This window comes from Zwartia hollandica, assembly GCF_019923725.1.
Lineage (GTDB): Bacteria > Pseudomonadota > Gammaproteobacteria > Burkholderiales > Burkholderiaceae_B > Zwartia > Zwartia hollandica.
The window spans coordinates 498,634-552,240 of record NZ_JAHXRI010000007.1 but is presented as its reverse complement, the minus strand read 5'-3'; the positions used below and the strand labels follow the sequence as shown (position 1 = coordinate 552,240).

Annotated in this window: 45 protein-coding genes; 23 read left to right on the top strand and 22 right to left on the bottom strand. The window is 51.8% G+C overall.

From position 1 onward, the window contains the following. Nucleotides 1–206 (top strand): hypothetical protein (locus KZZ10_RS10625; protein ID WP_259661493.1); only part of this gene is annotated, 206 nt, incomplete at its 5' end. A gap of 28 nt (nucleotides 207–234) precedes the next feature. Here the strand turns inward: KZZ10_RS10625 and KZZ10_RS10620 are convergent. After that, nucleotides 235–1,725: a M81 family metallopeptidase gene (locus KZZ10_RS10620; protein WP_311133555.1), complete on the bottom strand. Its 1,491-nt coding sequence runs from the start codon at nucleotides 1,723–1,725 to the stop codon at nucleotides 235–237. 42 nt (nucleotides 1,726–1,767) lie between these two features. Further along, nucleotides 1,768–2,997: an MFS transporter gene (locus tag KZZ10_RS10615; RefSeq protein WP_259661491.1), complete on the bottom strand. Its 1,230-nt coding sequence runs from the start codon at nucleotides 2,995–2,997 to the stop codon at nucleotides 1,768–1,770. Between the two features lie 159 nt (nucleotides 2,998–3,156). On the opposite strand from KZZ10_RS10615, the gene KZZ10_RS10610 reads away from it, so the two are divergent. Next, nucleotides 3,157–4,668 carry a TRIC cation channel family protein gene (locus tag KZZ10_RS10610; RefSeq protein ID WP_259661490.1) on the top strand — a complete coding sequence of 504 codons (1,512 nt, stop codon included), beginning with the start codon at nucleotides 3,157–3,159 and terminating at the stop codon, nucleotides 4,666–4,668. A 23-nt stretch (nucleotides 4,669–4,691) separates the two neighbouring features. On the opposite strand, the gene KZZ10_RS10605 is transcribed toward KZZ10_RS10610, so the two are convergent. Further along, nucleotides 4,692–5,270, bottom strand: a complete 579-nt coding sequence (locus KZZ10_RS10605) for a hypothetical protein (protein WP_259661489.1) — start codon at nucleotides 5,268–5,270, stop codon at nucleotides 4,692–4,694. 26 nt (nucleotides 5,271–5,296) lie between these two features. Next, nucleotides 5,297–6,268 carry a tripartite tricarboxylate transporter substrate binding protein gene (locus KZZ10_RS10600; protein ID WP_259661488.1) on the bottom strand — a complete coding sequence of 324 codons (972 nt, stop codon included), beginning with the start codon at nucleotides 6,266–6,268 and terminating at the stop codon, nucleotides 5,297–5,299. Between the two features lie 120 nt (nucleotides 6,269–6,388). Here KZZ10_RS10600 and KZZ10_RS10595 point away from each other — a divergent pair, with 120 nt between their 5' ends. Next, on the top strand, nucleotides 6,389–7,819 hold the full coding sequence (locus KZZ10_RS10595; RefSeq protein ID WP_259661487.1) for an MmgE/PrpD family protein: 1,431 nt from the start codon (nucleotides 6,389–6,391) through the stop codon (nucleotides 7,817–7,819). A 67-nt stretch (nucleotides 7,820–7,886) separates the two neighbouring features. Here KZZ10_RS10595 and KZZ10_RS10590 read toward each other — a convergent pair whose 3' ends face one another. The 5 genes from KZZ10_RS10590 to KZZ10_RS10575 are packed head-to-tail and all read right to left on the bottom strand — an operon-like array spanning nucleotide 7,887 to nucleotide 13,728. Continuing rightward, complete coding sequence (locus KZZ10_RS10590; protein WP_259661486.1) at nucleotides 7,887–11,111, bottom strand: type 2 lanthipeptide synthetase LanM family protein; 3,225 nt, start codon at nucleotides 11,109–11,111, stop codon at nucleotides 7,887–7,889. Between the two features lie 60 nt (nucleotides 11,112–11,171). Then, nucleotides 11,172–11,897, bottom strand: a complete 726-nt coding sequence (locus tag KZZ10_RS10585) for an NAD(P)/FAD-dependent oxidoreductase (protein WP_259661485.1) — start codon at nucleotides 11,895–11,897, stop codon at nucleotides 11,172–11,174. Next, the gene (locus KZZ10_RS15470; RefSeq protein WP_375372556.1) at nucleotides 11,840–12,169 is read right to left on the bottom strand and encodes an FAD-dependent oxidoreductase; all 330 of its coding nucleotides are present in this window, start codon (nucleotides 12,167–12,169) and stop codon (nucleotides 11,840–11,842) included. Before KZZ10_RS15470 ends, KZZ10_RS10585 begins: the two co-directional genes overlap by 58 nt. Then, nucleotides 12,156–12,740, bottom strand: coding sequence for an alpha-ketoglutarate-dependent dioxygenase AlkB family protein (locus tag KZZ10_RS10580; protein WP_259661484.1), 585 nt, complete (start codon nucleotides 12,738–12,740; stop codon nucleotides 12,156–12,158). Before KZZ10_RS10580 ends, KZZ10_RS15470 begins: the two co-directional genes overlap by 14 nt. A 1-nt stretch (nucleotide 12,741) precedes the next feature. Continuing rightward, the gene (locus KZZ10_RS10575; RefSeq protein WP_259661483.1) at nucleotides 12,742–13,728 is read right to left on the bottom strand and encodes a Bug family tripartite tricarboxylate transporter substrate binding protein; all 987 of its coding nucleotides are present in this window, start codon (nucleotides 13,726–13,728) and stop codon (nucleotides 12,742–12,744) included. A gap of 251 nt (nucleotides 13,729–13,979) precedes the next feature. Here KZZ10_RS10575 and KZZ10_RS10570 point away from each other — a divergent pair, with 251 nt between their 5' ends. Then, a complete protein-coding gene (locus KZZ10_RS10570) occupies nucleotides 13,980–14,930 on the top strand; it encodes a Bug family tripartite tricarboxylate transporter substrate binding protein (RefSeq protein ID WP_259661482.1) in 951 nt (316 codons plus the stop codon). Nucleotides 14,931–15,234: 304 nt separating this feature from the next. On the opposite strand, the gene KZZ10_RS10565 is transcribed toward KZZ10_RS10570, so the two are convergent. The 6 genes from KZZ10_RS10565 to KZZ10_RS10540 all read right to left on the bottom strand — a co-directional run bounded on the left by KZZ10_RS10565 (nucleotide 15,235) and on the right by KZZ10_RS10540 (nucleotide 20,709). Next, a complete protein-coding gene (locus KZZ10_RS10565) occupies nucleotides 15,235–16,539 on the bottom strand; it encodes a TRAP transporter large permease (protein WP_259661481.1) in 1,305 nt (434 codons plus the stop codon). Between the two features lie 20 nt (nucleotides 16,540–16,559). Then, a complete protein-coding gene (locus tag KZZ10_RS10560; protein WP_259661480.1) occupies nucleotides 16,560–17,081 on the bottom strand; it encodes a TRAP transporter small permease subunit in 522 nt (173 codons plus the stop codon). Beyond that, the gene (locus KZZ10_RS10555; protein ID WP_259661479.1) at nucleotides 17,078–17,845 is read right to left on the bottom strand and encodes an SDR family oxidoreductase; all 768 of its coding nucleotides are present in this window, start codon (nucleotides 17,843–17,845) and stop codon (nucleotides 17,078–17,080) included. Before KZZ10_RS10555 ends, KZZ10_RS10560 begins: the two co-directional genes overlap by 4 nt. Next, nucleotides 17,845–18,900: a TRAP transporter substrate-binding protein gene (locus tag KZZ10_RS10550; protein WP_259661478.1), complete on the bottom strand. Its 1,056-nt coding sequence runs from the start codon at nucleotides 18,898–18,900 to the stop codon at nucleotides 17,845–17,847. The genes KZZ10_RS10555 and KZZ10_RS10550 overlap by 1 nt, the downstream gene beginning before the upstream one ends. A 67-nt stretch (nucleotides 18,901–18,967) precedes the next feature. Beyond that, nucleotides 18,968–19,531 (bottom strand): VOC family protein, encoded by a 564-nt coding sequence (locus KZZ10_RS10545; RefSeq protein WP_259661477.1) that lies wholly within the window; start codon nucleotides 19,529–19,531, stop codon nucleotides 18,968–18,970. A gap of 80 nt (nucleotides 19,532–19,611) precedes the next feature. Further along, nucleotides 19,612–20,709 carry a branched-chain amino acid aminotransferase gene (locus KZZ10_RS10540; RefSeq protein ID WP_259661476.1) on the bottom strand — a complete coding sequence of 366 codons (1,098 nt, stop codon included), beginning with the start codon at nucleotides 20,707–20,709 and terminating at the stop codon, nucleotides 19,612–19,614. A gap of 117 nt (nucleotides 20,710–20,826) precedes the next feature. On the opposite strand from KZZ10_RS10540, the gene KZZ10_RS10535 reads away from it, so the two are divergent. After that, nucleotides 20,827–21,795 carry a Bug family tripartite tricarboxylate transporter substrate binding protein gene (locus KZZ10_RS10535; protein WP_259661475.1) on the top strand — a complete coding sequence of 323 codons (969 nt, stop codon included), beginning with the start codon at nucleotides 20,827–20,829 and terminating at the stop codon, nucleotides 21,793–21,795. 89 nt (nucleotides 21,796–21,884) lie between these two features. Here the strand turns inward: KZZ10_RS10535 and KZZ10_RS10530 are convergent, their stop codons facing one another. Further along, nucleotides 21,885–22,868: a Bug family tripartite tricarboxylate transporter substrate binding protein gene (locus tag KZZ10_RS10530; RefSeq protein WP_259661474.1), complete on the bottom strand. Its 984-nt coding sequence runs from the start codon at nucleotides 22,866–22,868 to the stop codon at nucleotides 21,885–21,887. A 140-nt stretch (nucleotides 22,869–23,008) separates the two neighbouring features. On the opposite strand from KZZ10_RS10530, the gene KZZ10_RS10525 reads away from it, so the two are divergent. Further along, complete coding sequence (locus KZZ10_RS10525) at nucleotides 23,009–23,707, top strand: glutathione binding-like protein (RefSeq protein ID WP_259661473.1); 699 nt, start codon at nucleotides 23,009–23,011, stop codon at nucleotides 23,705–23,707. A gap of 17 nt (nucleotides 23,708–23,724) precedes the next feature. Here the strand turns inward: KZZ10_RS10525 and KZZ10_RS10520 are convergent, their stop codons facing one another. Beyond that, on the bottom strand, nucleotides 23,725–25,149 hold the full coding sequence (locus KZZ10_RS10520; RefSeq protein ID WP_259661472.1) for a TAXI family TRAP transporter solute-binding subunit: 1,425 nt from the start codon (nucleotides 25,147–25,149) through the stop codon (nucleotides 23,725–23,727). A gap of 166 nt (nucleotides 25,150–25,315) precedes the next feature. Between KZZ10_RS10520 and KZZ10_RS10515 the strand changes: the two genes are divergently transcribed. The 5 genes from KZZ10_RS10515 (at nucleotide 25,316) to KZZ10_RS10495 (ending at nucleotide 30,843) form a co-directional block, all read left to right on the top strand. Further along, on the top strand, nucleotides 25,316–26,779 hold the full coding sequence (locus KZZ10_RS10515; RefSeq protein ID WP_259661471.1) for a class II fumarate hydratase: 1,464 nt from the start codon (nucleotides 25,316–25,318) through the stop codon (nucleotides 26,777–26,779). A 13-nt stretch (nucleotides 26,780–26,792) separates the two neighbouring features. Next, complete coding sequence (locus tag KZZ10_RS10510) at nucleotides 26,793–27,596, top strand: MIP/aquaporin family protein (RefSeq protein WP_259661470.1); 804 nt, start codon at nucleotides 26,793–26,795, stop codon at nucleotides 27,594–27,596. Between the two features lie 89 nt (nucleotides 27,597–27,685). Further along, nucleotides 27,686–28,585 carry a hypothetical protein gene (locus KZZ10_RS10505; RefSeq protein WP_259661469.1) on the top strand — a complete coding sequence of 300 codons (900 nt, stop codon included), beginning with the start codon at nucleotides 27,686–27,688 and terminating at the stop codon, nucleotides 28,583–28,585. 75 nt (nucleotides 28,586–28,660) lie between these two features. After that, nucleotides 28,661–30,055, top strand: coding sequence for a TAXI family TRAP transporter solute-binding subunit (locus KZZ10_RS10500; RefSeq protein ID WP_259661468.1), 1,395 nt, complete (start codon nucleotides 28,661–28,663; stop codon nucleotides 30,053–30,055). 173 nt (nucleotides 30,056–30,228) lie between these two features. Further along, nucleotides 30,229–30,843, top strand: coding sequence for a hypothetical protein (locus tag KZZ10_RS10495; RefSeq protein WP_259661467.1), 615 nt, complete (start codon nucleotides 30,229–30,231; stop codon nucleotides 30,841–30,843). 9 nt (nucleotides 30,844–30,852) lie between these two features. Here KZZ10_RS10495 and KZZ10_RS10490 read toward each other — a convergent pair whose 3' ends face one another. After that, entirely contained in the window at nucleotides 30,853–31,719 is an 867-nt protein-coding gene (locus tag KZZ10_RS10490; RefSeq protein WP_259661466.1) for an amidohydrolase family protein, read from the bottom strand. A gap of 151 nt (nucleotides 31,720–31,870) precedes the next feature. Here KZZ10_RS10490 and KZZ10_RS10485 point away from each other — a divergent pair, with 151 nt between their 5' ends. The 3 genes from KZZ10_RS10485 (at nucleotide 31,871) to KZZ10_RS10475 (ending at nucleotide 33,423) form a co-directional block, all read left to right on the top strand. Continuing rightward, the gene (locus KZZ10_RS10485) at nucleotides 31,871–32,401 is read left to right on the top strand and encodes a hypothetical protein (RefSeq protein ID WP_259661465.1); all 531 of its coding nucleotides are present in this window, start codon (nucleotides 31,871–31,873) and stop codon (nucleotides 32,399–32,401) included. 349 nt (nucleotides 32,402–32,750) lie between these two features. Continuing rightward, nucleotides 32,751–33,023 (top strand): type II toxin-antitoxin system RelE/ParE family toxin, encoded by a 273-nt coding sequence (locus KZZ10_RS10480; protein WP_259661464.1) that lies wholly within the window; start codon nucleotides 32,751–32,753, stop codon nucleotides 33,021–33,023. Then, nucleotides 33,010–33,423 (top strand): helix-turn-helix domain-containing protein, encoded by a 414-nt coding sequence (locus tag KZZ10_RS10475; RefSeq protein WP_259661463.1) that lies wholly within the window; start codon nucleotides 33,010–33,012, stop codon nucleotides 33,421–33,423. The genes KZZ10_RS10480 and KZZ10_RS10475 overlap by 14 nt, the downstream gene beginning before the upstream one ends. Before the next feature lie 5 nt (nucleotides 33,424–33,428). On the opposite strand, the gene KZZ10_RS10470 is transcribed toward KZZ10_RS10475, so the two are convergent. Further along, complete coding sequence (locus KZZ10_RS10470; RefSeq protein ID WP_259661462.1) at nucleotides 33,429–34,214, bottom strand: alpha/beta fold hydrolase; 786 nt, start codon at nucleotides 34,212–34,214, stop codon at nucleotides 33,429–33,431. Between the two features lie 153 nt (nucleotides 34,215–34,367). Here KZZ10_RS10470 and KZZ10_RS10465 point away from each other — a divergent pair, with 153 nt between their 5' ends. From KZZ10_RS10465 to KZZ10_RS10425, 9 genes are read left to right on the top strand one after another with little or no spacing between them, the layout of a single operon-like run. Continuing rightward, nucleotides 34,368–35,357, top strand: a complete 990-nt coding sequence (locus KZZ10_RS10465) for a tripartite tricarboxylate transporter substrate binding protein (RefSeq protein ID WP_259661461.1) — start codon at nucleotides 34,368–34,370, stop codon at nucleotides 35,355–35,357. Between the two features lie 57 nt (nucleotides 35,358–35,414). Continuing rightward, nucleotides 35,415–36,794, top strand: coding sequence for an MmgE/PrpD family protein (locus KZZ10_RS10460; RefSeq protein WP_259661460.1), 1,380 nt, complete (start codon nucleotides 35,415–35,417; stop codon nucleotides 36,792–36,794). 55 nt (nucleotides 36,795–36,849) lie between these two features. Continuing rightward, a complete protein-coding gene (locus KZZ10_RS10455) occupies nucleotides 36,850–38,055 on the top strand; it encodes a lytic murein transglycosylase (RefSeq protein ID WP_259661459.1) in 1,206 nt (401 codons plus the stop codon). 19 nt (nucleotides 38,056–38,074) lie between these two features. Further along, a complete protein-coding gene (locus KZZ10_RS10450) occupies nucleotides 38,075–38,662 on the top strand; it encodes a chromate transporter (RefSeq protein WP_259661458.1) in 588 nt (195 codons plus the stop codon). Then, nucleotides 38,659–39,249 (top strand): chromate transporter, encoded by a 591-nt coding sequence (locus tag KZZ10_RS10445; RefSeq protein WP_259661457.1) that lies wholly within the window; start codon nucleotides 38,659–38,661, stop codon nucleotides 39,247–39,249. The genes KZZ10_RS10450 and KZZ10_RS10445 overlap by 4 nt, the downstream gene beginning before the upstream one ends. 56 nt (nucleotides 39,250–39,305) lie before the next feature. Continuing rightward, nucleotides 39,306–40,502: a hypothetical protein gene (locus KZZ10_RS10440; protein ID WP_259661456.1), complete on the top strand. Its 1,197-nt coding sequence runs from the start codon at nucleotides 39,306–39,308 to the stop codon at nucleotides 40,500–40,502. Continuing rightward, nucleotides 40,495–41,787 carry a capsule polysaccharide biogenesis protein gene (locus KZZ10_RS10435; RefSeq protein WP_259661455.1) on the top strand — a complete coding sequence of 431 codons (1,293 nt, stop codon included), beginning with the start codon at nucleotides 40,495–40,497 and terminating at the stop codon, nucleotides 41,785–41,787. The genes KZZ10_RS10440 and KZZ10_RS10435 overlap by 8 nt, the downstream gene beginning before the upstream one ends. After that, on the top strand, nucleotides 41,780–42,538 hold the full coding sequence (locus KZZ10_RS10430; RefSeq protein ID WP_259661454.1) for an SDR family NAD(P)-dependent oxidoreductase: 759 nt from the start codon (nucleotides 41,780–41,782) through the stop codon (nucleotides 42,536–42,538). The genes KZZ10_RS10435 and KZZ10_RS10430 overlap by 8 nt, the downstream gene beginning before the upstream one ends. Continuing rightward, the gene (locus KZZ10_RS10425) at nucleotides 42,531–44,087 is read left to right on the top strand and encodes an LTA synthase family protein (protein WP_259661453.1); all 1,557 of its coding nucleotides are present in this window, start codon (nucleotides 42,531–42,533) and stop codon (nucleotides 44,085–44,087) included. Before KZZ10_RS10430 ends, KZZ10_RS10425 begins: the two co-directional genes overlap by 8 nt. Here the strand turns inward: KZZ10_RS10425 and rfaH are convergent. Genes rfaH through KZZ10_RS10410 form a run of 3 tightly spaced genes read right to left on the bottom strand, consistent with a single transcriptional unit; the run spans nucleotide 44,074 to nucleotide 53,540 of the window. Further along, nucleotides 44,074–44,574 carry a transcription/translation regulatory transformer protein RfaH gene (rfaH, locus tag KZZ10_RS10420; protein WP_259661452.1) on the bottom strand — a complete coding sequence of 167 codons (501 nt, stop codon included), beginning with the start codon at nucleotides 44,572–44,574 and terminating at the stop codon, nucleotides 44,074–44,076. The two genes, KZZ10_RS10425 and rfaH, sit on opposite strands and share 14 nt — an antisense overlap. A gap of 6 nt (nucleotides 44,575–44,580) precedes the next feature. Then, a complete protein-coding gene (locus KZZ10_RS10415) occupies nucleotides 44,581–45,987 on the bottom strand; it encodes an aminotransferase class I/II-fold pyridoxal phosphate-dependent enzyme (protein WP_259661451.1) in 1,407 nt (468 codons plus the stop codon). Then, a complete protein-coding gene (locus KZZ10_RS10410) occupies nucleotides 45,984–53,540 on the bottom strand; it encodes an SDR family NAD(P)-dependent oxidoreductase (RefSeq protein WP_259661450.1) in 7,557 nt (2,518 codons plus the stop codon). The genes KZZ10_RS10415 and KZZ10_RS10410 overlap by 4 nt, the downstream gene beginning before the upstream one ends. Nucleotides 53,541–53,607 lie beyond the last annotated feature (67 nt).

Below are 53,607 nucleotides of genomic sequence, written 5' to 3'. Positions count from 1 at the left end.
TATCTCCGACAACAACTTTGGCGTTTGCCACAGGCCCGGGCTTTACCGTAAGTGCTGCACCAATGGCTCGAGATGCAGCCATTGTTGAAGTCGGTATCGGTGCCAGCCTTGGTGACTCAAGCCGCTTCAACCTCGTCTACTCCGCTACTCTGGCACGTCAATCCACTAGCCAAATGCTACAGGCGCAGTTGCAGTGGTCGTTTTAATAGTGATGACGTTTGGTCTCTGAGTACTTTATGGCCGAGTTCGAGTCGTTTTGGCAAGCTTGGTCCAGGGCAGATCAGCAGGGTCTGCAGCCATGGGCCCAGCCGCCTTGGCCACCAGAATATGCGATGCGATCGGTGTGAAATCTGCCCGAAAATGATTTGAGCTCTTCACGACTAGCACCTTCATTGTTTCGGGGTGCACGCCCAGCATTCTGAAGAGCTCACGATCTAGCAGTTGCTTTTTGCCGCTTGCGACTGCTACCAGTACGCCTTCAATTTCTAACAAGGCGCAGGGCCCTAGCGCGATGGTCGAGCCTGTCATCATCGGACCCTTGAGCGTGACTTTTCCGTCCGAGAGCGCTTTGACTTTAAAGCTACCCTGCACCGGTGGGTCGCTGGGTTGTCCGGTAAAGGTTGGCACCGCTGTACCAATTGCTGTCGTGATGGTGGCGCCTAAGCCTGCTTCGTGGGCCATGGTTGCTGTAGCGCTATCGAAAAGTAGGCCGAGCGCCACTTTACCGGGTAATCTTTTGCCGGCACCTTTTTCAAGTAAAGCGCGTAACAAACCGGTCGTATTACTGTCGCCACCTGCACCGGGATTATCTTGAGTATCTGCGATCACCACGGGTTTTTCATTTGTCTCACCGAGTAAACAAGCCCGTTCGACTGCATCGCGCGCGGAGAGCATTTCCAAAGCCCATTGGGTGGGTTCGCTTACGTTTTTGTATAGCCGCTGAACTGCTGCTTCGGCTCTATCTCCATATCCCCAAACCATCGGAGCGCACTCTTCAATGTCTGAAGCGGGAAACGCCATGCAGAAACTCAGAACTGTGTCGAATTCACGGTCGAGATCAGCGAGCTCCGCGTAGCGGGATTTTGCAGGTTCAAGCCAAGTGCTTTGCGCATTGAGGGGAATCAGATAGGGCAACCGACGGTAAGCGAGCGACTCTTTTTTACCGCGCTGTAGGCGTCGCTTTAAAAGCTTTGCGGCGAGTTCACCTGTCTTCGCCATGTCGACATGCGGATAGGTGCGATAAGAGGCGAGGGCATCGGCTTGCGCCAACATACGATGTGTCACGTTTGCGTGTAGATCTAAGCTTGCAACAATGGGAAGATTTGGTCCGACAATCGCTCGTATGCGTGCAATGAGTTCACCCTCGGTATCATCAAGGTGCTCAGCGACTGCCGCGCCGTGTAGATCAAGATAGACAACATCAAACCCGCCTACACGGATATCGGTCAAAATCGAATCGCTAATACGCTCAAATGCATCTCGTGTGACATGTGCAGAGGGGATCGCGCCGCACCAGGAGCCAGGTAATAGTTGCCATCTTTCGAGCCGTGCCACTTCCATAAAGCCAGCAATCGGAATATTCACATCGCGCAAACTATCTAGCATCGGTTGGCCTTTTATGAAGGCCGGGAAGGATTCTCCACGATTAAAAGCGGCCCAGTCCGCTTTGGTTGGAGCGAAGGTATTCGTTTCATGCTGATAACCGGCGACGTAGATCTTCAATATTGCGCTCCCATTGGGCTGCTTAAGTGATGGTGATGTTAAATTCTAACGCCGCCCGCCCGCCATTTTGGTGGCCTCGGGTTGTCGTCGTAGCGTCAGCATGCTGAGTGCGCCTAACAAGGGACCGATCGCGAGCACGATAAAGGCGTAGCGCCAGCCAACTAATTCGGCTGCTTGTCCGATAAACCAGATTGACCCGGCAGTAAGAAGAAAGCCCAAACTCGTTTGTATGGTCAAGACAGTTCCTATCAAGCGCGGGTCAGCAAGCTCGGCCGTCGCCGCTGAAAATTGTGCCGAATCGGCGACAACGGTCATCCCCCATATCGCCGCAATGACGAGCACCACTGTCGGACCAAGTTCTACAGAAAATCCAATGAGGAGTGCGCAGCCGCCGCTCAGCAAAAGCGCACCAATAGTTGTTAGGGTACGGCCAAAACGATCGGCAAGCAGACCTGCAAGTAGGCAGCCAAGGGCTCCAGCAGCCATGACCAGAAATGTAATGAGTGATATTGAAGATTGACCGAGTTCCACTTGCATACCAGAGGCAGGGAGTGCCCAGACAAGAAAGCTGCCTAGCCACGCCCACATGGCATAGAGCTCCCACATGTGACCGAGGTAACCTCCTTGTGCGAGGAGAATTGGCTTGTTATGCAGGAGGGACTTGAGATCCGACCAGTGAAATGTGGTTGACTTGGCATGTTTAGGTCCAAGTTGCACGAAGTGAATAGAGATTGCAGCAATGAGCGCACAACCGCTAGCCAGAGAAACTGGAACTTGCCAGCTCACACTTGCAAAGGCATAAAAAAGGTGAGGCATGGCAGAGCCTAGCGTTACCGCTCCAACCAAAGAGCCCATCAGTAGGCCCATGTTTCCTGCGGCCCAACCAGCAGCGAGTTTCATGCCGACCGGATAGATACCCGCCATGCAGACACCCGTGGCAAACCTTAAAACAGGGGCAGTCGGATGATCCAGGCCATAGGCTAGCAACGCTCCATTTAACATTGCGCCGAGTACTGCGGCAGCAGAGAAAATTGTGCGGGAGTCAAAGCGGTCGGCCAGGCCAAATAGGGCGCTGGTTAGAGTCCCCGCGACAAAGCCAAGTTGAACAGCAGAGGTCAGGGCCGCAGCGGCATTGACCGAAATCTGCTCTGCGTCTAACAGGCTCGGCACCGCAGCGGAAGCAGAGAACCATAAGGCCATCGCTGCTATCTGACATATGACAATCAGACAGACGGAAAGTCTACGGACATTCGCGGCAATACTAGGGTTGTACAAGATTCAAACACTTTGCGACGGAAGTCTCAGGAGCATACCGCTATTTTTTGTTCAAAGCATAGTTTTAATGGACTATGCTTAAGACTCAACGTATGCAGGACCCAAACTACCGAATTATCTGGATAAGCGATGAGTGACGAAGCGGGAAGGTGTTTGTCTGTGCGGAAATTGCAGAATATTCTGTGTGGCCTGCTTTTTATGCTGGTCGCTTTTCCTGCTTTAGCGCAGCAAGAGTCAAAGATCTTGAGAAGCGGATGGTATCAATGGGATCCTTATCAATACGAGGTTGTTAAGAGCGAACTTAAGCATTTGACCGGTCTGGATGTCCAGTTGCTCAAAGCCATCTTTGGCAAGATGGGTTACGAGCTACAGATTGATCCGGTCGGTTGGAGACAACATCAGGAGGACTTAAAAGACGGTAGGCGCGATATCGCAGGTGGCGCGTTTAAAAGTAAAGAGCGCGAGATGTATGCCTACTATTCGATGCCCTATCGTTCAGAAAAAGACATGTTGTATGTACGAAAGGACGAGCAGCAGAAATTTAAATTCAATACTGCAGCTGAGCTCGTCAAGAAGCTGGAGTCTGGATCGTACAAACTTGGCGTTATTGATGGATATTTTTATGGCACGCCGTTGATGCAATACATCAATGATCCCAAGAATGCCGGTAAGATCGTCAAGGTAAAAGACGATAAGGAAAACTTCACTAATTTGTTAGAACATAAGATTGACGCTTTCCCGATTGATCATCTCGTCGGCGCAACTTTGGGCTGGCGGCATGGCTGGCAAAAGCAGGTCGTAGAAATGCCAAATCCTGTATTCGAGGATTCTATCCACGTTTTATTTAGCAAGAAAACGACGACCCCTGAATTGGTCGAGCGCTTTAATCAAGCACTACTGCAGATGCAGAACAGTGGCGAATACAACGAAGTGATGCGAGATTACCTGTTACCCGTTTTGCTAGGCCAAACGGCGGGGCAGACATGGTTCTTTATCATTGGACTTCTTGGAACAATCGCTTTTGCCATATCAGGCGTGCTACTGGCGCGCGAGGGTAAATACAGCTTGTTCGGCGCACTCGTTATAGCAGCACTCCCCTCAGTTGGTGGCGGAGTGCTGCGCGATATTTTGATTAACCGTGAGACGTTATCGGTAGTAGCGTCACCAGTTTATTTGGCGACGATCTTTGCGACGGTGATGTTTTTTTATTTTGTTTTTCAATTAGATGATTGGTATCGTCGTAAGAAAAAAAATGCGCCTGACCATGAGCATATGTTCATTGGCCGGATATCCAACCATGCAGCGATTACATTTTTTGATGCCTTAGGGCTATCGACATTCGCTGTTGTAGGTGTGATCGTTGCGGTTGAAGCGAAGATTCAGCCGTTATGGATGTGGGGCCCACTATTGGCGGCTCTAACAGGCGCTGGCGGTGGGATTTTGAGAGACGTGATTCGCGCCGACGCTGATAACCCGGGACTCAAAGGATCCTTCTACGCTGAGGTTGCCTTGATTTGGGGATTGGTACTGTCACTGTTTCTAAACTGGTACTCGTTTTTACCTAAATATGAGCTGATTCATTTGACCGCTGCAGTCGTAGGTGTGATTTTGGGTGGCTTAGCAACGCGGATTGCCGTGGTGTATTTCAAAATACGCAGCCCAATGTATTGAACACCGTCATTTAATCTGCAGCTTCACTTGGTTGCTAAGCCCGCATTGAAAACATTTTTGTCTTTAATGTTTGAGCATTCGTTTCTACCATTTCTGCATAACGCTGCTCGTTTGTTATAGAAGTACATCATCTCTTTGTTGTAAAACAGGGCGGTCCACCGGTTCATCAGCTCGACGTCGACGTCGGGCGCAAAGCGCGGTATCCACGCGCGCAAGCGTGCAGTACTCTCTTCGATCAAATGAACGCCTTTGTAGTTGCCGTGTAAGCCTACGGTAGAGTCATCACCTTCGAGTTTTCGTGTCACACCACCAAGCCACATCCGTGAGCAGGAAGACAAGCAAAATCCTTCGATACTTGTAGAGATCTTATTTTTTCGGATTGTTTCTCCGATGCAGTAACCGGTATTTGCATTGCCGCCATTTGAGTTGCTGAGTACGACTAGCTCGATTTTAGTTTCACTGATAATTTGCTTTAGCTTGTCGCATTCGCCTCCTACGACTGGCCCTGACAGTCGGACTGTTGTGCCCACAACAGAGATATCCATCGCGGCAGAAGATTGGCAAAACAACACCATCAATAAGGCGATCATTGGTTTAAGCATATTCGTCATCTACGAGGTCAAAGCGTCTAGTTCAGTGTTGCCTTCGCTGACTGAATCACTTCCCCCCACCTTTTTAATTCGCTTTGGTTGAAGGCCGAAAATTGCTCCGGTGTACTTTGAAATACTTCAAAACCAAGCTTGCGAAAACGCTCAATGGCAGCCGCAGTTTTCAAGACTTGGTTTGTTGCTTGATTAATCTGCGCGACAACGTTTTGTGGTGTAGCGGCTGGAGCATAAAGGCCGTACCAACTCTCGACATCAAAGCCGGGTAGTCCGGATTCGGCAATCGTGGGAATGTCTCCAAAGAGTTCGGCACGTTGCGCACTTGTAATCGCGAGTGCGCGTAATTTGCCTGTTTTAGCGTGAGCTAATCCTTCGATACCGGCAAACATAAGCTGCGTGTCACCTGCCAGCAGTGCAGTGATCGCTGGCCCACCCCCCTGGTACGGTATGTGTTGCATCGAAGTGCCGGCCATCATATTAAAGAGGGCGCCCGCGAGGTGGACGCTCGTACCGACACCAGATGACCCGTAATTTAACTTCCCAGGTTGTGCTTTTGCGAGTGCAATGAGTTGGGTAACACTTTGTGCTTGAACGGATGGATGTAGCAGCAATACCAAAGGAGCTAACGAAATCTTGGCTACGGGTGCAAATGCCGTGGCGGTGTCAAACGTTAAGTTTTTATAAAGTGTGGCGTTTATTGCGTGTGCTGGGGATGCCAGTAGCAGTGTGTAGCCGTCCGCCGGCGCTCGTGCTACGGTTCCGGTGCCAATTGTTGAACCGGCGCCACCGCGATTTTCAATGACAACAGGCTGTTTCCAGTGTTCACTAAGTAACTGACCGAGAATGCGGGCATTTGCATCTACCGCACCCCCCGGTGGGTATCCCACGACGATTTTGACTGGGCGATTTGGAAAATCCTGGGCCGAAACATGCGCGGCGCACAAGAGCGAAGCTATTATCCAAAGTATTGTCTTTCCGGTGTTGCGTATCGTCATGATTCATCCACTTTTTGAAATACAACGGCTAAGCTCTGGATTGATAATAGTCGCGATGCCAAAATATTTCTAGTTTTGTGCGACCAATAAGTTGAGACCCACTCCTAAGGAGCAAGCGCTGTGGCGATAAATGAGACAAGTTTAGGGGCGACGAGCCTGGATACGAGCTTCACAGATGGTCTGGTTGAATTTTGCCGTAGTTTGCGTGGGCGACAGCTTTCAGCCGAGGCAGTGCGTCGCTCTACAGATGCAATCACAGACACATTGGCGTGCATGGCTTTGGGGACGGCCCAGGAACTTGAGCCTAAATTGCGTCGAGCCCTATATGCACAACGGACGATTTCGCAACTATTAAGCCAGCTAAGCACGGCAGAGTTACGTTTGGGATCGGCCGATGCGCTTGGGTCGGCGGCACTTTACTTAGGCACTCTTGCGCACGCAGCAGATTTTGATGACATCAGTCATCCCGCGTACTGCCACGCTAGCGCATTATTGTTGCCTGCGTTGCTTGTTCGGGGGGCAGTGCTGGGGGTCAGTGGTGACCAACTTATTCGCGCACATATTTTGGGTATTGAAACGCTCGGACAATTGGGCCGACGCTTAAACACAGCACACTACGAGCGTGGGTGGCACACCACTGGAACGTTTGGGGCAATCGGTGCGACGGCGGCGCTGAGTTTTCTAGAAAACTTTTCCGATGATCAAATGCGCGGGGCCTTGGGTGTGAGTGCATCCTTGGCGAGTGGCGTCCGTCAAAACTTTGGAACAATGACCAAGCCTCTTCATGCGGGCTTAGCGGCTCGCTCAGCCATCTTGGCTACACGTCTGGCTGAGCAGGATTTCACCTGTGCTGCCGACGCGATCGAAGGGAAGTTTGGTTTTCTGAAAGTGTTTGGTGGCACGGCACCAGCCAGTTACGCAAAGCCGTGGGGCCAACCGTTGGAGATTGAGACTGAAGCAGGAATTGGATTGAAGGCGTACCCCTGTTGTGCCGCAACACATCCGGCCATTGATGCCGCGCGTGCTCTGCGCGATGTATTAAATAGCCCCTCCGCCGAACAAATCAAGTCGGTGCGGGTAGGCGCTTCGCGCTTTGCGATGCAACCTTTGATCTACGATATCCCTCAGAGTGGTTTGGAGGGGAAGTTCAGTATGCGTTACTGCGTTGCCGCTGCATTGCTTGATGGCAATGTAAAGATCGGTACCTTTGCGCAGCCACAGATTAAGCGCGATAGCACAAGAGAATTGATGCCTAAAATCTCAGTGGAAATTGACCCGCTCGTTGCGGACGATCACGAATTTGCAGCAATCGTTGCGGTTGAGCTGATGTCTGGCCGACGCGAATCTGTCAGGGTTGATGTTGCTAGTGGCAAGCCCGGCAATTGGCTAACGGAAGAACTGTTGAAAGAAAAATTCTTTGATTGCATGGGTGCTGATCGGGCGGCAAGCCATGCCGCAAGCAATCTATTTAGAACGACTCGGGTTTTGCAGGATCAAACTAATGTCGTAAATATTTATGAGCCGTTATTACAAGTGCTTGGCCATACCTAATAAACACCATTTCTAGTTAGTGTCTCTTTGGTCCTCGTCGTTAAGCGACGGCACGCGGATAGATTGCTTATTCCCAAAGCAGGACATTTGGTAGCGTCCTGTCTAGTTTTCTGAGAATGGTGTATCCAACCCCGGATAGTCCTCGGAATAGCCCCAAATTGAATGGCAAGCTCGTGCCACCAGCCCAGCTGTAGCTTCCCGATTCCTGTCTATTGATAATGATTTGTGCCAGACGCTGATCTGACAAGTCGCTCAGTGCGGGATCCTTCAGCAGACGGCCGGCCTCGCCTAGTAACTCAATTGAGCCAAGCGTGCCACAACAAAGGGTGTCCGCCGGCTGCGGCCAGTTGGCAGTCGTGTTCTTAACAGCGTTACTAATGTCGTTCAAAACATTCGATAATCCAGAGCTATCCGTTTTAGTGTGTGCTACGCGGGCTAGGCCGATACCAACAGCTCCATGACACCACTGGCTTGGCCAGCTGCTGGTTTGCGAAGCGCTACGTAAATCTGGCCAGTTAAGTTGGAGTGCGTTGTAGCAGCTAGTCTCAAAGGCGCTGCACTCGTCAGCAGCTTGGGCGAAATCCTTGCGACCGCTCGCGCTTGCGAGAGCAGAAAGTGCAAAAGCAAAGCCAGCAGCACCGTGAGAAAAGCCAGTTAAACAATGGTCTCCCATACCAATCCCGATCCAACAACGCTGCCCAACCTCTCCTGTGCGTGGTGTACGTAAGAGATGATCGCCACAGGCGATCGCTTTGGCTAGGACACTGGGTGCTTGCGTCTTACGATAGAGCGCTAACAAACCGAGAATTGCACCAGCGCTTCCGCCGATGATGTCTAGCGAGCGGTCTGAGGCGATGACTTCGTTTGTGAATAAATTAGAGGCTGTCGTGGCATCCGCCAATATGGCAGAGTCATCTAAGAAGATCGCAATTTGCGTGAGTAGATAAACGACTGAGCCTAAGCCGCTTGCGCCACCAATACCCAGACTCCGTACCCATCTCAACGCCGACGGTTGGGTAATTTGCTGCCTCGTTGCAGCGATTGCTTTGATCGCGAGTTCGCGGCTTGCAGGGTCGTTAGTGTGCCGGCTGTACGCCGAAAGAAATAGGGCGATGCCGCCGGCACCGTTGTACAAATCGGGTCCAATGGTGACAAGTTGACCGACTTCCGAATCGCCGAGCCAGTCTAAGCCAAGCCAGGCAGCACTTTCATTTCGCACCGTGCCATATCGCTGAATATCCGAGACGATGTAACTAAGTTCTTCCAATAGCGCTACATCGTCAAACGGTTTTACTGCTTGTTTAAGTTTTCGACTAAATATGTAACGGTTTGAATCGGACGTATCGGATGTAGAAACGAACGACGTGCTGACGCGAATGATCTCAACTTGATGCGCGATCTCCGCTTCGCACCATTCATCAAAGCGTAAGGTCGCACGCTGTAGTCCAGGTATCGCATTAGTTTTGGTGCAATGTCCTGTGATGGCACTGAGCCTGTCCTCATCGCTTGGTGAAACAAAGTGAGGGACATTCAAATTAACTAAGGCCAGCCGCTCTGCCGCTTGCAGGGGCCAAATCAAATCTACTGCGCTATCCCAGTCGGCGAGTCGCGCTAGAAAGTCGGCTTGTGCGCTCCAAGTAATACCGTCGCCCATCTGACGATGATCTTTTAGTCGCTGCAACAGCATGTAATAAAAGCGAGTGTTGCGAATGACTTTGCGAACAGGCTTTTTTCTAAAAGGATTCAGAATATTTGTTGTCCCAATGGCATCGCGTTGCTTTAACAAAAATAACGAGTACTGCTCAAAACCTTCTATAAACTCGGTAAGGTAGTCTCCCAGTTGCGCATACTGTCCACCGATATGCGGCACATTAGGGATCTCGGTCGAGTCGTTTGGTGCTTGCATCCAGCGCATACCATCGGTGTTGATGCTTCTCCAGGAACCAATCGGTGCTGTGCTCTTTACGGCATTTAGGCCGCCCGCATCAAATACCTTGTTGTTCGGACTTTTGGTATAAGAGGGCAGCATACCGACCATGAGTACGGAGTTCGCTACACGCTGGTTTGTCACCATATGCGCTTCAGTCTTTGCCGTAGATTGCTCTGCTTCTGGCGTTGACGCTTGCAAAATCATTTCGAGATCAATTGGGACAGGGTGTGCGCCATGCGCCAAAATGTTTTCAAAGTGCATATCGCTACTTGCTAACAAATGGAAAATAGCGAGCCATGCACCAGAACGTCGATAAAACAGAGCGACATCTTGCTCAGAGTCGCAAGCTGTGTGCGGTATGAATTCGGTCCAACCATAGTCAGAGCATGAAATAGTCTTGACTGGCTTTAACTCTACCGGTGGTTTGCTCGCGTTAAATTGTTGAATTAATTCGTACCACGCAATATCTAGCCCTAAATCTTTTGGTTTGTAGACGACTTTACTATTATCTTCAAAGGTAATAATCTGAACCGAATGCCCAAAATTATGCGGATCGGATAGGTCGCCGCCAACAGCCTGTACCCTGACCTCGGCCGCCGATTTGGTGAGAGAGGCTTTGATCGTGTCAATGTCGGTGGCGAGGCGGTTGATCAATTCAGCTGTCGTGTCAATCCATTGTCGTGTGATCGTCGCCGTCAATCGGAGCAGCACGGGCTTGTCGGCAAAGATTGTTGCCAATTCGGATGCTCTGAGTTGCTCGATCAATGCATCGTAGTGAGTATGTCCCTTGCTTTCTGCAGAGGCTGGAAGCTTTCCATCTATAGAGTGTTTCTTTAAGAGAGCAACAAATTTACTGTACAGCAGTGGCCCATATAGTTCCGTCAGGAGTTTTAATAGCCCGACGCGTAAGTCCTTGGCTGCGTGATCATTGAAAAGTACACGTGCATTGTCAGAGGTAATGGCTTTAACTTTTGATTCAGCGGTCTGAACGAGCGCGTAAAACAATTGCTCGAACGGCTGAGCATTTTTATCGGTTAAAAATCCATCGCTGCAACTATAGGGGCCCGTTAGCGCCGTATAAATCCATTGTGCATCGATATACCAAGCTGGTTGCTGGGAGTTGGCGTGAGCCGCGACTTCGGAAAATTTCTGAATAACCGTTTCGAGCGATAAGCCATCGCGCTTGAGCCGAGTAAAAAATAATCCCCAGTCCCCGCTAGAGGCTGAGCGACACCACGCAGCTAGTCGCAAGCCTGCGCGGTCAGAGCTATCTTTTTGACCTATTGCTGCTTGGTAGTTTGAGCGCATCAATTCGTCAATTGATGCCGCAGTAATTAGGATTGATTTTGGGTCAAAACTCATTTCGTCTCGCAATCAGATATTAGGCAATCTTAGTTTGACTTTATCACGGGGAGTGTCCGGCTAAAGTGGACGGGATAAGTGGTTGGCTAAGAGATAACCGCTTAACCAAGCGCCTTCCACGCGGCCTCCATGTAACCAGTCACCGCACATGCCTAGTTGTACTTGACGATTCGCATAATAACCTGGTGCGGGCGTAGAAGAGCCGCTCGCGTAGCGCCAGCGATGAATTGAAATATCAGCAGTCGAACAATCTAGTCCCAGCTTTTTTGCGCAGGCTAGTATTTGTGCTGTGACTTCGCTTTTGTCTAACTCAATAAACTCTTGGCTCCAATTTGCATTTGCATGGATTGTCCAGGATTCGGCACCTTTACGATTGGGTTTTGATAGATTTCTTGTAACCCAGCTAATGAGCTCTTGGTTAACGAAGGCGGCGTCGAAGGCGACATTCTGTTTTTCTTTGAAGCGCGCCATGATTGTCCAGCAACCTTTCATGTTGGAGGCTTCAGTAAGCGTTTTGATATCTGGGTGAATATGCTGAGCCAGGGCAAAGGCTTGCGGCCCGGGAGTTGCTAGGATCAGTTCATCAAACGCTTGACCGATGTCGCCCGATTCTGCGCTGTGTAGATGCCATTTGCCCTCTTTATGATTGAGCGCATCGATGGTTTGACTGGAGTGAATGGTCAAATCTTGGGCTAATTGTTTAGCCGGCGCGTTCATCCCAGGGATACCTACATAGCGTATGTCTTTTGATTGCGATGTCTCCCATTGGTCCGCCTCGAAGACCATGAGCTTGGGCTCCAAGGGGCTGCCACCCCGCTCGCCAACCACTGCTCTACCTGTTTCATGAAAAGCGGGTCCCTGGCGGTGAAATATTGCGCGCCGTGATCAGCGGTCCAGTCATCGCCACGCTTTGTACTCATACGACCGGCGGGGCCACGGCCTTTTTCAAAAAGCTCGACACGATGTCCGAGTGATTTGAGACGAACTGCACAGCTCAGGCCGGCTATGCCAGCGCCAACGATGGCAATTGCTTTACTTGATGGTTTAGTGATGGTCATGCCTGATAGCTCTGAAGGTAAGATTGATACGAGGCGCAACAGCACGCTTCGTCTTGGTTAGGCTGTGCTGCCAAAACTGCTGTGTGGGTGTGTGCATCAGCAATACGCTGCCGTTTGCTAACGTAAGGGATACACTGGTTCTATCGGACTTATGTTTAAACGCGAACTTACGTTCGCCGCCAAAGCTTACAGACGCAATGGGCGCTGCTTGGTCCAATTCTTTCTCGTCATCGCTGTGCCAGCCCATGCCCTCGCTACCATCGTGATACAAATTGAGTAGACAAGAATTGAATTCGTGATGGGCGAGCGCTTCGATTCGTTGTTTGATCTCTAACAAGGCGGGTGTCCAGGTTTGTGGAAATTTTTTGACGCCCGAGTACGTGTAAGAACAGCCTGCATCGCCAACCCACGCTACCTTTCTTTTTGTGGTGATTAACTTTCCGAACATCATTAACTGATCTTCTTTCCAGTTAACCGTATCCAGTAACGAAGCAAATAAGGCGGCACAGCTGGTTTCGTCAAAGACTCCAGGAATATAGAGCCCGCTGCCGTCTTTAGGAAGAAGGTTCATCTCAGTCTGCACTAAGGTTATTTTCCTCGATGATTTTCCCGTAACGCTGTCGATCACTATTGATACGAGCCGCGAATTGCTCTGGTGTCATCGGCCAGGGCGTCGCGCCTTGGGTGATGAGCGTGTTCTTCGTATCAGGGAGTGCTAAGACTTCGCGTAGGTCCGCAGAAACCTTGTTGACAATTGCGACAGGCGTTCCTGCCGGCGCTAGCAGTCCAATCCATGAGCCAGTATCAAAACCAGCGTAGCCGCTTTCAGCAATCGTTGGCAGCTCTGGCAGTGCGGGCGAACGGTTTGCACTTGTCACGCCTAGGCCCTTGAGCTTGCCTGCTTTCACATGTCCGACGGACTCGAGTACGGTTCCAAAGTAAATATTGACGTGGCCAGCCATCAGGTCCAGCGCTGCGGGACCGCCGCCTTTGTAGGCAATGTGTAGCATTTTTGTTCCAGAGGCTTGCTGAAAAATCTCTCCCGCAAGGTGGGGAGCTCCGCCAGCGCCTGAACTGGCAAAGGTAATTTTTCCAGGCTCTTGTTTGGCGGCTTCGACAACATCCTTAATGTTTTGCCATGGCAGGGCAGGGGTGACCAGCATGACCAAAGGCAACTCGGCGATCATGCCGATCGGAGCGAATGCTTTGTCAGCGTCGTACGGCATTTTTTTGTAGAGCGCGGGGTTCACGGATTGTGTACCCACGTTGCCGACGAGCAGGGTATAGCCGTCTGGCTTTGCTTTGGCGACAACGTCAGCGCCAAGGCGACCCGCCGCACCGCCGCGGTTTTCAACAATCACCGGTTGTCCCCATTTCAGTGACAGCTTTTGGGCAACCAGTCGCGCACCGACGTCAGTGCCACCTCCAGGTGGAAACGGGACGACGATAGTGACTGGACGGGTTGGGTAGGTGTCTAACGACTGAGCGCTGGCGATTGACGCAGCAGCAGTCGCGATGCAGCCAAATAGAAGAGTGCGTAAGGTGGAGCGGATAGTCATAAGGTCTCCTTGTAGTGCGTCACGTGAAATTTCGGACGCGAAGTATGGGTGAGCGACCAAGCATTTATTACGTTATTTCCATCGATTGTATTTGTTCCGCTTCGCTTAGGGAGACACGCTTATTAAGATTGATCGCCATAGGGATACCCCTAGCACTTACTGGTGAGGATAGAGGCAATACTTTGAGACTACAACCCAACACGAGAACAAACATGATTTGTCTATTTCGACATGCTCTCATTACCTTTCAAATGCTTACTTTGAGCTTAGCCGCTGGCGCGGTGTTTGCGCAAACTGAAGCGTATCCCTCGCGACCTGTAAAGCTGATCGTACCGTTCGCACCGGGTGGATCTGCCGATATGCTGGCCCGTGTTTTAGCCGAAGGCTTGTCCAAAGGGCTTGGACAACAGGTTCAAGTAGAGAATAAGCCTGGTGCTACCGGAGTTATCGGTACGACGGAGGTCGCGCGTGCTAAGCCGGATGGACACACTTTGTTGTTAGGTTTCGATGGAACGCTCACCATCGCGCCATTCATCCAAAAGAATGTCGCTTTTAATCCGAGCAAAGACTTTGCGCCGATTTCCAAGCTCACTGATGTCGCTTTTGTTGTCGTCGTAAATCCTTCTATTCCTGCTAAGAATATGAAGGAGCTTGTCGCGTACTCAAAAGCGAATCCCGGCAAGCTTTCTTATGCTTCGCCTGGTGTGGGTAGCACCGCGCACATGCTGGGAGAACAATTACGACTAGAGGGCGGTTTAGACTGGGTGCATGTTCCTTACGGTGGTTCTGGTAGCGGAAAATTCATCATCGACGTGATTGGTGGTAGCACCCCCGCTGCGGTGATTTCAATTGCAGTTGCAGCGCCGTTCGTGCGTGATGGCAAAGTTACCGGAGTGGGCGTGCCCTCCGCGCAGCCCAACGCAGCGCTCCCTGCTGTGCCTACCTTTGCGCAAGCGGGGCTTGGGCAGTTCAACGTCGCGTCTTGGTTTGCCTTATTAGCGCCAGCGGGAACGCCTGTAGCGGTGGTCAGCAAGCTTAATACCGAAGTGGCCAAGGTGCTCGCAACAGATGCCTTTAAGACGCGTATGGCAGCGGCTGGCATGGATGTCACACCTTCCAGTCCGGCAGAGTTAGGTGCACTTATTTCGGCAGATTCAAAAAAGTGGGCTAAGGTGGCCGAACGTATTCCTAAAGCGGACTAGATGTATCGTGACAAAAAAATAGCGAAGGAGCTGTTACGTACCTTCGGAGGGTGCGGAATTTAATTTGACGGGAAAGCCCCAATGATTCCGCACGGCTATCTTTTGAAATGCCGGAACAGGCGGCAGTATTTCGCAGCCTCGTGCAGACAGCAGTTATTTGATCGATGCCTGGGACTGACTCATTTGTCTGTGAGCTGTTTCGGCAGCGGCGGTCCGTTTCAGGGTCGTCAGTCTGCAATGTTTATTCGGCGTCGCGGGCTTCTTGATGCCTTCGATACGGCGCCAGGATCCATTGCCGACGCTGTTATTTCGTCATCAGGCTTGGTAAAAAAGTCGCAATCGATGGAAACAAGATAATGGTTAACAAGCCGATTAGCATGATGCCGACAAAGGGGGCTGCACCCAGCATGATATCGGTCATCGTGATGTCATCGGCTACGATTCCTTTTAGCACGAATAGATTGAGTCCAACGGGCGGGGTAATCATTCCGATTTCAACTGCGATCGTTACTAGGACTCCAAGCCAGATTGGATCAAAACCTAGCTGCTGCAATACTGGAAATGCCAGCGGTAAAGTGATCACCATCATGGAAGCTGGGTCCATGACGCAGCCCAATAAAAGAAGGCCTCCGATGTAAAAAGCCAATACCATCCATGGTTCGAAGTTAGCTGCCAAAACTGCCTCAACCATCCCATGTGCGATACCAAGTCGTGACACTACAAACCCAAAAAAACTCCCAAATATAATTAACATCATTAGCATCGTTGTGGTTTGGGCAGTGCGCATGAGGACCTTGTTCAATCCTTTAAGTCGCATGTCGACGCGGTGAATAGTAAGCAACAATGCCCCCGCTGCGCCAAGTGCAGCAGCCTCTGTGGTGGTAGCAGCTCCTGTATAGATCGAACCCATCACCACTATGAATAGCAGCAAGATCGGGAAAATACCTCGTAGGGAACCGAACCTGTCTCCCCATGAAGGGCGGATGGCTAAGGGCCTAGCAGTCCCTTCTCGCATGCTATAGACAACCGAGTAGATGATCATCAGTGTCGCTAAGAAAAATCCAGGAAGAATGCCGGCAATAAAAAGCGAACCAATCGATGTCTCTGTGAGAATCCCATAAATAACCATGACAACACTGGGAGGTATCAATATCCCGAGCGTACCGCCTGCAGCGACCACACCGACAGCGAGACGTTTTGAGTGGCCAGCTTTGCGAATCTCGGGAACTGCGGCATAGCCGATCGCCGCCGCCGTGGCAGGACTAGAGCCAGAAATGGCTGAAAAGGCGGTGCACGCAACGACAGTGCTGACCGGTAACGCCCCTGGCATCCAACTGAACCACTTCGTTGCTGACAGAAATGCTTTTTCTGCGATATCTGAGTGAGAGACAAGCGCCGCCATCAATACAAAAAGTGGTGCGACCAAAAATAAATGACTAGTCGATATGGAAAAGCTGATTCTAGCCATCTGAATCAGCATATTCGGGCTTAGGAAGACGGCCACCATGATCGATGCGGTGATGCCCATCGCAAATGCCACCGGAATACCAAGAAGCAAAAGGCAAATAAGAATGCTAAAAAGCGTGATTGTTAAGCCGAGCCATTCCATATTTTTCTCGCTAGATTAAGTCAGGCAGACTTGTTTGCACTATTTGTCGCGATATTTCCAATCAGCAATATGGCTTGCGCAAGGAGCGTGAGTGCTACACCAAATGGCATCGCCCACTGGATAGCGGCCACAGGCCAAGCTAGCGTTGTTTCATCAATGCGACCACGTGATAAGGAGTCGTGAAAAACGGTCCAAACCTGTTCGAAAAAAAACCATAAAAAAATCAAACAGGCGATGTCAGCAAGCACGCGAGTAACGTGTGCGGTTTTGCCGGGAAACCATTCTTGAATGATGTCGACTCTGACATGCACGCCTTCTTGGAGTGCGTTACTGATTGCTAAGAAAACAACAAAGCACATCAAGTAGGAAGAAACGGTAAAAGACCATGTATCAGGGGCGTTCAACACGTAGCGTGTAAAGACCCCGTAACAGCTAATTAGAGTGATCAGTAATATTATCCAGCCAGAAACATAAGCCATTAAATTATTGAAGCGGGTGATCCAGGTAATCGCGGTTGTCAGAGACCTTGACTGAGCAATCATAGGCCTCCCGCCACATCTATTGTGGTGCCGGTTATATAACAAGGCGCATCTAACAGCGCCCACACCACTACGTCGGCTATCTCTGATGGATGCGCAGCCCTGCCAATCGGCGTAACCGTCGAGAACTTTTCAATACGACCAGGCCCTCCCGCCTGCGCATGCAGTTCGGTGGCAACACCGCCAGGGGCGACACCGATGACTTGGACCCCTTCTTTAGCGACTTCGCGTGCGAGGCCAAGGGTGAAAGTGTTCAGTGCAGCCTTAGAAGCCGCATAGTCAACCCAATCGTTAGGGCTTCCTGTCCGCGCGGCAATTGACGATACATTGATAATCTTTCCGCCCTTGCCGCCATGGGCGGTGGATAGCTGCTTCAAGGCGTGCTGTGCGCAGAGTATCGGGCCAATTACGTTGACATCGAAGGTCTTATGCAAGGTTTCTAGGTCAACATTAGAAATCTTGCGTCCAACCTGTCCGACATATCCTGCGTTATTGACTAGACCGCCAAGGACACCAAATTTGTCTTGAGCAAACTTGAACATCTTTTCGATGTCGGCGGGGTGGCCGACATCAGCCTTGATGGCAGCGCATTGATAGCCCTCGGCTTGCAATCGGGCGACCAAGGCATTTGCCTCGGAGTCGCGAGAGACGTAGCTAAAGCAGACTGGGACATCACGTTTGGCGAGTTGCTCTACTACTTCTGCGCCAATCCCTCGCCCGCCTCCCGTGACAATGATCACATCTTTTCTTGGCTTGTCTGTGCTCATTATGGGCACTCTTGCATTGGTCCCGCTGTTGGGCGAGCTGATACTTGTCCGCGATACTTGTTAATCAACGCGATTAGGCGCTTGCCGTCAGATGAAGCCTTGGGCTCGATTTCAACCTTAAATACATCGTTTGCAGCAGCAATCAGGCGATCGAATTCAGCTTGTTTTGGAACACACATTCTTGCGCCGGCAGCACTCAGTTTATCCATTGTTGAAAGATAGACCTTGGAATATTCAGCGATACCCCAAGCCATCGTTTCCTCGCCTACGGCATACATAACTTTGCGGTCAGCTTCAGATAAGCGCTTCCAAGCAGCATTCGATACGTTGATCGTTCCGAAGGCGATAGAGTGGTCAATACGTGTAATGAACTTAGCAGGCTCGTACAGTTTTAATGAGAGTACCCCGTTATAAATCATCAGGGTGCAGTCAACCGTACCTAAATTCAAAGCAGTGTATAAATCGGAAGGTGGAAGCACCACGGGACTGCCACCCCAGCGTTTAATTGTCTCTGCTTGCCAACGTCCGGCAGTCCTGATTTTGACGCCCTTCCATTTTTCAGCGCTACTCACGAAGTCCTTGCTGCAGGTCACCGGATCGGGCAAGAGCACGGGTGGAGCAGAAACTACGCGAGAGCCACGCTTTTCATAAATGGCATCTAAGATAGGCATAGCTTCTTTGTTAAACGCGGACAAGCCTTGCACGTCGAGCGGGAAGCTGAAAGGAACATCTAAAGGCGCTAAGTCAATAATTTCGCCAGAAACGTAAGGCGTAAACGAAAGCGCAGCATCGACCACTCCATCTTTCATGCCGTCGACCATCTTGTTACCCACTAAGCTGCCAGCCCAATGAATCCGAAATTTAATGCGTCCATTAGTTTTCTCCGTGACACCATCGGTCCAGCGTTTGACAAGCTGAGAAGAGAAATCGGTCTCGGGGAATGCTGTCGCAAACTGAAGGGTCTGAGCCTGAGCGTTGCATGAAAAAATTGTCAACGCAGCAACAGAGCTAGTTAACCATTGTGCTACTTTTTTATATGATTTTGCGCTAGTCATATTTGTCTCCATTTTGTTAGATGTCTATGAATCTATTTGTGATTCATTAGATTTTTGCTTTTAGTGTTTACTTCAACTGCGAAACAATTGTCTCAAGCTTTCTTGCAGGATTCGTCCCATCCCAATTGAGAGATGCTTGCTGCATGAGTAATAAAAACTGATCTTGCATATCATTAACCTCGATCACCTCTAGCATGCCAGGCATGTCTGTGGTTGTGTCGAAATAAGCAAAACGAATGCCGCGAGGCGTTGAGCCTTCGAAGGCAAGTTCGTAGCCCATTTTCTGAAAACGGGCTACTTCTTTTTCAAACGTTCGCGTTGCAAGTCCTAAATGATGATATCCATAGCCGCGTTTGTTGATGACGTCACGGTAGACTGAAGGCTTGTCATCCAACGGTTGGATCAGCTCAAAGCACATATGTCCGGAAAACCCTAGCGCCAGACCCATCTTCATTTCGGTGGGTTGGCCCTTATATTTTGCCGTTTTCAGTGCGTATTCGTCTGAATAAAACCATGGGCCAATGTTGTATTTCTCTCCGAAGTCTTTCATGCCCTGATGAAGATCTTCCACCACGTAAGCCACTTGCGCTATGCCGCCTAGCGGTTGACCGAAACTCGTTTCTGTCTTCATCTAACGCCTCCTTACACCGCGATTGTTGAATTTTTTTACGCAATCCAAACTAACACGGGACAAACGCTACCGTCAATGGGTCACGCTAGCCTCACCATCCATTTGTTCGTATCTGGTACCAAGCCATATTGGATATCGATGAGTTGCTTGCGTAGACTTAGCGTGATGGGGCCGGCAGCTTGAGCGTCGAGGCGATAGTTGAACTGATCGCTTTTTAGTGCGTTGATCGGGAAAATTAATGCTGCTGTTCCACAGGCAAAAATTTCTGTAACTTGCCCGCTCGCCAGACCATCGCGTACTTCGTTTAGGCTAACCAAACGCTCTTGGACGTCATGTCCAGAGGCCCGAGCAAGCGCAATGACGCTTGCTCTTGTTACGCCGGGCAAAATACTGTCTGACAACGCGGGCGTGACAAGTGTTCCGTTTTTAAGGACAACAAAAATGTTCATGCCGCCAAGCTCTTCGAGATATTGGCCGTGCTCAGCATCGAGGAAGAGCACCTGTGGACAACCGTTCCGGCGCGCTTCATTTAAGGGGGCGAGTGAACCCGCATAGTTGCCTGCGCATTTGGCATAGCCGGTGCCGCCTTTGGCTGCCCGGGTACGCTGGGTTGATACCCAAATCGGTACTGGTGAAACACCGCTGGCAAAGTAGGGCCCCGCAGGGCTACCAATGACGTAGTAGGCAACCTTATCCGCACCGCGCACGCCCAAGAAAGTCTCGTTTGCGATCATAAACGGGCGAAAGTAGAGGCTGCTTTCTGGGGTGTTGGGCACCCACTCCTTATCGAGCTGTACCAGCTCTTTTAACGACTGAACAAATAAGTCTTGTGGTAGCTCGGGTAGTCCAAGTCGCTCAGCACTATTGATGAAACGTTGTGCGTTTAGCTCAGGCCTAAAGGTCCAAATCGAGCCGTCTGGATGTTGATAGGCTTTGAGCCCCTCGAAGACAGCTTGTGCGTAATGTAATACAAGCGAGGCTGGATCTAGGGTGAGCGGTGCGTAGGGAATAGCTCTGTGGTCATGCCACCCTTGGCTTACGTCCCAGTCGATTGCGACCATATGGTCAGAGTAGTGTTTCCCAAACCCAGGGTTGTTCAGTATGGTCTGGCGTGTGAAAATAGGCGTTGGTGTGGCTGAGCGTGCTTGATGAAACTGCGCGTTCACAGAAGTCTGCATGGTGATTTTCTAGAATGATAAATTAGTTGGCGATTGGACTCACGCAGGTAAAGTGCCGAGCGTGGTGATGATCTATTTAGGCGGATCTTTTGAATCTTAAAGCGGATTGATAGGCAAATGAAACTGATTTTTACTTTACTGCTAGCGACTCTCTCGACTTTTTCTTCAGCAGCCTTTGCTCAAGACTACCCCAATCGGCCAATCAAGTTGATTGTCCCTTTCCCGCCTGCTGGTGGCACTGATAACGTGGCGCGTTTGTTTGTTCAGGAAGTTTCGCAACGACTTGGACAGACAGTCGTGATTGAAAATCGTGCTGGTGCCGCAGGGGTGATTGGTGCCGATCTCGCTTCGAAGGCAGAGCCTGATGGTTACACATTGCTGATGACTACCAACAGCACGCATGTGATTGGTCCACTGCTCAATCCAAAGACACCTTATTCGCCGGTGAAAAGCTTTACGCCGATCATTTATCTGGTGCATTCGCCCTCGATCATGATCGTACCCTTGAGCTCCAAAGCCACAACGGTTTCTGAGTTCATCGCACTTGCCAAAGCTAATCCCGGAAAACTGAACTACGGCTCCGCTGGGATTGGCGGGATTCCTCACTTGTCTGGTGAACGTTTTCAGGCTTTGTCTGGAACCAAGATGACGCATGTCCCTTACAAAGGTACAGCGCTAGCAGTGCCGGATTTGCTAGCCGGTCGCCTCGACGTAATATTTGATAGCTTCTCGTCTGGCTACCCTCATGTGCGGGATGGCAAGGCTCGTGCGCTAGGCGTGTCATCGGCTGAGCGCTCACCACTTGTGCCCAATTTGCCTGCCATTTCAGAGCAGTTACCTGGGTTTGTTTCGTTGACTTGGTTTGGTGTACTCGGACCAGCAGGATTGCCCGCACCGATCGTTGACAAAGTAAACGCTGCATTTAATGCGGCGCTCAATAATCCGAAGATCCGCGAGCAGCTCGCAGGAATGGGAATTGATGCCGTCGGCGGAACGCCCGCTGAGTTTGTAAAACGAATGGCAGATGACACAGCAGCGTGGTCAAAAGTTATTGCGGATGCGAAGATCACGCTTGACGAGCTGTGATGATTGTTGTCATGGCGTGGATCTGACACGACAGGACAGGCCGGTTCAGAGGCTCCCTTGCTGGGAAACCTCTGAGGTGAAGATGGCGCTTAGTCTACCCGTGCGCCAGAGTCTTTAACGATCTTTTCCCAGGTCGCGAGATCATCTTTGAGCAGGGCGGCGAACTGTTGAGGGGTGTTTTGCATCGCTTCGCAGCCTTGCTTGATTAGCTTGTCTTGAACGTCCTTATCTGCCAAGGCGGTTTTGATCGCGGCATTGAGTTTGTCAACGATCGCCGCTGGTGTGCCAGCTGGAGCCAAGATGCCATACCAAGGCGTTGAGCCGAAACCGGGAATGCTTTCGCTAATGGAGGGTGTATTGGGTAGCGCAGCAATGCGCTTTTCGTTGGTGACTGCTAAGGCTTTGATTTTTCCTGAGGCGAGTAAAGACAACGAAGAGGGCGCGCTCTGGACGGAGACGGGCACTTGACCACCGGCTACGTCTGTAGCGGCCGCCGCAGCACCTTTGTACGGTACATGTTGCATATCAATGCCGACTTTCTGCTTAAACATCTCAACGATCAAATGGTTGAGTGTGCCATTGCCTGCTGAGGCGTAGTTGATCTTGCCTGGATTTGCTTTGGCTTGTGCGATCAGCTCAGACACGTTGTTCGCAGGAAAAGCGGAGTTGACCACCAATACATAGCCAGCACTTGCAACTAGACCCACGGGAGTGAAGTCCTTGAGTGGATCAAAGCCTGTCGTCTTGTACAGCCAGGGATTGATCACTTGCGTGCTGTTGGTCGTCAACAAAAGGGTGTAGCCATCAGGCTTAGCTTTAGCCGTGGCCGCGGTGCCAATATTGCCGCCTGCACCCGGACGGTTTTCTACAACAAATTGTTGGCCAAGCACTTCGCTTAACTTGGCGGCCACAATGCGTGCAATGGTGTCGTTCGCGCCACCTGTTGCCTGAGGAACCACGACAGACACGGAGCGATTTGGGTAGTCTGACTGTGCAGAGGCTGTGCCAACAAATGTAGCGGCCAAAGCGGCACCTGCAATGAGTGCACGAGTGGTGGAAGAAATAAAGCGCATGTGTTTCTCCGGATTAGTGAGTATGGCGTGGTTATACAACAGGATTTGGTCTTAAACCATGGTTTAAGACTGCTGCATGTGGTTTTGATGACCGGTTTTATGCAAAACTCCTTTCGAACGCACAATAACGGAAAACAAAAATGATTGACCTTTATTATTGGACGACCCCCAACGGGCATAAAATTACGATGTTCTTGGAGGAGTGCGGGCTCGCCTACACAATCAAGCCGATCAATATCAGCAAGGGCGAGCAGTTTGCTGCTGATTTCTTAAAGGTTGCGCCAAACAATCGCATACCGGCAATCGTCGATCATGCTCCAGCGGGCGGCGGTGCGCCCTTGAGTATTTTTGAGTCTGGTGCGATTCTTCTGTATTTGGCGGATAAGACTAAACGATTCATTCCCCAGGATTTGCACGGCAGAAATGATTGTCTGCAATGGCTATTCTGGCAGATGGGTGGCTTGGGTCCGATGGCGGGTCAAAATCACCATTTTGTACAGTACGCACCGGAGCAGTTGCCCTACGCGATCGAGCGCTACGTCAAGGAAACCTCTCGTTTGTATGGTGTGCTGAACAAGCGATTGTCCGACGGCCGCGACTACATTTGTGGCGAATATTCGATTGCAGACATGGCGGCTTACCCGTGGATCGTTCCACACGAGCGGCAACGTCAAGATCTCAAGATTTTCCCAGCGGTGGAGGCTTGGTTTGTCCGCGTTAAAAGCCGAGCGGCCACGAAAACGGCCTATGAAATTGCTAAGTCGATTAATGTTTCACCGACGGTGGATGAGAAAGCAAAGGCGATATTGTTTGGTCAGGATGCTAAGACCGTGCGATAGCAGGATATGCATAACAATCATTGCGTCTGACCAGAAGCCTGGCGAGAGTTAAGGAGTGCCTTGCGTTCTAGTGCGACCCTTTTTACGTACTCGATCGACCGAACGACTTTGTAGTAGTGCGACACGCTGAGGCGCGGTATCCATGTGTCGACCTCATGTTGTAGTCGGATGAAGTCATGTGTGACGGCATCAAACTCTACGTTGTTTTCTGCATGCATAAACCGCGCTTGTATGTCGTACAGCATGTCTTCTGCATCGTCGGCTTTTATTTGACCAAGCGTGGAACGAAAGTTCGGAATGAGTCGGTAGAGGGGATACAAAATCGCTAAGGCACTTAAGATAAAAAACCAGATCCGATCGGCTAGGCTAGCGACCCTAAAGCCGACGTAATGCAAGACGGCCGGTGCGCCATTGGTGAAATACTGTTTTGCAATTGGCGCTAGCGGGATATTGCTGTCTTTGTAAGAGGGGAACTCATCTTGTTTGGCAAAAAACTGATCTCGCGAGTCACTTAAATCATCCATCGCCATCAAGAACAAAAGCTGCAGTGCGGGGTGCAAGTCCTTTTCAACAATAAGTGTCAAACTTGTTGAGACCATACTGATGTCAGTGGCAGGAAAAATCGGATTGCTCGTGAAAGAGCCGCGCGGCACCGAAACAACGTCGAGCTGGGGGATGTGTTTGACATACGCTGGGGCAAGGGGAAAGTTTGCAAGATGTATGTTTGGATCGGCCAGCAGCCTCTTGATGATGGGTGAGTCAATGCCATCTACGACGCTCAGGGCATTAATCTCGCCAGCCAGTAGCGCCTCAAACGATTTAAGGTAGGGCCACTCTAATAGCTTGTAAGGGGAGGTTGCGTTGGGCCTGCCAGACGCCAGGATTTTCTGAATGATCGCGTTAGAACCTGAGCCAGGTTCGCCAATCGCAATGCCCGAGGTTGTTGCAAAGTGAACGATAGGTTGTTCAACGGTGACAGCATCTCCTCGATAAAACAACCACAAAGGTTCGTATTGTGAACTGCCAAGGGAAATCGCGTTGTCATCGATTTCATTTTTTTTATAGAGCCCACCTAGTATGAGTGCACTTTTAATTGAACGTTCGCGATGCATTGCGGCGATAGGTTGCTTGCCGCCCTCGGTGTAGGTAATGTTAAGTTTGACCCCGTGTTTGGCAAAAAACGCGACCAATTTCTCGCCATAAATTCCATCGGAAGTGCCTTCGCGCCCGACTGCGATTCCGACAACTTTAGGTGGAATGGGCTCCCAGAAAAAAACGAGCAGACACACTCCCATGAGCAGGCTTATGATCGGCAGCCATTCTTGGCGAAAAAAATGCGACCAGGCATAACTTTCGTCTCGCACAACCTTAACGGTGCGCTGTGTGATCGGCTTTAGCTTTGCTAGGGAGTCGGCAGCGGGCTTTTTCTTTTTTAACGGCATGGGGTGGCGGATTTGCTGTTTATTTGCGATTTTCCATTCTAATAGCTAAGATTTATTTTGCACCAAAAGTAAGCACAACTTTTCAAGCTATTTTTTATTTAGCTTTCAAGGTAGCATCCTAATGAGTAAAGAATTTCCCCTTCAGCGAAGTAACTCTTGAGGCCTCATGGCGACGCAATCCACCCCAAAAATTCTCAATCTACCGATCGGCCTGTCAGCGACGGGAATGCGTCAAGAATTCGACAGCATCGGCAAAGTTGATGTGCCAGCCAACCACTATTGGGGAGCGCAAACGCAGCGCAGCCTGATCCACTTCAATATCGGTCATGACAAGATGCCCAAAGAGGTCTATCACGCCTACGGCTTCGTTAAAAAAGCAGCGGCCATCGTGAATACGAAAGCGGGCCGTCTGCCGCCTTGGAAAGGTCAGTTGATTCAGCAAGTGGCAGATGAAGCGATTAGCGGTAAGTTGGACAGCGAGTTCCCCCTCTACGTTTGGCAGACGGGTTCGGGTACGCAATCAAACATGAACGTAAACGAGGTGATTTCCAATCGTTGTATTCAGTTAGTCGGCGGCACGCTGGGTGCGCAAGAGCCCATTCACCCGAATGACCATGTGAACATGGGTCAGTCGAGTAACGACACGTTCCCGACTGCGATGCACATCGCTGCCTACAAAATGGCAACAGAAAAAACGATTCCTGCCCTTAAGCGTTTGCGTGATGCCTTGGATGCCAAGTCGAAACAGTGGGCGAACATCGTCAAGATCGGTCGTACGCATTTGGAAGATGCAACTCCGCTGACAGTCGGACAGGAATGGTCTGGTTATGTGGGTGCGTTGGATGATTCGATTGCAAACGTTGAGTACGTCACTGAGGGGTTACTGCAGGTCGCGATGGGCGGCACTGCGGTGGGTACAGGTTTGAACTCACCCGTTGGTTTCGGTGACGCGGTCGCTGCGGAGTTGTCTCAGCTGACAGGTTTTGCCATTAAGACTGCCACGAACAAATTCACTGCGCAAGGCACGCTTGATCGTATGGTGCGTGCGCACGCTGGGCTTAAGGGTGCGGCCGTATCGTTGTACAAAATTGCCAATGACATGCGTTGGCTCGGCTCGGGTCCACGCACAGGTTTGATGGAAATGACATTCCCATCTAATGAGCCTGGTTCTTCGATCATGCCAGGCAAGGTCAATCCCACACAGGCCGAGGCGATGTTGATGGTCTGTATTGAAATCATGGGCTCGGATGTTGCCGTACAAATGGGTGGTTCCGAAGGTAACTTCGAACTGAACGCTTTCCGTCCAATCATCATCAATAACTACTTGCACTCAGCGTTGATCATGGCTGATATGTGTGATCACTTCCGTGAGTTTATGGTCGAAGGTGCGGTCGTGAATGAAGCGCAGCTCAAATCAAATATTGACCGTTCGGTCATGATGGTGACGGCGCTGTCGCCTGTGATTGGTTACGACAAAGCATCGGTTATTTCACACTACGCGATTGACCACAACTTGACGCTAAAACAAGCTGCGCTTGCCAATGGTGTTGATGAGGCCTTGTTCGACCGTGTTGTCGTTCCAATTAATATGACTAAACCTGGTTCGGCAGACGTGCCTGCAAAGTCATAATTGGAGTGGAAAGATGAATGCAAATAAGCAAGAAAATCTTACGGGTCAGCAAGCACTGCGGCAGCAGGTTGGTGAACGGTTCTCTGCAGACTGGGAGAGCAATGACCACCGTGCCAGACGATTGGTCTCGGAATTTATCGGCACCTCTGGTTTGACGTTTGTGCTGTCAGGTGGCGCAGCGATTCTTGCTGGGTATGGTGGTGGATCGCTCGCACCTTACCAATTTGCATTCATTTTGTCGACGGTGGCTGCGCTATGGTTGGTGGCTGCCGTATTTTTTCTGGGCGATATCTCGTCGCACTTCAATCCCGCTATGACGCTTGGTTTTTGTTTGCGTGGCGATATCAGTGTCCCGATGGCAGTGGCTTACATTGCGGTACAAATGGTTGCTGCTGCTGCTGGGTCCTGCATGGCTGCGTACCTGTTCGGTACAGGTGGAAACTTGGCAGCAACTTCGCCGCAGCCTGGTATGTTGCTTCAGGCTGTCATTTTTGAAGCAATCCTAACGTTTGGCATGGTGTTGTTAGTACTTGGGATGACAAACGGCCCGAAACTGGACGGAAGCTCGGTGCCGTTAGCAGTCGGTGCGTATGTGATGGCCTGGGGAACCATGGGCGGTCCCTTCGATGGGGCTGCGTTCAATCCTGCCCGTGCGTTTGGTCCCGACTTCGCTCGCGGCGATCTTTCAACGTATTGGGTCTACCCCTGCGGGTCTCTGATTGGTGTCTTGGTTGCAGTAGCCGTCGCGCGCTTTTTACGCGGCCCTGCCAAAGCTTCTGAGGCAAACGCCGCGATGGGTAATCCACTACAGCGGTAATATGCTTAGAGAAAGCCTTGCTAAGACAGCTTTTGCGATGTCGTTTCTTTCGTATGCTGTATAACAAGGTTTTTTAGAGAAGCGCTCACATGAAGTCTGTTGTTGAGGTGATTAGCCGTAATATCAAGCAGACACGTACTTTGCATAGCAATAAAATTTACGTGATTGAGGGCGAGGTTCGTGTTGAGAAAGGCGTTAGGCTAACCGTTCAAGACAATACGACCATATTGCTCGTTAATGGTGAGTTTCCGAAAAGTTGTGTGCGTCGCTCGACGTTGATTTTTGATCAAGGCTCGATCCTCGTTGCAGATCGCCTTTATGTACGAGCTTGCACACAAACCTATAAACCAGTGAAGTTGGCTAACAACGGTGGCGTGTGGTTTCTGGGTAACTACAGTCATGCAAGCAAAGACGGTGTTTCAGTCAAAACGAACCGAAGAAACCCGTTGTCTAGTTTCACTGCGAAACTGATTGCGACCTACTACTTAGGTCGACCAGATGATCCAACTCCTTCGAAACGCACTAAGCGGGCTCAGCGAACTGATGACGTTGATGGGTTCTCAGTGTTGGGGGTAGGGAAAGCTGAGTGGAATATCTCTGAGGTCAGGTCTTTTCATTCTGCTGATGACGCATTCGATGTAACGAACTCCCACATCAGTTTAAAACGTCTTCAGATTACGCTGCCTGTCGAGGACGGGATGAATATAAGCAGCAGTCGGGTCGAGATTCATCATAGTCTCAGGATGCATCTGCGTAAGACAAAAGCGAAGGACAGGGATTTGTTTGATCTTGAAACGGACGACGGTGCATCATTTGTTGAGCTGTATTCTGGCTGTTGGGTGACTTTGGAGGGTGTGTTTGGCGATCAAGCTGTCTTGAGTTCCACTCAGATGCCGAAGGCGATCACGCGTGATGATAATGAGCGTTTGTATTCGTTCAAAGGAAAGTTGAGGTCCGCGGCGCTTATCTATTCAATCGATCGCGATTAAAGCGTTCTTGCAGCAACGTTTGCACAACAATCCTGAGTTTTTCAATTGAAGTTTCAGCATAAAAGAAGATGAGCCATGGCGATTAAAAAGCGACCAGAAACGGATACCGTATGGCCAGATTTTTTTGATTACTTCCGAAGAGACTTTTGGCGTGAGCTGCTTGGTTGGCGGTATGTGATCCGCTACTACGGAATGCTCACGCCACTCGTATTAATTGCTTTAGTCGTGCTGTTTTTTTATGTTGATCCGATGCCGCCTAAGAAGGCATACATTGCCACCGGACAACCAGGATCCTCGTACCATGTACTGTCGCAAAAGTTCGCCGATTTCTTTGCAAAAAATGGCTTTGAACTTGTGATGGTACCCACGCCTGGGCTGGATCAGGGCTTTTTAAAACTGACTGATGAAAAATCCCCGGTTAATGCATCGTTCTTGACTGCGGGTAGTGCAAAGGAAGTCGACTATCCGGATTTAGTCTCGTTGGGTAGTTTGCAGTATTCGCCTGTATGGTTGATTTATCGAGGATCTGAGCTCTCAGGCCCAGATGCAATTGAGCGACTGAGGAAAATGCGAATCGCAGTGGGTATGCGAGATACCAACACAAATAAGATCTGGCGCGCAATGCTAGGGCTACATGGTATTCAAGATACAAATCAGCCGAATTTCATTGAAATTCCGCACCAGCAAGCAGCGAGTGATTTTGCAGAGAAGAAGCTAGAGGCCGTGTTCGTAGTAGATGACATCAACTCTCCAACAGTCCAGTCGATATTAACGCTTCCGGATGTGAAGATTTTTAACTTTAGTTTGATCGATGCCTATATAAAGAAGCTACCCTTTCTTGAAAAGGTACAGCTCCCTCGCGGTGCAGTCAGTATTAAAGATGTTTTCCCTCCTGCCGATACAGAGTTGCTCGCAACGAGCATTACCTTACTGGTTGAAAAACAGATGCACCCTGTACATCAATGGCTATTTTTGATGGCAGCGAAGGCAATCAGCAATGAGCAACAAGCATTCTTTGCGAAGCCTGGTTTCTTCCCCGCCTATCTCGATCGCAGTATCCCTTTGAGTCCGATCGCGAGTCAGTATTATGAAAGTGGGATTCCCACGGTCTTTAACTATTTCCCTCTTTGGATTGCTACTCTGTTCAACCGTGTTTGGGTTATTGCCTTAGCGTTGTTTGCGTTGATATATCCGTTGCTTAAGGCTGTGCTGAACTGGCGCAATTTCCCTTCAGACAAGCTGCTAGGAGACTACTTTCAAGATCTGCGGGATATTGAAGGGGATCTGTTGGTGGCGCGTACGCGTGAAGAAATCGAACATTACCTAAATGAGCTGGATGACCTCGAGGCAGCAATCCTAAAGAATTGGTACGAGGAGGGGGATTTGCGTGCGTTCTACACATTGCGCATGACTGCAATGCGACATGTACGCGCCAACGGTCGAGCAAAATTGGCTGCTCTGCCTCAATGACTTAGGTTGGTGACGAGCGCGCCAATTTGCAGTGCCCAGCCTTATAAGGCATCGCTAGACGAGCGAAATTGTAAAAGAGTGCAACAGTTGCGCGGAAGCTATTTATTTCTTTATTGAAATGATTCAGACTGCTCGCTGTAGGTGATGTTGCCTACAGCTTTCAGGGGTAGTCAGTGAGTACATTCAACTCTCTCTTATATGCGACAAGACTGGTCGACGCGGGTGTGCCGCGTGACCAGGCGGAAGTCCACGCGCTTGTTCTGCAAAGCGTCCATGATGAAGAACATAAACAGTATGCGACCAAGGCAGATTTTTTAGAACTGCGTCAAGAGGTGAAACAGCAGATTCTTCATCTTGAAGTAAAGACCGACCGCATCGAGGCCAAGACCGATCAATTAGAAATCAAGACAGATCGCATCGAGGCCAAAATGAATCAGATTGAGGCCAAGACCGATCAGCTCGAACTTAAGACTGATCGAATCGAAGCAAAAATGAATCTGATCGAAGCTAAGACGAATCTGATCGAAGCTAAGACGAATCAAATCGAAGCTAAGACGAATCAAATCGAAGCTAAGATCAATGAGGTAGAGGTGAAGTTGTCTGCTGAAATCTCTGGCTTAACTAAAACGGTTAATGAGTGCAAAGATGAGTTCTTGAGATTTCGCTCTGATGTGTCCGTCTTACGCACATCGCACAAGTATATTGTTTGGATCAGCGGGGGCGTGGCAACCATGTGCTTGAGCGTGATTGCGCTTTGCATCCCGATTTATTTGCACACATTAAAGTAAATTTCTGTTTTAAAACCCGTAACGCTTGGTTGCATTGTCCACCAGAATTTTCTTCGCCGCGTCTGGTGGGCACCATCGATAAAGACTATCAAGCAATTGCCCAGCATCGGGCATGGGCTTCCCCTCAAGATAAATGTGCGGCCAGTCGGTGCCCCACAGGCAACGGTCTGGCGCAACGTTGATGATTTTTTGTGCAAAGGCGTCAACATCCCCGTGAGGGTAGGGCACTTTAGAAATGCGATAGCCGACTAGTTTCATCCAACAGTTCTCACTTTCCATAAGTTTGAGTGCGCAAGCGACTTGTGGATCGTTGAGTCCTCGCTCAATCGGTACCTGCGCCATGTGATCCAGCACGACATCAACGGGAAGTGCGCGAACCATGTCTGCAATCTGAAGCAGCCTATCCGCTTTGATCCAAAGCTGAATATGCCACCCTAGCGGCGCAATCATCTCTGCAATATTCGGTAGCCACTCTAGTGGGGTCACGCCTGTGATTGCGTTGAAGCGAATGCCTCGCACGCCACGCGTATGCATGTCAGCTAATTGTTCAGGCGTGATGCTTGCATCCACAACCGCGATTCCCCGGGCGCGGTGTTGTCCGAACTCGGCAATTGAATCAAGCAAACAGCTGTTATCCGTTCCGTAAATGCTAGCCTGCACAATCACCATGCGCTCAATGCCGACTGTGCTGGCCATTTTTAGATAGGCTGGCACATCAGATAAGCATGGGTTGTAGAGCCGCTTTGGGCTCAATGGGTAGCGGTCGGTCGGCCCAAAGATATGAAAGTGCGTATCGGTAGTTCCAGCGGGAGCCAGGTTAGCCGGCTTGGAGATTGGCCCGGGCGCTTCGGATTCAACAATGCCGTGTGTTTGCATGAAATATGTATCGCTTTTTGAAGGATATTGCGTACGTATGACTATATTGTAAAAGAGTGCAACAGTTGCTCGGAAGCTATTTATTTCTTTATTGAAATGCTTCAGACTGCTCGCTGTAGGTGATGTTGCCTGCAGTTTTTAGGAGCAGTCAGTGAGTACATTCAATTCTCTTTCCTATGCGACTAGACTGGTTGACGCGGGCGTGCCGCGTGATCAGGCAGAGGCGCACGCGTTTGTGTTGCAAAGCGTATACGAGGAGGAACATAAACAGTACGCGACCAAGGCAGACTTTTTAGAATTGCGTCAAGAGGTCAAGCAGCAGATTCTTCATCTTGAAGCAAAGACCGATCGTATCGCGGCAAAGACCGATCAATTGGAAATCAAGACGGATCGTATTGAGGCCAAAATGAATCAGATTGAGGCGAAGACCGATCAATTAGAAATCAAGACTGACCGTATCGAAGCCAAGATCACAGAGGTCGAGGTGAAGTTGTCTGCTGAAATCTCTGGTTTGGCCAAGACGGTTAACGAATGCAAAGAGGAGTTCTTGAGCTTTCGAGCGGATGTGTCCGTCTTACGTACGTCCCATAAGTATATTGTTTGGATCAGCGGCGGCGTAGCAACCATGTGCCTGAGCGTGATTGCGCTTTGTATCCCGATTTATTTACATACATTAAAGTAAATATTCGTTGAGTACGCGTAACGCGCTGCCCCGCCATCACCCACCGGACTAGTTTGATGACACTCGGCGTCGCAGGTGCAGACAGTCTAGTGGCGGCGGGTGGGGCGGTTTTAGCGCCTGGACAAAGTCAGCTACCTATTCACGTAACTTTTCTTATCCTATCCTTTCAATCTTTAGTTAATTTATTTAACTTATAGGTTAATATTTTGAAAGTGCGGATTTTTGCTGCCACTGCCCAGCATCAGGTCGTGACGTTTGTTGAAAATGAGCGCTCACCTACTGAGGATTTTCTGTTTTTTGGTGAAAAAGTACGCTTGCAAGCCGTGAAGGACTGGTCGTTTTTTTACAAATGGCTGCTGAACTAGGGCTAAGTAAATTGCCCGCTGCCTGGTTTCATGAAGTGGATAAGCGAAATAAAATTTTTGAGTTTGTCAAAGGAGACCTTAGGCTTTTCTTTTTTAGAGGGCAGGGAAAACAGCTTGTTGTCTGCACGACCGGTATAAGAAAGAAGACACAAAAAGTAGATCGATTATCAATTCAAAAAGCCATCAATATTCGCAATAGATACGAGCAGGCAGTTAGGCGCAATACTTTAGAGGTGGATACAAATGGAACGCGGTAATACTGTCGAGAGCTTTATCCGTAAAGCACAAAGTTCGGATAGTTATGTTGCAGAGAAGCTCAAAATTGAATTCTCCCTGGCTCTTGAGTCGCGTAGAAGAGAGGTTGGGCTTAGTTATGCAGACCTCGCTCGCCTGATTGGCTCAAGCCCAGCCTACATTACTAAAATTTTTCGGGGTGACACGAATATGACGATTGAAACGATGGTGAAGTTAGCTCGAGCAACAGGTGGCTCTTTAGATTTAAAAATTGTTGATGTCCCCCTCAAAACCGTAGTTAGAAAAGCCAAGGTGTCGTCGCGCTCAATAGCGCGTGCTCCAGCCAAGAAAAAATCTCCAATCACGGTCGTCCATAAACGCGCTGCGCCGTATTCACCAAGCCGCTTAAGACGTGCTGCATAACGCACTCAGCGCAAAACTTCTTTTATCCACTCCACCACCTGGTCTGAAGCCACCTCAGGGGCGGTGGCGTGGGTGGCGTTGACCACCAGATACTTGTTGCCAGGCAGCTTGGGGACTTTGTCGAAGGCATACCCTTTGCCTTCGCGGTAAAGAATATCGTGTGTTCCGATCACCCATAAGAACGGAGTAGGGCGTTTGAACTCTGCTGCGGTGCGAGCCATATTGCCTAAGCCGTCCGGTTCGAAATAGCTCAGCAATACATCCGCCCTTATTTGAAAATCCTTGCGTTGGCCTTGGTTAAAGTCAGTCATGTTGATTGTTTTGTCGGTACTGCCAGAGGCCACAGCCTGTCTTGCATCGCTTATGGCCTGCTGGGTAATGCCAGAGGTATACATATATTGCGGTGCATGCCCTGGCGATAGGGCGATGATGCCGTCTGCATCACCAATATAGGCTTGGTAGGCCATGGCAGCGTTTGCGCCAAAGCTTTGCCCTGCAATGAGTACCTTTTTATAACCGCCGTCCCTATACCGTTTGACCGCCTGCTCTATGTCGCGCAAGGCGTTTTCATAGGTTTGGTCGTAATTGCGGAAACGCGACCATGGCATATCTCTAAGCTCAACTTTGCACGTTGGTTCGATTTTGTCAGCGAGCACCTTAAGGTAGGGGGACTTGGGTCCGCCCCATTTGCCATGCATCAGAATTACCACGCAATCTTGGGCTGCTTGGCTAGGGGCGCTCGCGATGCCAAGGCCTAGAAGAAGGGATATTTGAAGGAGGACGTGTTTCATCGGGATGGGTTAGTTGGTGGGATGGTAGACCTAAAGCATATCTCTTTATGGTGAGTCCGGAAAAGGAATAAACTCAAGCGAAAGTGAAATTGTTGCCAGATTGGCGGCTTCCAAGAAAACATAAATTTGTGCGGTGCTTTTGGGGAGACAGCAATGCGACGATCGATACAAACCCTTTGTGTTTGGTTGATTTCGGGTGTGATGGGTTGCGTCGGGCTGCTTGCGCAACCGGCTTTTGCGCAAGAGCCTACGCTACCTAAAGTGATCAAACTGATCGTGCCTTTCGCACCGGGTGGTAGTAACGACGTCTATGCCCGTGCCTTGGCGCAAAAGCTGTCGACCAAACTTGGCGTGACGATGGTGGTCGAGAATAAGCCAGGTGCAGGCGGCAGTATTGGCTCAGATATGGTTGCCAAGTCGGAGCCAGACGGTTCAACACTGTTATTGATATCGACCTCGATCGCAACAAACGCGGCCGTTAGGCCTAACTTGCCGTTTGATCCCGTTACATCGTTCAAGCCCGTCGCACTGGTTGCAAAAGGTGCGATGGTCTTGATCGTGGGTAACAAAACACCCTATATGACCTTGCAGCAATTACTCGATGCGACCAAAGATAAAAATAATAAGGTGAACTACAGCTCTGCTGGCATTGGCTCCATTGGCCAACTTAGTGTCGAATACTTAAAGGCGATCTCCGGAACACAAGCCTTACATGTTCCCTATCAAGGCATCGCTGCATCGCTCGTCAATATGATCGGCGGCAATATTGATTACATGATCACGACCCTAGCCTCTGTAGGGGGCCAGATCAAATCCGGACAGGTCAGGGCCATTGCTGTCACGTCGTTAGAGAAATCAAAATTCTTACCCGATGTACCTCCTGCTGCGCAGTTAATGCCAGGGTATGAAGTCGATGTCTGGTGGGTCGTGTTCGCGCCCGCCAAAACACCTACGGTGATCGTCAATCGTTTGAATCAAGCGATTCGCGACGTGAGCCAAGACGCAGATATGCAGGAGTTGTTTGCCAAGGAGGGCGCCGAGCCCATGCCCTATAGCCCAGAGCAGACAGCGGCCTATGTAAAAACTGAAGTTGAAAAATGGCGCAAAGTGGCACGTGACGCCAATATTCAAGCAAATAACTAATTTTGTATTGTTAACTCTCTTTACTCTCTTGCCTAACTGAATCTCGGAAGCCTTGTGATGACGACCAAAGAACAAACTATTTTGCAAACATTCGCAGACTATTTCTGCGCAGGGAAATTTGAGCAGATTCCTCCTGAGGTCGTACATAAGTCCAAACTCCTGATGATTGATTTAGTCGGCGTCGCGATCGCCGGTCTAAAAATGGACTTTCCGAAGATGATGATTGAGTATCTGGCGGATCTCCAGGGCAAACCTGAAGCCACACTCTTTGGCTCGACAGCTAAAGTTCCTGCACTGCATGCTGCCCTAGGTAACGGCGTGAGTGGACATGCGCTCGACATGGACGATGGCTATCGTTTCGGTGGAGTGCACGCGGGTGTAGCTGTCATCCCCGCTGCCTTAGCGTACGCCGAAGCCAACAAGGCGAGTGGCCAGTCACTCTTGCTATCGGTCATTATGGGCTATGAGATTGTCAACCGTATTTCCAAGGCGATGAATCCTTCGCACTTGAGTCGCGGCTTTCATACGACGGGAACTCTAGGTGTGTTGGGTGCTGCGGCCGCCTGTGGTGTGCTTGGCGGTTTGAACAAAGAGCAGATGGCGAGCGCGATGTCGATCGCAGCGCTGCAAGGTGCTGGTTTGTTGCAGATCTTGACCGAAGGCGCGATGGTCAAGCCCTTGCATCCGGGTAAAGCGGCGATGGCGGGCGTGCTGTCGGTAGACTTGGCTAAGCGTGGCGCGAACGGACCCGTGACGGCGCTTGAGGGCCAAAAGGGTTTGTTCAAGGCCATGGCCGATGAAGTCAAACTTGATGCGCTATTTGAAGGCCTCGGGTCTCATTTCTATTTGCATGATCAGTACATCAAACTGCATGCGGCCTGTCGTCACGTACATCCCACCGTGGATGGCGTGCAAGAAATCATGCGTAAGCAGCAACTTACGTTTGCAGACATTGAATCGGTTGATATCGCAACCTATCCTGTTGCGATTAGTTTCTGTGGTGCAAAGGAAATCCCTGACTCAGCCGAAGGTGCGAAATTTAGTCTGGCGTACTCGGTCGCAATGGCTGCCTATTATGGCGATGTGGGTGAAGATCGCTACGTGCAATCGGTGGTGGCCAACAAAGAGATTCAGGGCTTGGCAAACCGTATCAATGCGACGCTTGACGATAAATGGGCGAAGGCCTATCCAGCTAGTCGCGGCGCCTCGATTGTCTTGAAGACAACAAAAGGTGCCACGTATAACGTTGACGTGCCGCTTGCCAAAGGTGAGCCAGAGAACCCAGCTTCGGACGAGGACATCATCGCGAAGTATCGTCACAATGCTGAGGGACAAGACCCCACTGTCGTTGAGCAACTGCTGCAAGTATTGCTTTCACTTGAAAAGCATTCTGCGTCGGATGTGACGGCGTTGATGGCAAAAATGCGTCGCGGGTAATGCAGAGGTGAAATTGAAGAGGCGAAATTTGATGAGGCAGACTGCGATAGCACCCATGCAAACCTTTCTTACTAAAGCTGTTGCCGCAGGGCTATTGAGTGTGCTGGGTCTATGGTCTGGCCTGAGCCACGGACAGAATGTAGACGCCTGTGTGGCGGGCTTGCGTAAAGAGGTCCTTGCACAAGGGATCACCGCTAAAACCTTTGATAGCGCAACTAAGGGTGTTGAGTCCGATCCAGATGTGCTGAAGGCGTTTGATTTTCAGCCGGAGTTCCGTACCGCGATTTGGGATTATGTCGCTGGCCTGGTTGATCAGGAGCGGGTCGACGATGGTCGTGCCATGCAAAAAAAATGGTCCGAAGTGTTGCAGCGGGCCGAGCAACAGTATGGTGTCGATGCACGCATCATCGTGGCGGTGTGGGGTGTTGAATCCAATTATGGTCGTATACAAGGCAAGCGTGAGCTTGTGCGTTCGCTCGTTACGCTAGTATGTGCAAATAAGCGTCAGGCCTTTTTTAAGGGCGAGCTCCTCGCTACGTTGCGTATCTTGCAGAGCGGCGATATTGCGCCTGAGGTGTTGGTGGGCTCTTGGGCTGGGGCGTTTGGTCAGACTCAGTTCATGCCTACGACCTATCAACGGTTAGCCGTTGATTTTGATGGTGATGGTAAGCGTGACATCGTGAACTCTGTTCCGGATGCCTTGGGCTCAACAGCTAACTTCCTGCAAAAGGCGGGTTGGGTAAAGGGCCAGGCCTGGGGTTACGAGGTCAAGATCCCGGCGGACTACGCCGGCCCGTCGGGTCGACGCACCAAGCAGCCTTTGTCGCAATGGACCGCTGCAGGCATCAAGCCTATTGATGCATCTCGCGCTAAGGCTGCCGGTGTAACGGATACAACGCAAGCCGCTTTATTGTTACCGTCAGGCCCGAAAGGACCAGCGTTTTTAGTGTTCCGTAATTTCGACGCAATCTATAGCTATAACGCGGCGGAATCCTATGGCTTGTCGATTGCGCACTTAGCAGACCGTATTGGGGGCGGGGGCGTATTCAAGACTCCTTGGCCTACGGAGGATGCGGGCACAAGTCGTGCGGAGCGTCGCGAGATTCAGCAGCTGTTGATCAAACGCGGGTATGACGTCGGCGAAGTCGATGGCTTGATCGGTGCGGTATCGCGCAAGGCGATCAGTGATTTTCAGGCTAAAGTGGGCATGCCCGTAGATGGCCGCGCCGGACAACGGGTGTTGAAGGCCTTACGTAATTAATCGTTGGAAGCAAAGCAGCATGACTTCGTTGGAAAGACCTCGTCCGCAGTCGATACGCGAGGTGTTTATTACCTTTAGCCTCTTAGCCATTCAGGGCTTTGGCGGCGTACTCGCGTTTATTGAGCGCGAGATGGTTGAAAAGAAAAAATGGCTGACACGCGCAGAGTTTATTGAAGAGTGGGCGGTCGCGCGTACCATGCCGGGGCCGCCTGCGTTGAATATCGCTGTCATTGTCGGTTCACGCTACTTTGGTTGGCGCGGTGCAGTGGCTGCGGTGGTGGGCATGTTCGCCATGCCGTCGGTGATTGTGTTGCTGTTGGCGGTCGCATACACGTTTTTTGGACACCACCCGGAAGTGATTTCAGCCTTGCGTGGCATGGGTGCAGTCGCTGCAGGTCTGATCACTGCAACCGGTATCAAGTTGTTGTCGGGGTTAAAAAATAATATCTTGGGTCCCGTGCTGTGTGCGATATTGGGTGTGGCAAGCTTTGTCGGTACAGCCTTGTTGCAATGGCGGATGACGTATGTTTTGCTTGGACTCGGTGGCATTGGCTGTGTGATCGCGTACATCAAGCTTAAAGATGCTGCGAAGAAGGCAAAGCTATGAATCCGCCAATCAGCATTTTGATGCAGTGGTCGGACTGGTTTGATCTCTTAAGATATTTCCTGCAATTCTCGTTGACGTCCGTCGGCGGCCCGCTGGTGATGCTGCCTGAAATCCACCATCACCTTGTCACGCAGGAGCAATGGTTAACCGATGCACAGTTCAGTGCGTCAGTCGTGATCGCGCAAGGCGCACCAGGTCCCAATGTATTGTTCGTAGCCTTGATTGGCTGGAATATCGGTTTGAATGCAGGCGGTTTCGGCCCGGCGCTCTTTGCAGCGACGCTCAGCATGATCGGGATTCTGGTGCCGAGTTCTACCTTGATCTTCATTACTGCGAGCTGGGTGCACCGTAATAAAGATTTGCGCGCTGTGCGCGCCTTTAAGCAGGGCATGGGGCCGATCGTGACGTCGTTGATGGTGGCGTCTGGTTGGTTGCTTGCGACAGCGAATACCGATGGTGTGCACGACTGGCCGCTGTGGGTGTTGACGGCGGTGGTGGCCTTGATTGTGTGGCGCACCAAAATCAATATGTTTTGGTTGCTCGGGATTGGGGCTTTGTTGGGTGCTAGTGGAATATTGGCGGTTTAATTTAGGATTCCAGTTGTATACTTGAAGCCCTCAATGCAGTTTTCTTTGCGTGTTTAATGGATCGCTTCAAGACGTTCTTATACGCCAACTTCACTCGATATTGGGAACCCTGGCACTACGCCCCGCGTTGGCGACGTCGGGAGGGGAGTGATGTCGCACAGGAATCTGAACGTTTACCCTCTGTGTCGATTCGTCTGGGCCAGACCGGAGCCTGCGGATGCGCAGCCTGTGTGCCACTCATACGCCGTTATGACTTGGCCTATGGCAAATTGCGCAGTACCCATCGCACACGCCCTGAAGCCGCAAAACTGAAGTTTCGCAGTTCTGCCACACTGCACGCCATACCCTTGATCCATTATGCGCGTTACGCAGACTATCAAACGGAGATGCGCCGCAAGTCTGGAAGTTTCCTGCGGAATGCCGCGCTTTCTAAGCGTGCAGGTTATCGCGTGCAGGACGTTCAGCTGGCAAACTACTCCCCAGATATTCTGGCGATTCATCGTTCGGCGAAGTTACGCAGTTTTGGTGTGTACTTAGATGCTTTTTTGATGCGATTAGAACACCTGGGTGGGCCGCCACAACACTATGCAAGGATTGACGCACCAGAATGCACCCAGCATTGGGAAAAAATAATTGGGGTGTTTTTGCCCAAAGCAGGATATCGCCAGGGAGCGTTACAGACTGAGCAGCAACTGGTTGGCTACGCACGACTCTACCGAATCGGCAACACGGTGACTTGCCGCGATTTCATTGGCCATGCTGAACACGTCCCTCACGGTGTGATGAAGCAACTGCATCTGCACATAATTGAGTGGCTGCTAGAACGGTCAGACCCTTTGGTCCAAGGTATTGAGCAAATCACCTACGGAGCGGTAGAGCGCGGTGGCGATGGCTTGTACTTCTGGAAAAAAAAGGCCTTATTTAAACCGTATCTCGCGAGTGTCGAACCGCAGCGCTTGCCGCTCGATTTCAAGGCTGAGGAATATCTGCGTCTGAATCCGGATGTAAAAGGTTCTCGTGCTGACCTCGAGGCCCATTATGTATGGCATGGTCGTGCAGAGAAACGTCTTTATAAAGTGGATGTGCCGAGCGATTTTGATCCGGTGCAATATCTTGCGTTGAATCCCGATGTGCAATGCGGAGTGCCTGAGGCGGACGTGCATTACACGCTCCACGGTCGAGAGGAAAACCGCCCCTATCGCGCTGCAAGCGATGGCGCGCATCCCGTTGTCGGACCTATGTCCTATGGTTAAGGTCACGGCCCCTAGAAGCGCGCCTGAGAAAAAATCCTTTCTATTCTTGCAGGGGGTCAGCTCACCATTTTTTAAGCATCTGGCATACAAGCTTGAGCAAGACGGCCACCAGGTGCACAAGGTAAGTTTCAACGGTGGCGACCTCGCCTATTGGGCGCCACGTACGTCCCGCTGGTTCCGAGGTGCGCTGTCTGAGTTGCCGTCGTTCTTAGCTGAAATCTATCGCAAGTTTGGCATTACAGATCAAGTGCTGTTTGGGGATCGCAGGCCCGTCCATCAACGGGCCGTTGAGGCGGCCCACCAGAATGCCTTGCGTAATCATGTCTTTGAGGAAGGCTATTTCCGGCCTTATTGGATTACGTTGGAGCGCGAAGGGGTCAATGCACGCTCGCAGTTGCCTAAAGACCCTGACTGGTATCGTCGTGTTGGCGAGCAATTGCTTCACGCCAAGGACACGTTGCCCGTGGCCCAGCCGTTCAAGTCTGCGTTTTGGCGTCGCGCGGGACATGATGTGTTGTATCACACTGCGAGCGCGTTGAACCCGTTGCTCTTTCCCGCTTACCGCACGCATGCATTGAGCTGGGCGCCCGATGAATATGTTGGTTATGTTCGCCGTCAGATCGAGACGCGGCTCTACACGCCGTCGCAACAGCGTGATTTCTCGCACTGGTTAGAGAGTATTCGCAAGGGTGGAGCACTGTATTTTTTGCCCTTGCAACTTGATAGTGACTTCCAGGTTCGCGATCAACTCGTACTGAACAGCATGAGCGCTGTGCTTGAGCACGTAATCTCCTCTTTTGCCTGTCACGCACCGGCATCGTCTTGTTTGCTTGTTAAGAATCATCCCCTGGATGATGGACGGGTCCGCTATCCAACGTTACTGGCACGCCTGATCCAACAATATGATCTCGCAGGCCGTGTGCAGTATTGCGAAGCGGGCGATTTGTATCAGATTCTGGCTTGTGCGAGCGGTACCGTCACCCTCAATAGCACCGTGGGTAGCGTGGCGCTTGAACATGGCTGCCCGACCCTATGCCTGGCCGATGCAACATATCAGCTGCCAGGGCTAACAGCGCAGTGCGGGCTCGATGCCTTTTGGACAAGTTTGCCGGCGCCTGATCCCTTGTTGTTTGCTTCTTTCAAAGCAGTGGTGTTGAGCACGACGCAAGTCAACGGTGGGTTCTATTGTGCGCAAGGCATAGCCTTGGCTGTACAGGGCAGTGCGCAGGTGCTGCAAGCAGAGCGTTCACCCCTTGAAGTGTGGATAAGTAAATCCTATGCGTAACATCTTAATTACCGGAGCGTCGGGCAGTATTGGGCAGGCACTCGCGCTTCAGTATGCGGCGCCGGACGTGACACTAGTGTTGCAGGGACGTCGGGTTCCGGCCCTAGAGTCCTTGCGCCAACAGTGTGAGGCGCGTGGTGCGCAGGTTGTCGTCGGTGCTTTCGATATTACGCAGATTGAAACCCTCCAGCAATGGGTGTCCATGCTTGAGCAAACGCTGGCCTTCGACATCGTGATCGTCAACCAAGGCATCAATATCAATATTGGGGCAGACGGGAAGGGTGAGTCGTGGGAAGACACGGACCACCTGTTCAATGTGAATCTGCGCGCTGCCATCGCTCTGGTACAAGCCGTATTACCTGGCATGCGTACGCGTCGTGCAGGACAAATCGTCTTGATCAGTTCGCTCGCAGCCTATTTCGGTTTGCCCGCGACTCCTGCGTATTGTGCGAGTAAAGCCGCGCTTAAAAGTTATGGCGAGTCTTTGCGTGGCTGGCTCGCGCCTGAAGGGGTCGGTGTGTCGGTCGTGTTGCCTGGTTATGTGGAATCGGAGATGTCTGCGGCAATGCCAGGACCCAAACCTTGGCTTTGGTCTGCCGAGCGGGCAGCGGCGGTGATTCAAAAGGGCGTAGCACGCAATCAGGCGACGATTCGTTTTCCGTTCCCACTGAACGTCGGGACCTGGTTGCTGAGCGTTTTGCCCATGGATTGGTCGATTCGGCTGCTGCGCTGGATGGGCTACCGTGCTTGATAGTGCGCTGACGATTGGGCTTGTGCTTGGTGTTGGGCTGCTATCGTCCTTTGTGATTGATGACTTTGTCACGCCCCAAGCCGAGAAATGCTGGAGGCGCCCCATGGGCGCGCTCTTGATTCATTGCGGCCTATGGTTGATCGTCTTCGCGATCGAGTTCATGCAGTTTCAGCGTCTGTGGGTCAGTGCTTTTTTGACAGCGACTATCCAGTGTGTGCTGGTGATCATCAATCACGCTAAATATGCAGCGTTGCGTGAGCCCTTCATCTATCAAGATGTGCAGTACTTGGTGGATGCCTGCCGCTTTCCTCGGCTTTACGTTCCGTTTTTTGGGTGGGGGCGCACGCTAGTCTGTATTGGGTTGTTGATCTTTGGTTTACTCGTCGTGTTGCGGCTTGAGGCGCCCGTTACCGAACAGTCGGGCGTTTGGACTGCGGTTGTACTGTGTGTAGCCTTCGCAGTGCTTGGTGCGGTGTTGGTGTTGATAGGCTCGCGCAGTGTCTTCACGTTGAGCTTTCGACCCGAAGAGGATATCCGTCGTTATGGCCTGCTGCCCGCGCTATGGCTTTATTGTCGTGCGGAGCGGCAAGCGGTACCTAAGCTTGAAGGGATCTCATCGTTGGTGGGGGAGACTGAGGAACTGCAGTTAACTTCACCGCATTTAACTTCACCACACCTCATCGTTGTACAAAGTGAATCGTTTTTTGATATTCGACGTTGGTGTTCGGGAATCGATGCCAGTGTTTTGACGCATTTTGATCGTGCGTGTGCAGAGTCGGTCGCGTGCGGGGTGATGGCTGTGCCAGCTTGGGGGGCGAATACCGTTCGCACGGAGTTCTCGTTTTTGACGGGTATCGCGCTGGAGCGCTTAGGCATCGATCGGTTCAACCCTTACCGTCGCTTGGTGTCTGCGCAAACACCGAGTCTTGCGCGCCAGTATCAACAGCGCGGCTATCGGACGGTGGCGATTCATCCCTATTCAGGTAAGTTTTATCATCGCGATCGGTTGTTTCCGTTATTAGGCTTTGATCGCTTGATCGACATCAGCGAGTTTGAGCCGCCGGAGGCAGGCTATCCCTATGTAGGGGATCTCGCGGTTGCGCAAAAGATTGAGCACTTACTGCAAGAGCATGAGAGAGAAGGTGACACCCGACCGCTCTTTATCTTTGTGATCACCATGGAAAACCATGGGCCGCTGCATCTCGAGAACTTGTCTGCAGAGCAAGCCCAACGATGGTTAGTCTCGGAGCTACCCGCAGGTTGCTCGGATATTCCTGTTTACCTCAGGCACTTGGCCAATGCGGATGCCATGGTGGGGCGACTGACAGAAGCCTTAGCAAGGAATCAGACACGGCCAGGTGTGTTGTGCTGGTACGGTGACCATGTACCGATTATGGATGGGGCCTACGCTAAGCTTGGCGCACCCGCGGGATGCACGGATTACTTTGTTTGGCGAAGTGACCGTTTAGCCACTGCGGCTTGCCCGCCCGCTGAGGCCTCTATCGACATGCTGGGGCAGTCGTTGTTGCAGGCTACTAACGCGCTTTAGTCAGGCTTGCGATCGGCAGGGTGACTTGCGTAGGTTTGCTCAACAGTTCAAGCAGCACCATGGCGCGGGCTTCACCGTTCGTCATCTGAAACACCCCTTCAAGTCCTGTAAAAGGACCATCCGTGATTCGGACGGCATCGCCAGGCTGGTGTAGGGCGATCGGCGTCTGTGCAACCGTCTCTGTCCGTTGGCGTAATGCTTCGATCAGTTCACGCGAAGCCTTTAAGGGTTCAGTTCCAAACGAGACAAGTTTTGATACGCCTAGCGTTGAGCGAATAGGCGACCAGCTTTTACCGCTGGCATCAGAATCAAGTTCGATGAACAGATAGCGTGCAAAGAGTGGTTCTTGTTCAATCGAAAGGCGATGCTGACGAATTTTCTCGACAGCGATCAGGGGCAGATAGCAGTGATACCCCTGCGCCTGAAGATTTTCCAGTGCGCGGGCTTCTTGACGGGGTTTGGTGTGGATGACGTACCAGTTTGACATACAAAACTAACGAACGGCTTGTTGAAATTCTTTTGCTAGGATACTGACAGTGTATTCAATGTCTTGGGGAGTGTGCTTGCACGATATAAAGAAGCGTAGTCGCGCCGCTTTCTCTGGCACGGCTGGGTACAGGATCGGTTGCACGTTAATGCCTTGCTCAAACAGTTTGGCGGACAGCCGTGTCGCTTGAATTGAACTCCCTACGATTGCCGGGACAATCGCGAGGCCCACACTCGTACCGGTCGGGATTCCCGCTGCCTGCGCGCGCTGCAGAAACAACTGACCAGCGTGTTGCAGTGCCTGCACGCGTTCAGGTTCTTCTAACATGCATTGCAAGGCCGCCAACGAGGCCGCTGCAAGCGGCGGTGACATACCCACGCTATACAGAAAGCCGGGTGCCAGGTACTTGAGTTGTTCTACCAGCGCACGCTCGCCGGTGATATAGCCCCCGCAACCTGCGAGCGATTTGCTTAAGGTGCCCATCCAGATATCGACCTCTTTGGCGTCTAGGGCAAAGTGCTCCCGTATGCCGCGCCCGGTTTGGCCCAGGACGCCTAGCGAGTGTGCTTCATCGACCATCAGTAGCGCACGATGCCGTCTTTTGACTTCAATAAAGCGTGGCAGGTCTGGGAAATCACCGTCCATGCTGTAGAGGCCTTCAACGACGATGAGTGTGCGCTCATACTGCGCGCGCTGCTTGGCTAGCAAGGCATCTAAAGCGTTCCAGTCGTTGTGCGGAAACGATAGTCGCTTGGCGCCGGATAGTTGTATGCCTTGTAAGGCACTATTGTGAATGTACTCATCATGCACAATGAGATCGCGCGGGCCAAACAAGTGACCAATGGTCGACACATTGGTCGCGTGGCCGCTGACAAACACGACGGCCGCAGGTGTGCCGTACAGGTTTGCAATGGCCTCTTCTAGTGCATGGTGCACAGGGCGATCGCCAGACACGACGCGACTCGCCGACACGGATACTCCGTAGTGGTCGATCGCTTCGACTGCGGCTTGTTTGACGCGCGGATCGCCCGAGAAATCCAGGTAGTTATAGCTCGCGAAATTGATGCGCTCACGCCCGTCGATTGTGCAGCGCGCGCCCGCAAGGCCTTCGTGCAGTTTAAAAAACGGGTTGGCCAGCCCAAGTCGTTGGGCGCCGCCATGCAGAATCTGGATTTGTTTATAGCCAGGGAACAAGTCAAAGCGGCACGACGGGTCTGTTTCTGGTGTGTCGGGATTTGTTTGAGCCTGACTGCCTGACCGATTGGCATCCGCGTCGTCACCACTTTGGGCGGGTCTCTCTAACGGTTCTCCCGCCTTGGCGAGACGCCGCTCCAAGGTTTGTTGAATCAACTTGTCTTTAATTTGCCCAGTTAAGCCCGGCAAGGAGGGCAACGAAGGAAGCTTAAAAGTCATGACAACAGACTCCGCTGACCGTCTTGCTTGTCAGCTGCTGTATCAGCCTGCGTCTGCGCTTGCTCCGACGAGCGGCCATTTGTTCTGTCCAAGGACTGAGCAAATGCTTCAATCTCTTCGGGGCTTACGTCTGCGACGTGTTGGGCCGCGATGTCTTCGATTGCCTGTACGGTTGCATCGGTCTGTTGATCTTTGCGCAGCAGACCGATGAGCCGAACCGCCAAACGCTCAATCGTTGCATCCTCACTAATCGCCATGACAGGTAGGCGCACCCCAAAGCGTGCCTCGAGCGCTGTGATGAGCTCTACCCCCATCAAGGAATCGAGACCTAATTCGTAGACCGATTTAGTGACAGGAATTTTTTCTGGATCGAGCCTGAGTATCTGACCCAACTCGGCCTGAATCATGGCGGCAAATTTTGTCGTCAAGGCTTCGTCGTCTAAGTCGCGCACCAAGGCAGCGATATCTGTTGCTTGATCGCCTTGATGCGCAGCTTCGCCCGCGCGTTCCGCAAGCGCTGCGAAGCGCGGCGAGGTGGCGTTTGGTAAAAACTTGCGCAGCGCACCCCACTCAAGTTCGAGTACACCTAGGTTGGGTATGCCGGCGACAATGGCCTGCTCAAGATACTGCAGTGCAAGCTCAGCGGGTAAGGCCGCACCGCCCATGCGCTGTGATAAGGCTTGCTTAATTTGCGAGTTGCGCGCCAAGAAACCAGCATCCTCAATCGCACCCCAACGCATGCACGTGACTGGCTGGCCCGCTTGGGCACGCGTCTCTGCGAGGGCCTCGAGCCAACGGTTGGCTGCAACATACGCTGCCTGCCCGGGGTTTCCAAAAAATGTCGTTGCCGAGGAATACAGCACAAAGAAGTCTAGCTTCCACTTAGACGACAAGTCGTGCAGGTGCTGCGCGCCGAGGATCTTAGGGGCGAGCACTTTATGCAGTGTCTCGGCTGTCAGGTTAAAGGCGAGACTATCCTCGATAACCGCCGCTGCGTGGATGACACCTCTCAGGTCGCGATCACCGAGGGCTGTCTCGAGTTGTGTTCGATTCGTGACATCACACTGTACGAGTTCGACGCAAGCACCGGCATCGCGCATGGCTTGTATCGTATCGCGTGCTTCGACATCATCGGGGGCGACACCGCTTCGCCCAAGCAGCAACAGCTGTCGCGCACCTTTTTCTACTAACCAGCGCGCTGTGCGCAGACCGAAGCCGCGCATGCCACCTGTGACGACGTACGTGCCGTCGGCGGATAGCGTCAGAGACTTAGGCTTGGGCGGGGTGTTCTGACATTCAATGCCCATGCCGTAGGTCACGACGACTTTGCCGATTTGCTTGGATTGCTGCATGAAGCGGAAGGCGTCGACGATCTCATGCGCTTCGAAGCGCGTGTAAGGCAAGGCCGAGAGCGTGCCGTCTTCAAAGAGATCCATCACTTCGCTAAAGAGCTGCTGCGTCAAGGCGGGGCGATGTTTGAGCAGTTGGTCTGCGTCAATGCCGAAGTAGGAGATATTCTGACGGAAAGGGCGCAAGCCGATACGGGTGTTCTCGTAAAAATCCCGTTTGCCTAATTCTAAAAAGCGACCAAACGGCTTAAGGACGCTTAAGTTGCGTGTGATGGCCTCGCCAGACAAGGAGTTCAGCACCACGTCTACGCCTGCCCCATCCGTCAGGCGCATGATGTCGTCGGCATAGTCCAGTGTCCTGGAATCCAGTACGTGCGGCACGCCAAGCATACGTAGATAGTTACGCTTTTCTTCTGAGCCTGCGGTGGCAAACACTTCGGCGCCGCACCAGCGCGCAATCTGTATCGCGGCCAAGCCCACGCCACCTGCTGCACCATGAATCAGCACGCGCTCGCCCTTTGAGAGCTTTGCCAGATGATGCAGCGCGTAATAGCTTGTCAGGAACGTGCTCGGGATCGTTGCTGCCGACTTATTGGATAAAGCACGTGGGATCCGTGTCGCTGCGGCGGCTGCGGTGACAACATAGTTGGCAAAGCAACTCGGCCCAAAGCCGACCACCCGATCGCCGACACTGAGGTGGGTCACAGCTTCACCCACGCGCGCCACGCGCCCTGCAAACTCCAGCCCAAGGGTTGGGCCAGCAAAGCCTTGCTCAATGGCTTCGTCTGACAACAGCCCGAGGGTGTACATCACATCTCTAAAGTTCAAACCCGTGGCGTCGACGGCGACCTCAATCGCGTCTGACTGCAAGGCTGGTCGCTCGGCTGCAACCCAACGTAGGTTTCGCAGTTGCCCAGGCTGTGCGAATTCCAGTGCGCAGTAAAGCTCTGGGTGGTTCAGGGTGTTTTGCTTACGCGTGTCTGTCTCGACCTGAGTGCGCGAAACATAACGCCCACCGGTCTCGGTCAGGACGACTTCTTCGTCCAGTGACGGATCCGTACATTCTTGAACTAACGCCTGCACAAGCGTCTCTTGGAGGAACAAATTTGCGGGCTCAGACAGCACTGCGTCAAGCAGGCGCAGACGTCCCGCGGCGGCTTCGTTCAGCACACTGCGCGCAAAGCCTTGTAGCGCAGCAGCGCCGCTGACCGCCTTGGTTCGATCATTCGCGCTTGTCGTTAGACACCAAACGGGTGTCTCGATCGCTTGCGACTCACAGGCCTTTAAAGCCGCGACGAGGGTCAGACACCTTTCGGTAATGGTGGATACGTCCGCTGCAAGGCAAACACCACCCAAGTAAACGATTTTGTCTAAGGTGCCAAATTGCGTTTGCGAGTGAGTGAGTGCGTTTTCGATTGAAGTAACGGTAGCAGGATCAAAACCGCTCTCGGCAGAGGGCGGTAAGACCAGCACTGACCCGATATCGCCTTGCTCTTGCAGTAAGCGCGTCCATTTGTCCGCCAGCTTCGTCTGCGCGGGTTCCTCATGCGCAAGGATGAGCCAGCTTTGGGGAGTGTCAGCCTGCGCTGTCATGCGCGGGGGACGATTGCGTTCCGTATTCGCGAGAGCCGGTTTTCTGCCGACTAGTACGAAGGGACCCGCTAATAAATCATCAGAGTGCGCAGAGGGGGTGATTTCCTCTAAGCCCAGGCTCGCCAAGGTCGCCATCCAGCGGCTTCGGCTGCGCGGTTGCAGATCAAACTGGCCAAAGGCAAAGCGCATCCACTGGCTGGGGTGCTGTCCCAGGAGCAACAGGGTCGCGCCAGGTTTCATGCTGCGCAGCGCCTGCTGCAGCGCTTCGTCTTGTTCGCCCTGCGTGGAATAGTCTGCCCAAAAAATGACCAGATCAGCAGAGATGCCACCCGCAGGCTCTGCGCTTAAAGACGCGTTTGAAAACACCGTCGACCCAATTACGATATCGAGTGCTGTGGTGTCTACGTTAATGCTCAGGTGTGATGCCAGTCGTGCATCTTCTGCGGCGCAGACTAAAAGGCTGAGCCGATCTTGCGCCCGTAATTGTGCCTGTGCGGTAGTCACTTGTTGTGACACAAGCCTCACAAATTGACTGAGACCCGTGTTACCTAGCCATTCGCTTGCGAAGTGCGCCTGGGGGAGTGCCTTGACTGTGGCCAGCGCTTGGCCAAGCTGTCCAACGTAGCGGATTGTTTGCGAGAAATCTGGGTAATCGCGCACGAGCGTATTCCAGATGTCGTTCGCGCTCGCCCCGGCGTGTTCAATATTCTCTTCTGCCAGTCCGGTCAACATATCAAGATACTCGTCCGAACAAGCCTGCCGCTCGCTCGCCCTAGTCGGGTCATGCAGAAACTCAAACGCCAAACGTGCGCAGAGGGTATCCAATAAGGGATCCAGTTCTTGTGCAAACACCCGTTGGGCGGGATCTTGCTTCAAGCGCAGTTCAAATTGCGTGGCAGCCTTCGCGAGCAAGGTAAAGTCAACGCGCGAGGGCGTGAACGCTGGGTACTTCGGCGCGGGGGTAAGCGTTTCTAACAGGCGCTCAATCGGGCGCTTTGAATCTTGTTGTAGGCGGATACGTTTGAAGCGTGCGTTCGATACTTCACACACCAAACGACCGGCAGCATCAAATAGACTGAAATCCACCACGAGCGAATGTGGCAGATGGCGGATGAGTGTTGCGCGCGCGCTGTGAGGCTGACCCGCTTGGGTATCGAAGTGCAGCGTACCAATTTGTGTGGGTACAAAGGCAATCCCTTCGCTGAAATCGGTGTGCTCACGAAGTAGCTGAATGATCAGCTGAAAGCTGCAATCTAACACCGCAGGATGTACAAGGTGGTTGGCAAGATCGAGCGTCGGCTTGTCATCCAGCGCAAAGCGCGCAAGCACTTGCGGGGTGCGATCATCGCCGATCGACCAGCCTTGCGCGATTAGCGCGAAGTTCGGTCCGTAGTTCAAGCCTACGCGTTTAGTAAGCGCCGCCTGCGTGTCGGCGTTAAAGTCAGGAAGTAAAGACGGTAATGACACGGCAGCAGTGCTGTCTGAGGCGACCGACATGCGCGCTTGTGTCACAACACGACACATGGCGTTCAGTGTCCAAGGCTCAGTGCTTAGCAGTGCGCGCGAAGAAATCCGCACCGTACCGTCACTCGCATCGAGTTGTGTGCGTAGTACGCGCGTTTGAAAGCGCTCACCCACTCGGTCCGAGCCAAATAGAATCGGCGCCAAAATATCGAGGTCATTCAGACGCAAGTTTGTGGCATCCTTTTGCCACTGCTTGGCCGCTGCTAACGCGATCTCCGCAAAAGCTGCGCCAGGCAAGACCACCCCGCCACCGATGGCATGATCCTTTAAGTATGTACAGACAGTTGGGTCGAGCTTTTGCTCCCAGATCCAATCATGGTTGTCGATGCGATACCCAAGCAGAGGATGCACGCGTGGCTGCATAAGCGTATTGGCTGTCTCTGCGCTTGTGGTGTACCAATGGCGTTCTTTTTGCCAAGGGTAGTTGGGTAGATCGAGGGCGCGCACGGAGTACGCAGGTTTGTGTGCAAAGTGCGCACTCCAGTCGACGTGCCCACCCGCGACGATGCATTGGGACGCTGCGCGCAAGACGCTATCCGCATCCGCGCGTTGGCGTGAGAGGGTGGCGCTGATCAACCCTGGTTGCGTTCCTAGTGCATCTTTTAGGTAGTTTTGCAAAATCGGATGCGGTCCGATTTCAAGAAAAATATTAAAGCCGTCTTTGAGCGCTGCTTCGGCAGCTGAGCGAAACAGCACCGGCTGGCGAATGTTGTTCCACCAGTAGTCAGCCTCAAGCTTGAGGCTCGAGTCTCGCCCATCGATATGGCGGCCAGAGACGCCGGAATAAAAAGGCAGGGTCGATTGGGTATTCGACCGGTCCGTGATGTCGCGCAGCGCCTCAAAGAGTTGCTCTTGGATGGGATCCATCGCAGGGCTGTGAAACGCATAATCAAGCTCAAGTCTTCGGAAACCGATTCTGCGGGATGTTAAGACGGCTTCCACTTGCTCTAACGCGGTGGCGTGTCCGGCGAGTGTGACGCCCTTGCGGCTGTTGTCGCCCGCGATGTGCACGTGATCTTGCAGGCCGTGTTCGAGCAAGAGAGCCTGCGTGGCGTCGCAATCTAGAGCGACCGCAGTCATCTGCCCCTGACCTTTTGTAGTTTCTTGTAGTCGGCTGCGGTGAAAGATCACGTGTACCGCTGTCGCAAGATCAAGGTGCCCGCCAGCCCAGGCCGCTGCAACTTCACCAACGCTATGGCCCATCACAGCCTGTGGATAGACGCCAAGGCTTGCCAACACTTTCACGACACCGACTTGCACCGCAAATAGGGCAGGTTGAGCAACATTGGTATGAGCATAGCGGTGCTCAGCGCTGGAGTCGTCTGTGCGCGCCGCCTTAAGCTCATCTTGTATGCGCAGCCCTGCTAGCGGTTCAAATAATGCGTCAATCTCTTGCAGAGCACTGGCAAAAACCGGATGCTCGAGTAACGCGCAGCCCATACCCAACCACTGCGAGCCATTGCCCGAGAAAACAAAGACAGGCCCCTTCGCTCTTGGAACAACACTAGATACACAGGCTGCCGGGTGTTCCCCACCCGCGGCAAGAATGCTGAGCTGCTCACGCAGACCATTCGCTTGGCTACCGTCGTCTGCCGAACCGGCATCGCAATAAAACACGGCGCGATACTCTAAGTGTTCGCGTGCGTGATAAAGATGGTGCGCCAGGCTGTATCGCTGCGCTGCGTTGTTGTTGCGCGCGAGTAGAGACGCAGCTGTTTCACGCAAAGCGTCGGGCGTGGCAGCCGACAGTAAGAAAGGTAAGCGCAGTGCATTGGGTGCTACTGGCGCAGCGGATGTCTCGGGTTGTTTATCGGGTTCACGCAAGATCACGTGCGCGTTTGCACCCCCAAACCCAAACGAGTTAATCCCGACGATAATCGGCGCGTTGTCGGGCAGGGTGCGCGGTTCTTGAACCACATCGAGGTTCAAGCCGTTGAAATCGATATTTGGATTAAGTGTCGTGATCCCGATCGTGGGTGGGATGATGCGCGTCGTGACCACTTGCAAGGCCTTTGCAAGACCCGCAACGCCGGAGGCCGCTTCCAAGTGCCCGATATTGCTCTTTACCGAACCAATTGGTAAAGGTTGTTGCGCAGTGCGCGCTTGGCCGACAGCCTGGCCTAAGGCGCGCGTCTCAATCGGGTCTCCGACCGCTGTGCCGGTGCCGTGGGCCTCGATATAGCTAATTTGGTCCGGATGTATCTTGGCATCGCGGTAGGCTTGGGCGAGCAGCTGCGCCTGTGCGTCCGCACTTGGTACGGTCAGGCCTGACTTTTTACCGTCAGTGTTCACAGCGCTATGAGCAACGACGGCTAGGATGTCGTCGCCATCCTGCAATGCCAGCTCGTAGTCTTTTAGTAAAAAGATTCCGCCACCTTCCGAGCGCACGTAACCGTCGCCCTGCGCGTCAAACACATTGCATCGACCTGCTCGAGAGAGCATCGACGCTTTAGAAAAACTAATAAAGCCATAGGGGTGCGCGTGTAGGCTGACCCCGCCTGTCAAGGCGTGTGTGATTTCTCCGGCGCGTATTGCTTGGCAAGCTTGATGAAACGCCACCATTGCGGAAGAGCAGGCCGTGTCCAAGGCCATGCTGGGGCCATGTAAGTCAAAAAAGTAAGACAAACGGTTCGCTGCAATGCTTGCGGTATTGCCGGTCGCGACCGTGCTGTCTACTGCACTTAAGTCTTCGGCGAGACGATAAGAATAATCTGCGCTTGAAATGCCTATATAGACACCACAGGCTTTGCCACGCATCTGCGAGGGGGTGATGCCGGCATTTTCAAAGGCTTCCCAGCTTAGTTCTAGTAAGAGCCGCTGTTGGGGATCCATTTGCGCCGCTTCTCTGGGCGATATCTCAAAAAAGCTCGCATCAAATCTGCTGATGTCACCCAAGGAACCCGCTTGAAACGTATAAGAGGTTCCCGGTTGTGTTTTGTCTGTATGGAAATAGCGCGCATGCACCCAGCGGTCTGCGGCCACCTGTGTGACTAAGTCTTTACCCGCCAGCAGGTCTTGCGCGAAGGTGCGCGTATCTGTTTGCGGAAAGCGAAACGCCTGACTAAGAATTGCGACTGCTCGGCTCAAAAGGCGTGTCCTGGCGAATGGCTGAATGAATACCGACTAATGTATAGTATGGTTCTATAAAGTAGTA

What these genes read in the sequence shown, in the direction of transcription:
- KZZ10_RS10605 (WP_259661489.1), bottom strand. Translation starts at nt 5,270, where the DNA reads ATGCTTAAACCAATGATCGCCTTATTGATGGTGTTGTTTTGCCAATCT.
- KZZ10_RS10600 (WP_259661488.1), bottom strand. Translation starts at nt 6,268, where the DNA reads ATGACGATACGCAACACCGGAAAGACAATACTTTGGATAATAGCTTCG.
- KZZ10_RS10590 (WP_259661486.1), bottom strand. Translation starts at nt 11,111, where the DNA reads ATGAGTTTTGACCCAAAATCAATCCTAATTACTGCGGCATCAATTGAC.
- KZZ10_RS10585 (WP_259661485.1), bottom strand. Translation starts at nt 11,897, where the DNA reads ATGGTCTTCGAGGCGGACCAATGGGAGACATCGCAATCAAAAGACATA.
- KZZ10_RS15470 (WP_375372556.1), bottom strand. Translation starts at nt 12,169, where the DNA reads ATGACCATCACTAAACCATCAAGTAAAGCAATTGCCATCGTTGGCGCT.
- KZZ10_RS10580 (WP_259661484.1), bottom strand. Translation starts at nt 12,740, where the DNA reads ATGAACCTTCTTCCTAAAGACGGCAGCGGGCTCTATATTCCTGGAGTC.
- KZZ10_RS10575 (WP_259661483.1), bottom strand. Translation starts at nt 13,728, where the DNA reads ATGACTATCCGCTCCACCTTACGCACTCTTCTATTTGGCTGCATCGCG.
- KZZ10_RS10570 (WP_259661482.1), top strand. Translation starts at nt 13,980, where the DNA reads ATGCTTACTTTGAGCTTAGCCGCTGGCGCGGTGTTTGCGCAAACTGAA.
- KZZ10_RS10565 (WP_259661481.1), bottom strand. Translation starts at nt 16,539, where the DNA reads ATGGAATGGCTCGGCTTAACAATCACGCTTTTTAGCATTCTTATTTGC.
- KZZ10_RS10560 (WP_259661480.1), bottom strand. Translation starts at nt 17,081, where the DNA reads ATGATTGCTCAGTCAAGGTCTCTGACAACCGCGATTACCTGGATCACC.
- KZZ10_RS10555 (WP_259661479.1), bottom strand. Translation starts at nt 17,845, where the DNA reads ATGAGCACAGACAAGCCAAGAAAAGATGTGATCATTGTCACGGGAGGC.
- KZZ10_RS10550 (WP_259661478.1), bottom strand. Translation starts at nt 18,900, where the DNA reads ATGACTAGCGCAAAATCATATAAAAAAGTAGCACAATGGTTAACTAGC.
- KZZ10_RS10545 (WP_259661477.1), bottom strand. Translation starts at nt 19,531, where the DNA reads ATGAAGACAGAAACGAGTTTCGGTCAACCGCTAGGCGGCATAGCGCAA.
- KZZ10_RS10540 (WP_259661476.1), bottom strand. Translation starts at nt 20,709, where the DNA reads ATGCAGACTTCTGTGAACGCGCAGTTTCATCAAGCACGCTCAGCCACA.
- KZZ10_RS10535 (WP_259661475.1), top strand. Translation starts at nt 20,827, where the DNA reads ATGAAACTGATTTTTACTTTACTGCTAGCGACTCTCTCGACTTTTTCT.
- KZZ10_RS10530 (WP_259661474.1), bottom strand. Translation starts at nt 22,868, where the DNA reads ATGCGCTTTATTTCTTCCACCACTCGTGCACTCATTGCAGGTGCCGCT.
- KZZ10_RS10525 (WP_259661473.1), top strand. Translation starts at nt 23,009, where the DNA reads ATGATTGACCTTTATTATTGGACGACCCCCAACGGGCATAAAATTACG.
- KZZ10_RS10520 (WP_259661472.1), bottom strand. Translation starts at nt 25,149, where the DNA reads ATGCCGTTAAAAAAGAAAAAGCCCGCTGCCGACTCCCTAGCAAAGCTA.
- KZZ10_RS10515 (WP_259661471.1), top strand. Translation starts at nt 25,316, where the DNA reads ATGGCGACGCAATCCACCCCAAAAATTCTCAATCTACCGATCGGCCTG.
- KZZ10_RS10510 (WP_259661470.1), top strand. Translation starts at nt 26,793, where the DNA reads ATGAATGCAAATAAGCAAGAAAATCTTACGGGTCAGCAAGCACTGCGG.
- KZZ10_RS10505 (WP_259661469.1), top strand. Translation starts at nt 27,686, where the DNA reads ATGAAGTCTGTTGTTGAGGTGATTAGCCGTAATATCAAGCAGACACGT.
- KZZ10_RS10500 (WP_259661468.1), top strand. Translation starts at nt 28,661, where the DNA reads ATGGCGATTAAAAAGCGACCAGAAACGGATACCGTATGGCCAGATTTT.
- KZZ10_RS10490 (WP_259661466.1), bottom strand. Translation starts at nt 31,719, where the DNA reads ATGCAAACACACGGCATTGTTGAATCCGAAGCGCCCGGGCCAATCTCC.
- KZZ10_RS10480 (WP_259661464.1), top strand. Translation starts at nt 32,751, where the DNA reads ATGGCTGCTGAACTAGGGCTAAGTAAATTGCCCGCTGCCTGGTTTCAT.
- KZZ10_RS10475 (WP_259661463.1), top strand. Translation starts at nt 33,010, where the DNA reads ATGGAACGCGGTAATACTGTCGAGAGCTTTATCCGTAAAGCACAAAGT.
- KZZ10_RS10470 (WP_259661462.1), bottom strand. Translation starts at nt 34,214, where the DNA reads ATGAAACACGTCCTCCTTCAAATATCCCTTCTTCTAGGCCTTGGCATC.
- KZZ10_RS10465 (WP_259661461.1), top strand. Translation starts at nt 34,368, where the DNA reads ATGCGACGATCGATACAAACCCTTTGTGTTTGGTTGATTTCGGGTGTG.
- KZZ10_RS10460 (WP_259661460.1), top strand. Translation starts at nt 35,415, where the DNA reads ATGACGACCAAAGAACAAACTATTTTGCAAACATTCGCAGACTATTTC.
- KZZ10_RS10455 (WP_259661459.1), top strand. Translation starts at nt 36,850, where the DNA reads ATGCAAACCTTTCTTACTAAAGCTGTTGCCGCAGGGCTATTGAGTGTG.
- KZZ10_RS10450 (WP_259661458.1), top strand. Translation starts at nt 38,075, where the DNA reads ATGACTTCGTTGGAAAGACCTCGTCCGCAGTCGATACGCGAGGTGTTT.
- KZZ10_RS10445 (WP_259661457.1), top strand. Translation starts at nt 38,659, where the DNA reads ATGAATCCGCCAATCAGCATTTTGATGCAGTGGTCGGACTGGTTTGAT.
- KZZ10_RS10440 (WP_259661456.1), top strand. Translation starts at nt 39,306, where the DNA reads ATGGATCGCTTCAAGACGTTCTTATACGCCAACTTCACTCGATATTGG.
- KZZ10_RS10435 (WP_259661455.1), top strand. Translation starts at nt 40,495, where the DNA reads ATGGTTAAGGTCACGGCCCCTAGAAGCGCGCCTGAGAAAAAATCCTTT.
- KZZ10_RS10430 (WP_259661454.1), top strand. Translation starts at nt 41,780, where the DNA reads ATGCGTAACATCTTAATTACCGGAGCGTCGGGCAGTATTGGGCAGGCA.
- rfaH (WP_259661452.1), bottom strand. Translation starts at nt 44,574, where the DNA reads ATGTCAAACTGGTACGTCATCCACACCAAACCCCGTCAAGAAGCCCGC.
- KZZ10_RS10415 (WP_259661451.1), bottom strand. Translation starts at nt 45,987, where the DNA reads ATGACTTTTAAGCTTCCTTCGTTGCCCTCCTTGCCGGGCTTAACTGGG.